Source organism: Photobacterium frigidiphilum, from assembly GCF_003025615.1.
GTDB classification, from domain to species: Bacteria; Pseudomonadota; Gammaproteobacteria; order Enterobacterales; family Vibrionaceae; genus Photobacterium; species Photobacterium frigidiphilum.
Map to the genome: position 1 here is coordinate 1 of NZ_PYMJ01000032.1, position 57,671 is coordinate 57,671.

General features: G+C 41.2%; 48 protein-coding genes (1 of these 48 running past the window's edge). 22 read left to right on the forward strand and 26 right to left on the reverse strand.

Annotated features, from left to right (window positions below; translation table 11 throughout):
* Nucleotides 1-715 precede the first annotated feature (715 nt).
* On the forward strand, nucleotides 716-2,008 hold the full coding sequence (locus C9J12_RS22975; protein ID WP_107244835.1) for a serine/threonine transporter: 1,293 nt from the start codon (nucleotides 716-718) through the stop codon (nucleotides 2,006-2,008).
* Between the two features lie 140 nt (nucleotides 2,009-2,148).
* Here the strand turns inward: C9J12_RS22975 and C9J12_RS22980 are convergent, their stop codons facing one another.
* Nucleotides 2,149-2,682 (reverse strand): dihydrofolate reductase family protein, encoded by a 534-nt coding sequence (locus C9J12_RS22980; protein WP_107244836.1) that lies wholly within the window; start codon nucleotides 2,680-2,682, stop codon nucleotides 2,149-2,151.
* Between the two features lie 132 nt (nucleotides 2,683-2,814).
* Between C9J12_RS22980 and C9J12_RS22985 the strand changes: the two genes are divergently transcribed.
* Nucleotides 2,815-3,381: a TetR/AcrR family transcriptional regulator gene (locus C9J12_RS22985; RefSeq protein WP_107244837.1), complete on the forward strand. Its 567-nt coding sequence runs from the start codon at nucleotides 2,815-2,817 to the stop codon at nucleotides 3,379-3,381.
* Between the two features lie 121 nt (nucleotides 3,382-3,502).
* Here the strand turns inward: C9J12_RS22985 and C9J12_RS22990 are convergent, their stop codons facing one another.
* Nucleotides 3,503-4,699 (reverse strand): MFS transporter, encoded by a 1,197-nt coding sequence (locus C9J12_RS22990; RefSeq protein ID WP_107244838.1) that lies wholly within the window; start codon nucleotides 4,697-4,699, stop codon nucleotides 3,503-3,505.
* Between the two features lie 169 nt (nucleotides 4,700-4,868).
* On the opposite strand from C9J12_RS22990, the gene C9J12_RS22995 reads away from it, so the two are divergent.
* Together C9J12_RS22995 and C9J12_RS23000 are read left to right on the forward strand one after the other, a co-directional pair.
* The gene (locus C9J12_RS22995; RefSeq protein ID WP_107244839.1) at nucleotides 4,869-5,750 is read left to right on the forward strand and encodes a LysR family transcriptional regulator; all 882 of its coding nucleotides are present in this window, start codon (nucleotides 4,869-4,871) and stop codon (nucleotides 5,748-5,750) included.
* A gap of 159 nt (nucleotides 5,751-5,909) precedes the next feature.
* A complete protein-coding gene (locus tag C9J12_RS23000; RefSeq protein ID WP_107244840.1) occupies nucleotides 5,910-6,527 on the forward strand; it encodes a DsbA family protein in 618 nt (205 codons plus the stop codon).
* A gap of 77 nt (nucleotides 6,528-6,604) precedes the next feature.
* On the opposite strand, the gene C9J12_RS23005 is transcribed toward C9J12_RS23000, so the two are convergent.
* From C9J12_RS23005 to C9J12_RS23020, 4 genes are all read right to left on the reverse strand, one after another.
* On the reverse strand, nucleotides 6,605-7,387 hold the full coding sequence (locus C9J12_RS23005; protein WP_107244841.1) for a glycine betaine ABC transporter substrate-binding protein: 783 nt from the start codon (nucleotides 7,385-7,387) through the stop codon (nucleotides 6,605-6,607).
* A gap of 512 nt (nucleotides 7,388-7,899) precedes the next feature.
* Entirely contained in the window at nucleotides 7,900-8,190 is a 291-nt protein-coding gene (locus C9J12_RS23010) for a putative quinol monooxygenase (protein ID WP_107244842.1), read from the reverse strand.
* A 246-nt stretch (nucleotides 8,191-8,436) separates the two neighbouring features.
* Nucleotides 8,437-8,679 (reverse strand): YdcH family protein, encoded by a 243-nt coding sequence (locus C9J12_RS23015; RefSeq protein ID WP_107244843.1) that lies wholly within the window; start codon nucleotides 8,677-8,679, stop codon nucleotides 8,437-8,439.
* Nucleotides 8,680-8,915: 236 nt separating this feature from the next.
* Nucleotides 8,916-9,296, reverse strand: coding sequence for a VOC family protein (locus C9J12_RS23020; protein WP_107244844.1), 381 nt, complete (start codon nucleotides 9,294-9,296; stop codon nucleotides 8,916-8,918).
* Nucleotides 9,297-9,508: 212 nt separating this feature from the next.
* Here C9J12_RS23020 and C9J12_RS23025 point away from each other — a divergent pair, with 212 nt between their 5' ends.
* Nucleotides 9,509-10,696: a cystathionine beta-lyase gene (locus C9J12_RS23025; protein WP_107244845.1), complete on the forward strand. Its 1,188-nt coding sequence runs from the start codon at nucleotides 9,509-9,511 to the stop codon at nucleotides 10,694-10,696.
* 111 nt (nucleotides 10,697-10,807) lie between these two features.
* On the opposite strand, the gene C9J12_RS23030 is transcribed toward C9J12_RS23025, so the two are convergent.
* The 6 genes from C9J12_RS23030 to C9J12_RS23055 form a co-directional block, all read right to left on the reverse strand.
* A complete protein-coding gene (locus C9J12_RS23030) occupies nucleotides 10,808-11,371 on the reverse strand; it encodes a hypothetical protein (protein WP_227876436.1) in 564 nt (187 codons plus the stop codon).
* On the reverse strand, nucleotides 11,361-12,623 hold the full coding sequence (gene pgaC, locus C9J12_RS23035) for a poly-beta-1,6-N-acetyl-D-glucosamine synthase (protein ID WP_107244846.1): 1,263 nt from the start codon (nucleotides 12,621-12,623) through the stop codon (nucleotides 11,361-11,363). Before pgaC ends, C9J12_RS23030 begins: the two co-directional genes overlap by 11 nt.
* Nucleotides 12,623-14,587, reverse strand: a complete 1,965-nt coding sequence (gene pgaB, locus C9J12_RS23040) for a poly-beta-1,6-N-acetyl-D-glucosamine N-deacetylase PgaB (protein ID WP_107244847.1) — start codon at nucleotides 14,585-14,587, stop codon at nucleotides 12,623-12,625. Before pgaB ends, pgaC begins: the two co-directional genes overlap by 1 nt.
* Complete coding sequence (pgaA, locus tag C9J12_RS23045) at nucleotides 14,584-16,995, reverse strand: poly-beta-1,6 N-acetyl-D-glucosamine export porin PgaA (protein ID WP_107244848.1); 2,412 nt, start codon at nucleotides 16,993-16,995, stop codon at nucleotides 14,584-14,586. Before pgaA ends, pgaB begins: the two co-directional genes overlap by 4 nt.
* Nucleotides 16,996-17,405: 410 nt before the next feature.
* Nucleotides 17,406-18,290, reverse strand: a complete 885-nt coding sequence (locus C9J12_RS23050) for a LysR family transcriptional regulator (RefSeq protein ID WP_107244849.1) — start codon at nucleotides 18,288-18,290, stop codon at nucleotides 17,406-17,408.
* Between the two features lie 110 nt (nucleotides 18,291-18,400).
* Nucleotides 18,401-19,843, reverse strand: coding sequence for a sugar porter family MFS transporter (locus C9J12_RS23055; protein WP_107244850.1), 1,443 nt, complete (start codon nucleotides 19,841-19,843; stop codon nucleotides 18,401-18,403).
* Between the two features lie 537 nt (nucleotides 19,844-20,380).
* On the opposite strand from C9J12_RS23055, the gene iolE (C9J12_RS23065) reads away from it, so the two are divergent.
* The 7 genes from iolE (C9J12_RS23065) to C9J12_RS23095 all read left to right on the forward strand — a co-directional run bounded on the left by iolE (C9J12_RS23065) (nucleotide 20,381) and on the right by C9J12_RS23095 (nucleotide 28,389).
* On the forward strand, nucleotides 20,381-21,274 hold the full coding sequence (gene iolE, locus C9J12_RS23065; protein ID WP_107244852.1) for a myo-inosose-2 dehydratase: 894 nt from the start codon (nucleotides 20,381-20,383) through the stop codon (nucleotides 21,272-21,274).
* Nucleotides 21,275-21,423: 149 nt separating this feature from the next.
* Nucleotides 21,424-23,295: a 3D-(3,5/4)-trihydroxycyclohexane-1,2-dione acylhydrolase (decyclizing) gene (iolD, locus tag C9J12_RS23070; RefSeq protein WP_107244853.1), complete on the forward strand. Its 1,872-nt coding sequence runs from the start codon at nucleotides 21,424-21,426 to the stop codon at nucleotides 23,293-23,295.
* A 62-nt stretch (nucleotides 23,296-23,357) separates the two neighbouring features.
* The gene (locus C9J12_RS23075) at nucleotides 23,358-24,536 is read left to right on the forward strand and encodes a Gfo/Idh/MocA family protein (protein ID WP_170111860.1); all 1,179 of its coding nucleotides are present in this window, start codon (nucleotides 23,358-23,360) and stop codon (nucleotides 24,534-24,536) included.
* A 12-nt stretch (nucleotides 24,537-24,548) separates the two neighbouring features.
* Nucleotides 24,549-25,544 carry a 5-dehydro-2-deoxygluconokinase gene (gene iolC, locus C9J12_RS23080; RefSeq protein WP_107244855.1) on the forward strand — a complete coding sequence of 332 codons (996 nt, stop codon included), beginning with the start codon at nucleotides 24,549-24,551 and terminating at the stop codon, nucleotides 25,542-25,544.
* Nucleotides 25,545-25,754: 210 nt separating this feature from the next.
* Nucleotides 25,755-26,627: a 5-deoxy-glucuronate isomerase gene (locus C9J12_RS23085; RefSeq protein WP_011220547.1), complete on the forward strand. Its 873-nt coding sequence runs from the start codon at nucleotides 25,755-25,757 to the stop codon at nucleotides 26,625-26,627.
* Between the two features lie 12 nt (nucleotides 26,628-26,639).
* Nucleotides 26,640-27,467: a class II fructose-bisphosphate aldolase gene (locus C9J12_RS23090; protein ID WP_107244856.1), complete on the forward strand. Its 828-nt coding sequence runs from the start codon at nucleotides 26,640-26,642 to the stop codon at nucleotides 27,465-27,467.
* 79 nt (nucleotides 27,468-27,546) lie between these two features.
* Entirely contained in the window at nucleotides 27,547-28,389 is an 843-nt protein-coding gene (locus tag C9J12_RS23095; RefSeq protein WP_107244857.1) for a MurR/RpiR family transcriptional regulator, read from the forward strand.
* A 79-nt stretch (nucleotides 28,390-28,468) separates the two neighbouring features.
* Here the strand turns inward: C9J12_RS23095 and C9J12_RS23100 are convergent, their stop codons facing one another.
* Nucleotides 28,469-29,314, reverse strand: coding sequence for a sugar phosphate isomerase/epimerase family protein (locus C9J12_RS23100; RefSeq protein WP_107244858.1), 846 nt, complete (start codon nucleotides 29,312-29,314; stop codon nucleotides 28,469-28,471).
* Between the two features lie 486 nt (nucleotides 29,315-29,800).
* On the opposite strand from C9J12_RS23100, the gene iolB reads away from it, so the two are divergent.
* Nucleotides 29,801-30,631: a 5-deoxy-glucuronate isomerase gene (gene iolB, locus C9J12_RS23105; protein WP_107244859.1), complete on the forward strand. Its 831-nt coding sequence runs from the start codon at nucleotides 29,801-29,803 to the stop codon at nucleotides 30,629-30,631.
* A 117-nt stretch (nucleotides 30,632-30,748) separates the two neighbouring features.
* Nucleotides 30,749-31,735, forward strand: a complete 987-nt coding sequence (gene iolG / locus C9J12_RS23110; protein ID WP_107244860.1) for an inositol 2-dehydrogenase — start codon at nucleotides 30,749-30,751, stop codon at nucleotides 31,733-31,735.
* 123 nt (nucleotides 31,736-31,858) lie between these two features.
* Here iolG and C9J12_RS23115 read toward each other — a convergent pair whose 3' ends face one another.
* Nucleotides 31,859-32,770, reverse strand: a complete 912-nt coding sequence (locus tag C9J12_RS23115; protein ID WP_107244861.1) for a LysR family transcriptional regulator — start codon at nucleotides 32,768-32,770, stop codon at nucleotides 31,859-31,861.
* Between the two features lie 81 nt (nucleotides 32,771-32,851).
* On the opposite strand from C9J12_RS23115, the gene C9J12_RS23120 reads away from it, so the two are divergent.
* A complete protein-coding gene (locus C9J12_RS23120) occupies nucleotides 32,852-33,211 on the forward strand; it encodes a DoxX family protein (RefSeq protein WP_107244862.1) in 360 nt (119 codons plus the stop codon).
* Nucleotides 33,212-33,306: 95 nt separating this feature from the next.
* Here C9J12_RS23120 and C9J12_RS23125 read toward each other — a convergent pair whose 3' ends face one another.
* The 4 genes from C9J12_RS23125 to C9J12_RS23140 form a co-directional block, all read right to left on the reverse strand.
* On the reverse strand, nucleotides 33,307-34,140 hold the full coding sequence (locus tag C9J12_RS23125; RefSeq protein WP_107244863.1) for a MurR/RpiR family transcriptional regulator: 834 nt from the start codon (nucleotides 34,138-34,140) through the stop codon (nucleotides 33,307-33,309).
* Nucleotides 34,141-34,369: 229 nt separating this feature from the next.
* Nucleotides 34,370-35,386, reverse strand: coding sequence for an ABC transporter permease (locus tag C9J12_RS23130; RefSeq protein WP_011220554.1), 1,017 nt, complete (start codon nucleotides 35,384-35,386; stop codon nucleotides 34,370-34,372).
* Between the two features lie 44 nt (nucleotides 35,387-35,430).
* Nucleotides 35,431-36,924, reverse strand: coding sequence for a sugar ABC transporter ATP-binding protein (locus C9J12_RS23135; RefSeq protein WP_107244864.1), 1,494 nt, complete (start codon nucleotides 36,922-36,924; stop codon nucleotides 35,431-35,433).
* Nucleotides 36,925-36,995: 71 nt separating this feature from the next.
* A complete protein-coding gene (locus C9J12_RS23140) occupies nucleotides 36,996-38,009 on the reverse strand; it encodes a sugar ABC transporter substrate-binding protein (RefSeq protein WP_107244895.1) in 1,014 nt (337 codons plus the stop codon).
* Nucleotides 38,010-38,910: 901 nt separating this feature from the next.
* Here C9J12_RS23140 and C9J12_RS23145 point away from each other — a divergent pair.
* The 4 genes from C9J12_RS23145 to C9J12_RS23160 are packed head-to-tail and all read left to right on the forward strand — an operon-like array spanning nucleotide 38,911 to nucleotide 45,128.
* A complete protein-coding gene (locus tag C9J12_RS23145) occupies nucleotides 38,911-40,818 on the forward strand; it encodes a bifunctional 5-dehydro-2-deoxygluconokinase/5-dehydro-2-deoxyphosphogluconate aldolase (protein WP_107244865.1) in 1,908 nt (635 codons plus the stop codon).
* An 11-nt stretch (nucleotides 40,819-40,829) separates the two neighbouring features.
* A complete protein-coding gene (iolD, locus tag C9J12_RS23150; RefSeq protein WP_107244866.1) occupies nucleotides 40,830-42,683 on the forward strand; it encodes a 3D-(3,5/4)-trihydroxycyclohexane-1,2-dione acylhydrolase (decyclizing) in 1,854 nt (617 codons plus the stop codon).
* A gap of 31 nt (nucleotides 42,684-42,714) precedes the next feature.
* Complete coding sequence (iolE, locus tag C9J12_RS23155) at nucleotides 42,715-43,608, forward strand: myo-inosose-2 dehydratase (protein ID WP_107244867.1); 894 nt, start codon at nucleotides 42,715-42,717, stop codon at nucleotides 43,606-43,608.
* Between the two features lie 11 nt (nucleotides 43,609-43,619).
* A complete protein-coding gene (locus tag C9J12_RS23160; protein WP_107244868.1) occupies nucleotides 43,620-45,128 on the forward strand; it encodes a CoA-acylating methylmalonate-semialdehyde dehydrogenase in 1,509 nt (502 codons plus the stop codon).
* A gap of 116 nt (nucleotides 45,129-45,244) precedes the next feature.
* On the opposite strand, the gene C9J12_RS23165 is transcribed toward C9J12_RS23160, so the two are convergent.
* The 3 genes from C9J12_RS23165 to C9J12_RS23175 form a co-directional block, all read right to left on the reverse strand.
* On the reverse strand, nucleotides 45,245-45,688 hold the full coding sequence (locus C9J12_RS23165; protein ID WP_107244869.1) for a PACE efflux transporter: 444 nt from the start codon (nucleotides 45,686-45,688) through the stop codon (nucleotides 45,245-45,247).
* A gap of 184 nt (nucleotides 45,689-45,872) precedes the next feature.
* Entirely contained in the window at nucleotides 45,873-46,625 is a 753-nt protein-coding gene (locus C9J12_RS23170; protein ID WP_107244870.1) for a hypothetical protein, read from the reverse strand.
* Between the two features lie 190 nt (nucleotides 46,626-46,815).
* Entirely contained in the window at nucleotides 46,816-47,358 is a 543-nt protein-coding gene (locus C9J12_RS23175) for a sugar O-acetyltransferase (RefSeq protein WP_107244871.1), read from the reverse strand.
* Between the two features lie 370 nt (nucleotides 47,359-47,728).
* Here C9J12_RS23175 and C9J12_RS23180 point away from each other — a divergent pair, with 370 nt between their 5' ends.
* On the forward strand, nucleotides 47,729-51,889 hold the full coding sequence (locus C9J12_RS23180) for a DUF3859 domain-containing protein (RefSeq protein WP_107244872.1): 4,161 nt from the start codon (nucleotides 47,729-47,731) through the stop codon (nucleotides 51,887-51,889).
* 186 nt (nucleotides 51,890-52,075) lie between these two features.
* Nucleotides 52,076-52,819: a class I SAM-dependent DNA methyltransferase gene (locus C9J12_RS23185; RefSeq protein ID WP_107244873.1), complete on the forward strand. Its 744-nt coding sequence runs from the start codon at nucleotides 52,076-52,078 to the stop codon at nucleotides 52,817-52,819.
* Between the two features lie 21 nt (nucleotides 52,820-52,840).
* On the opposite strand, the gene C9J12_RS30815 is transcribed toward C9J12_RS23185, so the two are convergent.
* The 5 genes from C9J12_RS30815 to C9J12_RS23205 form a co-directional block, all read right to left on the reverse strand.
* Nucleotides 52,841-52,978, reverse strand: coding sequence for a hypothetical protein (locus C9J12_RS30815; RefSeq protein WP_170111861.1), 138 nt, complete (start codon nucleotides 52,976-52,978; stop codon nucleotides 52,841-52,843).
* A gap of 15 nt (nucleotides 52,979-52,993) precedes the next feature.
* Entirely contained in the window at nucleotides 52,994-53,215 is a 222-nt protein-coding gene (locus tag C9J12_RS23190; protein WP_107244874.1) for a DUF3955 domain-containing protein, read from the reverse strand.
* 130 nt (nucleotides 53,216-53,345) lie between these two features.
* Nucleotides 53,346-53,711 carry an MmcQ/YjbR family DNA-binding protein gene (locus tag C9J12_RS23195; RefSeq protein ID WP_107244875.1) on the reverse strand — a complete coding sequence of 122 codons (366 nt, stop codon included), beginning with the start codon at nucleotides 53,709-53,711 and terminating at the stop codon, nucleotides 53,346-53,348.
* Between the two features lie 253 nt (nucleotides 53,712-53,964).
* On the reverse strand, nucleotides 53,965-54,435 hold the full coding sequence (locus C9J12_RS23200; protein ID WP_107244876.1) for an Sbal_3080 family lipoprotein: 471 nt from the start codon (nucleotides 54,433-54,435) through the stop codon (nucleotides 53,965-53,967).
* A 104-nt stretch (nucleotides 54,436-54,539) separates the two neighbouring features.
* Nucleotides 54,540-55,484 (reverse strand): trypsin-like peptidase domain-containing protein, encoded by a 945-nt coding sequence (locus C9J12_RS23205; protein ID WP_107244877.1) that lies wholly within the window; start codon nucleotides 55,482-55,484, stop codon nucleotides 54,540-54,542.
* Nucleotides 55,485-56,126: 642 nt separating this feature from the next.
* Here C9J12_RS23205 and C9J12_RS23210 point away from each other — a divergent pair.
* On the forward strand, nucleotides 56,127-57,671 hold the 5' portion of the coding sequence (locus tag C9J12_RS23210) for a sensor domain-containing diguanylate cyclase (RefSeq protein ID WP_107244878.1). 324 nt of this gene lie beyond the right edge of the window; 1,545 of the gene's 1,869 nt are visible here — the first part of the coding sequence; the start codon lies at nucleotides 56,127-56,129; its stop codon lies off the right edge, out of view.

Consider the following 57,671-nt stretch of genomic DNA (forward strand, 5'->3'; position numbering starts at 1 on the left):
CAGAAGATTGTGAGTACTACATGTGTGGTCCACCTATGATGAACGCAGCTGTTATCGGCATGCTGAAAGATCTAGGTGTTGAAGATGAAAACATCCTACTGGATGACTTCGGTGGCTAATTAGCCATTGCTGTAAAAAATATTGGCTGGCTCCACATGGGGGCAGCCAAGTTCTTTTCTAGGTGATAAATATGGTGTAGTCAGTCAAGGTTAAACGTCACAAAAACTGAAGTGTTTCTTATAAATAAAAACAAAAAACAATATATTGTAAACATCTGACATATCTTCTCATAACTATACTTTAGGATTAGTTCTACATGTGTTTGATATTCACTCAAACACCTCGAATTACTCCTAAATCATTAGTTGTACCACGGCTAATCCCCTATAATACTCGGCCTTCATTGAGGGTTTCATTAGTTTTAATAAGGTTATTATAGAGATAGCCAGCAGACATTGTTGCTTAATGCCAGCATGGATACACTTGATATGACCACGGAACTGTCAATCACAAACATCCCATACACAGTTGTTTGTCGAACTCACCATTATCACTCTCTACATCGTATCGTTTCGCAATCATCTTTTTTTGCTGCGTCACGTATGTAGTTCGCTTGTTGCGCGTTCTCTCTCATCGGTTTTACCGGTACATGGAAGATATGACACTCAGACCCTTTGAAGGCTATAACACTATACCTATAAAGGAGATGTCCACTATGGACTCTGTTAAAAACAATACAGCGAATACTTCGGCAAGCAGCGTAAAAAAATTGGGGTGGAGTAAAAGTGACACCGTATGGGTACTTGGTTTATACGGTACAGCCGTAGGTGCTGGTACACTGTTTCTTCCAATTAATGCTGGTGTGGGTGGTTTACTCCCTCTGATCATGATGACAGTGCTTGCACTTCCTATGACTTTCTTTGCTCACCGCGCCATGACACGTTTCGTTTTATCAAGTGCAAACCCAGGTGCAGATATCACTGAGGTAGTTGAAGAACACTTTGGTGTGGGTATGGGTAAAGTGATTACTTTGTTGTATTTCTTCGCTATCTATCCAATTCTATTGGTATACAGTGTTGCTTTGACTAACACAGTTGAAAGCTTCATGGTAAACCAGTTAGGGATTATGCCTCCAGCACGTGCTTTACTTGCTTTAGGCTTGATTATTGCTTTAATGGCGATTGTACGTTTAGGCGAGCAATTAATTATCAAAGCCATGAGTATATTGGTGTTTCCGTTTGTAGCAGTGCTTTTGATGCTGGCGATGTATTTGGTTCCTTACTGGAACGGCTCAATTTTCGAGAACGTTATGCCGACTGACGGTGGTTACAGCACCATCATGATGGCGGTATGGTTGATTTTACCTGTGATGGTTTTCTCTTTTAACCATTCTCCAGTGATTTCATCATTTGCAGTGGCAAAACAGAAAGAATATGGTGCCGATGCAGAAATACAATGTTCGCGAATTTTAGCTCGTAGCCACATTATGATGGTTGCCACAGTGATGTTCTTCGTATTCAGCTGTGTACTTAGCTTATCACCAGAAAACTTGGCTGAAGCAAAAGCACAGAACGTTTCTATTCTAACGTACTTGGCAAATCACTTTGACACTCCAGTCATTGCTTATGCAGCACCAGTTGTAGCAATTATCGCGATCACTAAATCTTTCTTAGGTCACTATTTAGGTGCCAGCGAAGGCTTGAATGGTTTGGTCGTAAAAGTTGCACGAGGCCGCGGTAAAACGATCGCACCCAAAACACTGAATACCTTCACTGCATTGTTTATGTTGCTGACCACTTGGGCTGTAGCAACGATTAACCCAAGCATTTTAGGAATGATTGAAAGCCTTGGCGGACCGATTATTGCGATGCTGCTGTTCATTATGCCGATGTACGCTATCAAGAAAGTACCTGCTATGCGTAAGTACTCTGGCGCATTGAGCAATGTCTTTGTTACAGTGATTGGTTTATGTTCAATATCTGCGATTTTCTACTCTCTCGCACAGTAATGACAAACCGTAAGTAACAGAAAAAAAGCATAATAACGATTAATGCCGTTCACTTAAGGTGAACGGCATTTTTATTGCCTGTTATTTATCGCTTGTGTTGAATATCTAAGCTTCTTTTTGAAGAAGCTCGAATAGCATACTTATCGCACGCGCGTGAAATGACTTTGCACTAGCTGGTTAATAAGGGTTTCACTACCCGTTAGCTCAAACGATCGTGGGGTAACTAATTTGCCGAACAATGGCGATCCACCGCCTAACAATACAGGAATGGTTGTGATAATCATTTCATCAATCAGATCTTCTTTTAGGAAGTTCTGAATCGTGATACCACCATCAATGTATAGGTTGTTGTAACCTTGTTCATTGAGCGATGCTACTACAGTGGTGAGTGGGCCTTTCACGAGAAATATTTTGTCTTCATACCCTTCAGGTACACGTGTCATCGTGTTACTTAATACGAATACTGGTCGAGTATAAGGCCAGTCGCAATCAAAACTCAGCACCATATCCAGTGTGTTACGGCCCATCACTAACGCATCAATACGCTCAATGAAATTGTTATAGCCGAGATCAGAGCCGTCAGGGTTAGGTGTGGCATGTAACCAATCGATAGATCCATTTTTATCTGCAATATAGCCATCAAGGCTGGTGGCTATATATACAATGTTTGACATGGTTAACTCCCGTTAAATAGTACTATACCCAAGTTATAATCAACACTTAGCGTGTATGGCTTGCATTTGAATTGCGTTGCTCTACAATATTCTACAGTGTAGAAATTAAGGTTAGTTTATCGGGGAGAGTGAATGTCTGTCAAGGAAAAGAAACGAGGTCGTCCAAGTGGAACATCGGGGCAATTGAGCGCAGATAAAATCATTGTTGCAGCGAAGTCTTTGATGAAAGATGACGCGAAAATTCCCAGTATCCGTAAATTAGCGGGTAGCTTAGATGTGGATGCTATGGCGATTTATCATTATTTTGCGAATAAGAATGCGTTGTTGGAAGCGGTAACCGTCTCGCTCATTGAAGCCATTTATGAACCGAAAGGCAGTGAAGCTTGGCAAACAGAATTGACTACATTGTGTAATAGCTATTTGTCGTTGTTACAAGCACATCCTGGTTTGCTACAAACCTTCTTAGGGATGACGTCGACAGGACCTGCCAATGTGTTTGTGGATCGCTTTTATATGGCTATCGCGGCATTGAATCTTACGCCCGAACAAGTGAAAGATGCATTGGATCTGCTAGTGGATTACTTACATGGCTTTGCTTTGTCTCTAGAGTGTAGTGGGGCAGCGAGTGGTTTGACAATAGTACACGCTGAAGGGCCATTACGTTTTTATATTTACGCCCTCGAAAAACAAAGCGTATGACGAAACGTAGATGATAATAAAAGTGATCTGCCATAAAAATAATAAGGCGATCATCGCTGATCGCCTTCGAGTGATTTTCTGAATTGATGTGCTTTGTGCTTAAACGTGTTTCACTTTGTGTTTAAGCATTTGTTGTGACCGTTATTCGTACCTTTTTGTCAGCGTGTTTATCCAATGCGCCGCTTAGACGGGTTAGCAATAAAGCGATAATCACAATGATAGCGCCGATCCAAGTGGTATTCATCAAATCAGATTTTGCGACAATCATACCGCCTCCCCATGATCCCAGTGCAATTCCGACATTGAATGCTGCAATGTTTAAACCAGATGCAACATCAACCGCATCTGGGGTATATTTTTCTGCCAATTTCACTACGTAAACTTGTAGTCCCGGTACGTTACCAAAGGCGAATGCACCCCAAATTAAAATAGTGATAACGGCGGTAATTGGGTTGGATGCAGTAAAAGTAAAAGTGAATAACACCGCAGCTAGGCCTGAAAATATAATGGTCAGCGCTTTTATTGGCCCCATTTTATCGGCCATTTTGCCGCCCCAGATATTACCGACAGCAACTGATGCGCCATATACCAACATAATTAGACCTATCATGCTGGAATCAAAGCCCGAGACATCTTCTAAGATAGAAGCCAAGTAAGTGAAAGCAGTGAATGAGCCGCCGTAACCAACTGCTGTAATTGCGTACACCAATAACAAACGTGGTTGAGTTAAGACTTTTAACTGCGCAGACAGTTTGGCTGCTGGTGGTTGTTTTAGGTTATTCGGAACTAACACCATACTGCCGACAAGGGCGATTAGACCAAGAATAGCAACGACTAAGAACGTAGCTTGCCAGCCGTAAGTTTGACCAATGTAAGTGCCCAGAGGTACGCCAGTGACCAAAGCGACGGTTAATCCGGTAAACATGATGGCAATTGCGCTAGCCGCTTTTTCTTTCGAGACCAAGCCTGTTGCTATCGTCGAACCAATAGAGAAAAAGACACCGTGCGCCAAACCCGTCAAAATACGCGCCGCGATTAACGTGTTATAACCAGGGGCTTGCCATGCAAGTACATTACCTGCAACAAACAAACTCATGACTGCCAGTAAGACATGCTTACGGTTCCACTTGCCAGTTAATGCCGTGAGCACTGGAGCACCAACGGCAACACCTAAGGCGTATAAACTGACGAGTAATCCTGCAGAGGGAAGGGAAACGTGTAAATCATTTGCCATGGTCGGAATCAATCCGACGATAACAAATTCTGTAGTGCCGATGGCAAAGGCGCTAAGCGTCAATGCAAGAAGTGCTAATGGCATAATATAATCTCGACGTTGAATAAAGAAAGCAACGTGCTTTCCGTTAATGAACTAAATGATGCGTGCATTATTCGCGATTACAACTTTGTGAAAAACAGTGCTACTTACAAATTACTTTTGTTATTATTGCAATAGTTCTGGGTGTTGTAATGATATGAAGGGATAAACTGTGCTCACACGTTCGGACGATTTAACCATTTTGCTAATGGTTGTTGACTGCGGCGGGTTCTCTGCTGCCGCCGATTTGTTGGATATTCAAGTTGCACGTGTATCGCGTGCGGTCAGTAAAGTGGAGAAACAACTGGGTGTTACGATATTGAATCGCACAACCCGACGCATTGAATTAACCGATGAAGGGCGGCAATTTGTCGAGTCGGTGCGAGAGGGGTTACAACTGATTCAACGGGCAGAAGAGGATCTTGTATCTCGTGGTGAGTTACCCAAAGGACGTTTACGTGTAGATGCTGCTAGTCCATTTGTTTTCCATCAATTAGTACCCTTGATTCAAGCGTTTAAAGTTGAGTATCCTGATATTGAGTTGGTGCTGACGTCCAACGAAGGTTTTGTTGATTTGTTAGAGAAGAAAACAGATGTAGCAATTCGTATTGGCATGCTTACAGATTCAACTTTGCATGCTCGTTCATTGGGAAAGAGCCCGTTGTATATTGTTGCGTCATCAGAATACCTTGCGCGACGAGGAATGCCACAAAAGCCAGATGGGCTGAACAGGCATGAGCTTATTGGCTTTACTGGGGCAAAAGTGTTGAATCATTGGCCGTTGAAAGGTTTCCAATATATTGAACCGACAATTATGTCAAGTAACGGTGAAACGGTGCGACAGTTGGCAATTGCTGGGAATGGCATAGCGTGCTTATCTGGCTTTATGGTCAAAGATGATCTTGAGACTGGACGATTGGTCGCGATATTAGAGTCTGACAAACTCCTCAATACAGGCCGAGAGCAAGTTAATGCGGTGTACTATCAATCATCTTCTGTGGCACGACGTATTTCAGCGTTTATTGATTTTATTAAGCCTAAGCTAAGTTTATAACACGTTAATTAGCAGTTATAAGTTCCGTCATAGTTGTCGAAAACGTTCACTTATCAATTTACATTGTTTGAGATCGGCGGTTTAACTTGGGCGGCTTAACTTGAATGTATTCGAGCGAGTTTGCTACTGTGGAGCATCAGATTAGAAAGGACTCACATTATGTCGGCAACAAAACCTACCTTGTATTATGTCTATGATCCTATGTGCTCGTGGTGCTGGGGATACAAGCCTGTTTGGCTAAAGATTAAAGAAGCGGTTACAGATGACGTCGAGATTGTGTATGTATTGGGTGGATTAGCCCCAGATTCAGATGTACCGATGTCAGAAACGATGCAGCAGCAAATTGCGTCGTATTGGAAGAAGATAGAAAATTACCTCGGTACCCAGTTCAATTATGATTTCTGGCACCAAAACACACCACGTCGATCTACTTATCCAGCCTGTCGTGCCATCCTTGCGGCTCGTGAGCAAAGGGCTGAACCTGCCATACTAGATGCGATTCAACATGCGTATTATCTTGATGCGAAGAACCCGAGTGATAATGACATTTTGATTGGTTTAGCAAAAAGCATCGGCTTAGATTACGATAAATTCGAAGCGGACTTTTTATCGCCAACGACACATGATGCCTTGTTGCGTGAAATTGCTTTTGCGCGCTCGATAGGAGGTAACAGTTTCCCGTCTCTATTTATGCAAACAGAAAAAGGTGTAGGGGAATTGATGATCAATTATGAAGATGCGAAAGCGACGATTGCACAAATAAAAAGTGTGATCTAACTGCCTGTCACTGTAAATTGATGGAAGTGGCGCCATTTCTGGCGTCACTTTAAATAAGAGAATGTTGTGTGGGTTGATTATTGCGATTGAGCTGCTAACCAGTTGGCGGTAACAGTATCAATCGGTTGGTTTTCACGTGATACTTTATAGTCTAATTCAGCAATGATTTCATTCGAGAAACGCAATGTATCTAACGTTTCTAGCTGTTCTTTGGTGAACAATTCTTTTTTACTTTCTCTGAGTAACAACACCGCACGATCGACAATGCCCAGCAACCCTTTTGGCTCTTTGATTTCACGAATATTATAACGGTAGTGCAAGAATTGCGGCTTCCAAAGCGGCACAATGAACCATTCTTTGTTTTCAACAGCTTGTTCGAAAGTACTAAAACAGGCTTCTTCAGTACCAGTATGGAATGCATACCCCGCATCATTAAGACCATATTCTTCCATCATCTTAATCGAAAAACGGGTAATACCTGCACCGGGGTTAATGCCTTGAATATCATTTTCCATTTTCTTCACGACATCAGGTTTTAATAGATCGGCCACTTCTGCGACATCCTCAGTCGGCACATAATCAGGCACGCCCCACAATGCATATGGTTCGTAATGTAAGCCAAGTTCAATCAGCGGTTCAACTTCTTCCACTTCTGATTTATACATGCCATGACTTGAAGGTAACCATGCCGACGTCAGTAGATCAATTTCACCGTCTTTCAGTTTTTTGAAGTTCTCTTGATGGGGAGAGTACACGCGCTCTACTTCAAATCCCATACTTTGTAATACATGCGAAATTAATGACGCTGTAATGCGATGGAAAGAGAGGTCGGTTACGCCTAATGTTAATTTCTGTGACATGATCTTCACCTTCTTGGGTTGAATTCGTTGTTTGGATACGAGAAAAGCATAACCTCAGAATGGTGAGTTAAAAACAGGGTAACATTTGAAGCATTCTCTAATATTTTTTGATAATTAAAGACACTCATCACCACCGTAGGAACTATTTGTTTGTATCGAGAGAAAATACTTTCTTGGTAATATCCTCGAATTGATTGATAGGACGTATTTTGTTTTGATTTCTATGTAATACCAATCTAGACAAGTATCTGATCATTCTTGCTGGTTAAAATAGCTTATAACTACGTTAGAAATTTTATAATTAGAACCACTAGTTACTTCAATTTCTGCCTTGTTATTATCAATTTTTTCTACGCAATTATCTGACCATTTACTTATCCAGAATGGTATAAACGCCAACTCATCAGTAATACTGACCGAGCTGGTGTTGTAGTATTTATCGATACCTTGAAGGCAATAAGCGTTATTGATCGCTTATTTTTAACTTGAAAGCGCTTGGTATTGAAGAATGACTAAGCGATCTTTGTCATTTCATTTAACTCGAAGCTTTCTACCGCACCGTCAGTGGCTGCCATGTAGTCTTTTAAGTGTTGGTTTCCCATGTGTGTTTGCCATAGTTCACGTGATATCCAGTTCTCGTAAAACATGAAATGTGCTGGGTTTTCGTTGTCTTGGTGAAGATCGTAATTGATGCAGCCTTTTTCAGCGCGTGTCACGTCGATCAGTTTAAGTAACTCCATTTTTACTAGTTCTACTTTATCGACTTTCGCGATGATGTTTGCAACAATTGTTAGGTTAGCCATGCTCTTGTCCTCAATATTGATTTTGTGATTTTCTTGTTCACGAGGTAAATCATAGCCCTTGTTTGTTATGTTATAAACAGGGTAATGGTAAAATCATTCTCAAAAAACATTTGATAATATGTTATTTGTAGACTTGCACGTTGTACTAAAGACAACTGAATTACTGTGGCCAAACAAAAAGTCGATGGCTGTATTAGCGACCGACTTTTTGTGTTTATTCATTACGGTACAGCGTAATAGATTCGCTTAATTGCCGGCAATTAAACGGAGATGCAATGCGTCTTTCAATTCAGCTCTATTGTGTTTCAGTTGGAGCATTGATCCATCACCGATGGGGGAGTCTTGTAATTCCAGTTCACGGATTTCTTTATCAAGCGCATTGTAATGTTTCGTGTCTTTTGCAAATGCGTCGTCTACGTTAATCAGTTTTGCGATTGTATCTTTATACTCGGGAAATTCTTTAAGAAGAGAATGATCTTCACCTAACATAAATGCCTCGCGTTGGTCAGTGGTTAACAAATGGATGGATGAGTTTTTGGTAACAACTTATCTTCTATCTAACCATAGGTTAGCAATAAGTTAAAGCCTTGTTGAAATATCAAGATAGATTACAAAAAGCCCAATAAACCGTGTTGTGATTTATTGGGCATAATTAGATTCGGCGTCTGTATAGCGTTTAGCTAGAAATCACCGCGATGGTCTTTTTTTGCTAACCGTATTTTTATTTAGCTTACGCGATGAACAGCGCAAACTTTATTACCTGACGGGTCACGTAAATACGCTAGGTATAGCTGACCGATAGCACCTTCTCGTATTGCTGGTGGCTCTTCACATGTAGTACCGCCATTGGCGACTCCTGCTGCATGCCAAGCATCTGCAATTTCTGTACTTTCTGCTGAAAAACCGATAGTGCTACCATTACCATGGCATGCTGGTTCGCCATCAATTGGCTTACTTAGCGCGAATATGCCGCTTTTAGTGAAGTAAAAACAACGTCCTTTTTCGTCAAGAACGCCAGGCTCGTAGCCCATCGCACCTAAAATTGCATCATAAAATGTTTTTGATCGTTGAATGTCGTTTGCGCCAACCATGATATGACTAAACATTAATACTTTCCTTGTTTGAAATTTTAATAAAATATGATGTTGCTTGTGCTATCTATACCTAAGTTACCTCAAGATGCTCGTTTCAGCAAAAACTCTAAATCCTGCATCTTGAGGTGACTTGGGTATAAAGTCCCCAATAGCTATTTAATTATGATAACTTGGGCTCATAGTAAAAATGAGCATTGTCTTTTAAAAGGAACTTTGGGTTTATCATGGAAAAAAAAGCATTAGATACAACAATCATAACAGCGGGTCGCTCGAAAAAGTGGACCCAGCATCTAGTTAATCCACCTGTAAGCCGTGCATCAACAATTGTATTTGATACCGTTGCTGAAATGAAACATGCCACTGCCAACCGTGCGAATAAAGAGCTCTTTTATGGACGCCGTGGTACGAATACGCATTTTGCTTTTCAAGACGCAATGGTTGAACTAGAAGGCGGTGTTGGTTGTGCATTATATCCCTGTGGTACGGCTGCTATCTCAAATGCCATTTTATCGTTTGTGAAAACAGGCGATCATATCTTAATGGTTGATGGCACTTACGAGCCAACGCGTGATTTCTGTGACAAAATTTTAGATAAGATGGGCGTTGAAACAACCTACTATGACCCGATGATCGGCGAAGGTATTCGCGATCTTATTCGCCCGAATACAACGGTTCTATTCTTAGAGTCTCCATGCTCTATCACGATGGAAGTGCAAGATGTGCCGTTACTCGCGAGCATTGCACATGAGCATGATATCGTCGTGATGTTGGATAATACGTGGGCATCACCAATTAATTTCCAGCCATTCGATCATGGCGTTGATATCTCGATTCAAGCGGCAACAAAATATATTGTGGGTCATTCTGATGTAATGTTAGGCACAGCAACAGCGAATGAACGCTGCTGGGATCAATTACGTGAAGGTAGCTATTTGATGGGGCAGTGCACCTCGCCAGATGATGTTTATCTTGCTATGCGTGGGCTACGTACATTAGGTGTTCGTTTAAGGCAGCACGAAAAAAACAGCATCAAAGTTGCTCAATGGTTATCTGAGCGCGAAGAAGTGGATCATGTTCGCCATCCTGCTTTTGAAAGCTGTGAAGGTCATGAAATTTACAAGCGTGATTTCAAAGGGTGTAACGGTTTATTCTCTTTGGTACTGAAGCGCGGTAATACTGCAGCGTTAACGGCGTTATTAGACGGCATGGAACACTTCAGCATGGGCTATTCATGGGGTGGTTTTGAAAGCCTAATATTAGCGAATGAAAATGTTAACTCTATACGTACAGCGAAAAAGAAAGAATTTGTTGGGCCAATGCTGCGTTTACACGTGGGCTTAGAAGATGTTGATGATTTGATTCGAGATCTTGAAAAAGGTTTTGAACGTTTTAATGCTGTGCTTGAGCAATAACAGCGGTTTATAGTTGTAAGTAAATAAGTAAGCTAGTCGAAAATTAATAATGAAGGCATAGTAACGAAAGTCATTATGTCTTCATTTACCTATATTCTTAGTTATAACTCATTAAGACGATCTTTCTTCATACTCTGGGTTCTTTTTTTCTACGATGTGACTGTGAACATTATGGGTAAGATCATACGTTTTTTCTTCGTCGTTTCCAGATAACATAGAAACAGGCTCTGGGCTTTTACCCTTTTGCAAATTCAGGCTTATACTCCGCATATATTTTTTGGCAATAATGGATTTAGCATTTATTGTGAGTTGTTTATTGTGTTCCCATAACTTATCCCATTGCCAAATAAGTACATGATATCTAACCCAAAGGTGATACGTAATCATAATGACACAAAAAAGAGTCACAAATATAATTGCACAGTTTTCTAAACTTATTGAGTGAATGAAATCTAAACCGTTAGTGGGATTATAGTTCGTCTTTATAAAGGGCTGAAATATTAAGAAGAACCATCCTCCCCAAGTGACGATAGCAATAGCGGTATCTCTTAGATGATGTTGCCATGTTTTTTTACAGGCTTTGCAGATAATAAGCCCTCTAATATCATCATGATTTTTCTGCTGATGTGAATGAATATATCTTGATTTTACCTTCGTTTTTGGGTTAATCATCATCTCTGAATACCTCTCCGCGATCAGGGCTTTCCCATATGGCTTTTTCTCCTTTTTTACGAATTAGTGCCTTGGGAACAGCGATAGTGACGGTGATAACATTCAGAAACCAATAGAACATAGGGTACCAAATACACCATAAAAAATTTCGACGCAACATAACGTCATAATGACGATCTATCATCAGACTTACTGTAAATTGCATCAAACAAATTAATACCAGTACAAAGCCCGACCATTCAAATGTGACCAATTGATAAGTTGTTGGCTGTTCGCTGAGCGTAAAAAGCTGAATAAAGTAAGCAAGCATGAGGTAGGCAAGGCTATAACACCAAAAGACACTCATTAGATATTCGAGCATTAATGGCCAAAGCTTGGTTTTTCCCTTTACGATGACGTTCATGCCTTGTTTAAAGAAAACCTCTGCGCCACCTTGTGCCCAGCGTAGCCGTTGCATGTATAAGCCACGTAATGTTTCAGGCATTAACACCCAACAACGCGCTTGTGGCTCATAGCGAATTTGCCAGTCGTTTATTTGCAGTTTCCAGCTGACATCAATATCTTCAGTGATCATGTCTGTACTCCAGCCACCAATATCCATAATGGCTGATTTACGAAACGCACAAACCACGCCTGATACGGTATATATTGTGCCGTATATACGTTGTGCTCGTTTTATGAGGCCGATAATTGATGAAAACTCACCCGTTTGGATTTTTCCAATAATGGTTGTACGGGTACGGACCCTTGGATTACCCGTTACAGCACCAACTTTGGGGCTATCTTGAAAATGCTTCACCATCCATCGTAATGCATTCAAATCGAGTAGGGCATCACCATCGATACACACCAAAATGTCACTGGTCGAATACTGAGTACCATTATTTAATGCTGCGGCTTTTCCTTGGTTCTTTTGATGAATAACAATGAGGCGAGGCTCATGTTCCGCGATGTTATTTAATCGCGTTGCAGTATCATCTTTACTGCCATCGTTAATGGCGATGATTTCAAAATTAGGGTAATTCTGTTTAAGTAAGTAATTGATCGTTTCATTGACGTTAGCGCCTTCGTTATAACAAGGCACCATAATAGAAACTTTCGGATATTCATCGAGTGGCAAGGGACCTTGTCGCGCAATTTTTAGCTGCGCCCGCTCCCAATGGAAATAGTAATAAATACCACCACCGATCCATACCAGTGCCATTACCGCTGGGTAAATGAAAATGAAAAGATAGAAAAACGCTAGCCACTCCATTAGTATTCTCCAATGGTATTACGGTTTGAAAATACAGGGCGCAAGGTCTTTTGATCTGGCACGCCACGAATAAAATCATCAGGGTAATAGCCGTAATTCTGAATACCTGCTTTGCTAATTATCTCCATTTGTCGTGAGAGCTCAGAGGCTGGAATATCCTTACCATTTTTCCAATTCTTGGCTTGTAGCTCAAAAATCAACTTATTACTCGGCACTGTTTTAAGTGCCATTTTTGCAATTTTTTCTAGCCATTCATCAGGTGATTTTGCCGATTCCATATAAGGCATCGCCATCACAGCGGTATAGTCATAAGCGTTTGAAAAAGCAACCAAGTTTTGTGAAAACCATTCTTCACTTTTAGGGTTTATAACGGGTTGTGCATAGATGTTTCGGGCCAGTTTTAACTCAATGCCATCACCCGATAAATATTGGCGTGTACTGTTTGCCAACTCTAAGGTGAAATCAATTAAATATTGGGTTTTATATTTAGACCATGACGTCATTTTTTGAGGATTATTACGAATATTAGCGACAGATTTTCCCAGTCCCCATTTCTGATATTGTTTTAATGCTGCTGGTGTCGCATCTTCAAAATCAGTTAATAGTGCGTCGTCGTGGAATAAAAGCCCAGAGAACTTTCCATACGCACCCAAATCGGTATAGATCTCATTAATGGCCTTCCGATTTTGTGTCGAAAACGGAGAAAGGCGAAGGTATCGCTTAGGGTCTGGAGCGTTAAACCGACTATCTGTCACATAGTCATATTTATTCCCTAAATTAAAGCCAAGTACAGGCATCCACGCATACACGGTCACCCCTGCACGGGTGCTAAGTTGCCACGAAACACGATTGAAAATATCGGCACGTACGGGTAAATGTCGGTTTTGGAAATACAAGGCATCTGCTATACCATTACCATCGGGATCGGCAAAAGCTTGAAGGTAAACGGTGTCTATACCAAAGTTATAAATACGAGAAATTAACGTGTCCATATTCCGGTTCATAACGGCCGGGTTAGGGTCATAAACATAATCAAGATCGACATGCACAACCCGTTTAGGCCCTTCGTATTCTGGCTGACCCCGTACAATTTCATCAAGCCTTTCAAGCGTCATTTCTTGCTCAATTAAAAAGCGTTTTACGTTACGTCCCGAGTCACTCACATAGTTAACACCTTCATCGAGTGAGAAGGTATAAGGCATACCTACCTTTGCTGCTGTATTGATCGACTTTTGACTATATGCGCCGTATGGCCACACTAAAATACGGGGGGCTTTGACTAAATTAGACACCATCTGGCTACTACTTTGAGTCAAATCAGCATAAAGCCGTTTGTTGTATTGGTTTAATGTTTCGTAGCGCTTTTCGGTAGCATTATACGCAGGGGTCGTTGCTGCGGGTTGCTCATTACCATACGGGTTCGCATTAATACCATAATGTGAATCAAAAGAATGAGAGGCAAACTCTACAATACCTGAACGCTCCATTTCTCGAATCTGATCCCAAGACAAAAATCGCTTTCGAGATATCATGGCCTTTCCATATTCAACCTTTTTGTGTTCATCTGGTACTAGCCATTTACCCACTAAAGCAAAAATAGCAGGGTAATTATAAAGTTTTAATAATGGGTAAACTGTACTGTAAAAACTTTCGTAACCATCATCGAATGTGAGTAAGATTGCTTTAGATGGCAATGAGCTACGACCTGCTTTTGCATCAATAATTTGCTGATAACTAACAGGGTTATAGCCTTCTTGTTTGAACCAATTGAAATGTTCAATTAAACGATCACGCGTAAGGGTATCTGGAAATATACGTAAATTTGGGGTTAACCCCACATCAATAAAATCGTGATAACACAGTACGACATAGGTGTTGTTTGCACGCTCATTATTAGTTGATGTTGCTGCCAACAATGGGAAGCAAATGAATAATGTTAGGGTTAGCCAAAATAATATCTTCATTGTGGGAACCTCACATTAAAGTTGGCGAAGAGGTAAGTACCATATTCTCCCTCTCCGTCATAAACCCCTTTGCTTCGACCAATACCATAGCTAAAATCGATTTGTTTTTGCCATATCCATTTTTGGGCGTAGCTCACATCCCAGTTGTAGTCAGATCCAAAATCCTCTTGCCAGTAACTGCCAATGCCTGTTTTCAGGTTTTGGTCAAAGCCCCAGCTATCGTTAATACGGTAATGATAATCTTGTGTGAGAATGAGTGAGCCAGAGTGGTCTGATTTGGGATTGAAGTAACTTGCTGTTTCAATTTCTTCATTAAATGAAGCACCGTAAGAGGCAGATCCGCGAACAGTATAGCTATCTGTTCTATATAACTGACCTTCGATCCAAGTTAGATAGGTAAAGCGTTCGTTACCATCAGTAAAGTCAGAGTACTTGCCAGATAACCCTAAATTAATTTCAGACTTTATGCGATAGATAAGGTAGGTGTCAAAATCATCCACATTTGCACCATCAAATAATGCGCGAAGTGGCGTATTATCGGAATTGTACTTATAGCTACCTGAAATAAACCATTGATCATTAATTAGATAATCAACGGTGGTCCAGAAATAGGCTTTATCATTTAAATGCCCGCCTACGCCTGTTTCAACTAGCAAAGTGACGGGTGATAAAGGAATTTCAGCCCCGATGCCACTATAGCGGGCGTACAGATTGTTTTCTTCAAATTCACCAAAACTCATCTGGTCGCGGAAAAAGAAATTATATCCACCTAAAACTCGCCCAGTGTATAGGTGTGTATCGTAAGTCCAATCTTTTGATGCTTGTACTAAAACGTTGCCATTACTGTCTGTTTCTCCTCGGCGGTATTCGCCTGTCCATGTTGGCGCTGCTGCTTTTTTAACGTAGTTGTTGATGATGTATTGATCGCTAGCGGGGTACTGGCTGTTTAAATTATCGAGATTCTTTTGAAGCCCTCGCCAATCTTTGCGTTCAAGTTTTGCCATCAACTTGCCTCTGTCCGTTATACCTCTATCTTGAGGTGAAAGCAGTTGGCTGGCTTGTTCAAAATAACGTTCAGAAGCAAAGGTATTCCCTTTCCAGCGTTCAATGTCCCCTTTAATGGACAACAGATAAGGATTCCCCGGTGCATTGGTAAGCAATTTATCAATTGTTTCCGTTGCTTGGGGAAAATCTCCCCGCCATGCATAATGCAACGCTTCTAATTGCATAAGGGTTTGGTATTCATCATTTACATTCTGTGTGCTACCAGTGAAATCCCATCGGTTTTTAGGAATATTAGGCTTTTCAGAGTCAATCAGCGCTTTGGCTTTGCCATACTGCTCAGTGTCCATATACGCGTAATATAACTTGATGGTAACTGGAAGGTTTTTAGGTTCTTTTTGATGAATAGCGTCAAAAATGGACTCAGCTTTGCTGGGTTGCATCGTTCCTAAATAATAATCACCAAGTGCTTCTTGAGCATAGCGCGGTAATGGCTGCTCTTTTTCTAGTTGTTCAGCGAGAGGGCTCGCTGTTTTATAGTCTTTTAATGTCACGAGGGCATAAAAGTAATCTAATGACGCGCTTTTATTAAGAGGGTGGTCTGCAGGTGCTTTATCAATAACTTGTTGCAATAAAGCAGAACTTCGTTTGATAGTCGGTACACTTTTGGCTTTGATACCATCACGCAGCAAGGTGCTTGCCTCATAATAGTCGAACCATAAGTTATCGGCAGATGTAAACCATTCAGGATGCTGGGTTAATAATGATTTTACCGCAGGCGATGCGCCTAGTTGAACGGCACTGGTATATAATCCAACACCTGCCGTTTTATTATTGGGTTCGGCGGTTAGCCAACTTTGCCAAGCAAACATTTCACCAACGTGATCGTCTAGCGCCTGTGATACATAGATCCAATTTTGATAAAAGTGTGCATCTAATGGAAATCGTTGACGATATTCTCGTAATCCTTCTTTAGCGCTCGCTAAATCGTTCGCTTCGGCACTTGATAAAGCTAATCCTAACCAAGCATCACGATTGTTAGGTGATCGTTGTGTTAGGTAGCGATAATATTTTGCTGAAGTTTGGTAATATCCTTCATTTCTGAACGCCTTTGCGACAATTTCAACCGACTCAGGGCTGAGCCCCCGCGGTTGGCACGACTGGCAAGCGTCAACAATCGCTTTCGAATTCTCTTGCCAAGATAAAATGGCAATCAGATCGTTAAGAACAAGAGGATCTTTTGTCTGATCATAAAGTGTTGTTAGCCCTCGTGCAGCAGACGATATATTCCCATTTTTTGCTTGCACAACAAAACCTTCTCTTTTCTCATCAATACTGCTTTTAGCACTTACAGCAGATGATAAGAGAAGGGCTAATGTGTATACCACAAAGGCTGCCATCTTCATTATTTAAACCTTAATTATTTTTACATTAGGTTTTTATATTGTTTTTATGTAACGCTGTTTTTTATATTTTAGTTTAAAGTGAGTGGGGTGAGTTTTATTAGCGGCTCTTAAGTGAGAATCAGATGATGAATAAATGTTTTTCTTTGTTTTTATAATGAAATTTGGATTTAACTTTTTGTTATTTAATGTTTTTTTATTCTGCTGTGTAGGGTGTTGTTATTTGGTTTTAATAATGTCTTATATTATTAAGTTTGTCTTATTTTTTATTTTTATTCTTATTGTTGATAGTGTGTCTTTATATTAAACACGCACCTTTTAAGAGGTTAAGGTAATAAGGTTTTATTAGTGTAAGCTATACATCCATAAAGTCACCCTATATGTCGACAATTATACCATTTTCATACTTCTTACTATTTATTCAATAAAAACTCTTTAAAATGAATGGCGACGGCAGAAGCGGTGGCGGGTGGCTGATAGTAGAGGTTGAGGCTCCATACGCTGGTATCGAAATCATCCAATAGTGAAATAAGCTGGCCGTTTTCTATCTCTGGTTCAACGAGAAATGCGGGTAAGTAAGCGATGCCAGCGCCTTTTTTTACACCTTGAAGCAGTAGGTCACTATCGTTAACTTCTAAAGACTTAGGTACTTTTATTATCTGGCTTTCACCATTTTGGGTGAAAATCCAATCATTACTGCCCGTTAACGTCGTGGCAAATAAGCATTGATGCTGGGTTAAATCAGAGGGTTTTTGTGGTGCGGGTTGACGATCAAGATAGTGTTGTGAAGTAACAACGCGAAAGGGACTTTGCATTATTTCACGGCGAACAAGGTGTAAATCATGTTCACGATAGCCTTGATAAGATGCATTGGCGCTGATTGTTAAGTCGCTTTCTGCCGCATGATCTAATGCCCAAGGAGTAATATTGAGGTTAAAAGTGACATCTGGGTTCGTTATAAGGTATTCACTGATCATGTCCATTAAATAATGATTGGCATAAACAGGTGTACAAACAATATCAATATGCCCTTTGTCGTGCTGCTGAAACTCTTGCATTTGGCGGCATAAATGTTCGGAATTATCGACCATGGGTGAAAAATCATCGAACAGCTTTTGACCTGCAGGGGTAGGGGTTAATAAGCGGTTGCTACGACGGTGTAGCGGCATGCCAAATTTTTGTTCTAGATCTTGTAGCCAGCGGCTGCCTGCCGAGACTGAAATATTGAATTTACGTGCAGCAGCAGAAATAGAACCTGTTCTTACGACATATACAAAGAAAGCCATTTTATCTAGCATGATGTATTCCCTTTTAGCTAACGTTCATTGAATATGAAAATAGGCTTCTCCTATGAAAAGCCTATTTCTTGAAAGTTAATCAGTAATAAATATTGTACGTATTTATTTGATTAAGCGCTTGCGTCTGCAACCTGACGTTTCTTATTCTTACCCAGCTTTTCAGCCATGACTTTTTCCATGTCTTCCAAGCTAACGCCTTTCGTTTCAGGTACGTACTTAACAACAACATACATACAGATGATAGAAAGAACCGCGAATACCCAGAAGCTGAATGCACCGTTAAAGTGTTCTTTTAGGTAGGCATTTTCATTTAACATAGGGAAAGACTGAGTAACAATGAAGCCCGTGAACCATTGTGCGCCAACAGCAATTGCCATCGCACGTGAACGGATACTATTCGGGAAAATTTCTGAAATCATTGTCCAACATGCACAACCCCAAGATGTTGCATATGCGACAACATACAGACAGAGTGCGAATAAAGCAGCATAGCCTTCAGTACCGGTATAAAGTACATAACCGACAATCGTCATACCTAGCGCACAACCGAAAGTACCGTATTTCATTAGTGGTAAACGACCGACTTTATCAATCAGATACATACCTAAAGCATTACCAAAAATGAAGACAACACCCACGAAGGTGGTTTGGAATAATGCGTTTTCAGTACCACCAGCAATAGGTTTTAGTATTTCTGGTGTGTAGTACATAATGACATTGATACCAGTTAACTGCTGTGCTGCCGCAACAAAAGTACCAATAACAAGAATGGAAAATAATAATGGTGAACGTAAGCTGACTTTATTATTTTTTGATGCATTAGCGGGGACTAATGATTTTTGTATTTCAAGAATAACGCGGTCGGCATGTTCAGGGTTAGAAATACGTGAAAGGGTTTCTTTTGCTTGAGCAAGGTGCCCTTTTAAGACTAACCAACGAGGTGATTCAGGGATGATAATTAACAGGCTACCAAATAATAAGGCAGGTAGAACTTCTGATGCTAGCATCCAACGCCAGCCTATATCAACAAGCCATGCTTCAGACATACCTTTTGCAATCAAGTAGTTAACGTAGAATACACCCGTTTGACCAATAACGGCTGATTGTTGGAACATACTAACAGCACGTCCTCTGAAATCTTTAGGGGCGACTTCAGACATATACATAGGCGAGACAACACACGCTAAACCAACTGCAATGCCACCTACAATTCTAAATAACACATAGATGGTAAAGGTAGAGGCAAGGGCTGAGCCTATTGCTGAAATGATGAATAGAAGAGCCGCTAAGAATAATGCTTTTCTACGACCATATTTAAGAGCACACCAACCTGCACTGACTGCACCAATAATACTGCCTAATACAACACTGGAAACAGCCCATCCCGTTTGTGCCGCCGTTAAGTTGAAATACTCTCTTATCGGTCCGATAGCACCAGAAATAACGGCGGTGTCATATCCTAATAAAATCCCCCCTAGAGCCGCGATACAACAAATTCTAATGATGTAACTAAGGTTATGTTTTCGTGATGATGTCTCGATACTTGATGACATTATTTACTCCATTAAATTTTCCATCAGCATGTATAACCATCTCTACACATGTTTCAGGGTTTAATCCCGCCTGCTAACTGTAGGGAAAGGGCTAAGGATTACTTAATACGCCTTTAATTGTTTCTAATAGTTATATTTTGAAAGTATGTGTTGATAAATATTTTTCATTATGGCGTTTTCAATCATCATATGTATTCCATTGCATTCTTGCTATAGCTTGAAAAGATTTTTCTCTTAAAATGATACCTGTGTCATACAATGGTAAATATTTTCCATCTGACATCATTGGCTTAAGTGGTTGTTTATTATGCATTAAATGTTTTTGTGATCTTGATCCAATATCGCCACGAGCCCTGTGTTTATGGGGTTTTTTTCATAAAATACAAACTTGTTTAAAAAGTATTTTTCGTTTGAAAAATATTTTCCAATTGTCATTTTTTTCATTATATTGATTGCCAGTGAAACGAAACAAGTGTCGATTGAAAAATAATTAATCACACTACCTTAATCCTACAAATTAAATGCTGGAGAACGAACATGAGCAAAGTTCAATACGGAATCAGCCCTTTGACTTGGACTAATGACGACATGCCAGAACTTGGCGGCGAGATTGCTTTAGAAACGTGTTTGAGTGAAATGTCAGAAGCTGGCTTCACTGGTACTGAATTAGGAACGAAATACCCTCGTGAACCTGAAGTGCTTATTCCTCTACTAGAACAATACAATCTTGTTCTGGCTTCAGGCTGGTTTAGCGGTAATTTGATGACACTTACAGCAGAAGAAGAAATTGCAGCAATGCAAGTGCACATCAAACTACTGAAAGCTGCTGGCTGTAAGGCAATGGTATATGGCGAAGTGAGCAACTCTGTTCATGGCGACATTAATACACCACTTTCACAACGCGTCATTTTGACAATGGATGAGTGGAAAGTATACGCAGAGAAGCTGACTGTTGTTGCTGATTACTTATTAAATGAACACGGTATCAAACTGTCTTTCCACCACCATGTGGGCACAATTTGTGAAACAGAAGACGACATTAACCTTCTAATGGAACTGACTGGCGATTCTGTTCACCTAACGCTTGATACTGGTCATATCACATACGGTGGCGGTAACCCTGTAACAATGATTAAGCGCTGGGGCCATCGCATTGGTCACATGCATTTTAAAGACCTTCGCTTAGGTGTTATGAAGACGGCCCGTGATGCAGACAAATCATTCCTTAATGCAGTTCTTGATGGTGTATTTACCGTTCCTGGTACTGGCGACGTTGACTACGACGATGTTTTCGCTGCACTGAAAGAGCGTAATTACGAAGGTTGGTTATTAGTTGAAGCAGAGCAAGATCCTGCAAAAGCGAATCCACTTGAGTTTGCTAAAACGGCTTACACAAACATTACTGGCTACGCAACTAAGTACGGCTTGTAATAACGACGTTTGTCGCTTTGTAATATTCAAAGCGGCCATCGGGGAATGGATGTTCCCCGATTAAAGAACTGACTACACAAATAATGGATAACACCGTGTAGGCAGGGCAGGGATGCCAATTTTTAGTGTGATGATGTTCGAGGAAGAAGATGAAAACTGTACGCCTAACTGTTGCTGAAGCATTTGCTAATTACTTAGCGGCACAAAAAATTGAAATTGATGGCAAAGTTGAGCAGCTATTTGGTGCTGCGTTTGCCATCTTTGGTCATGGCAATGTAACGTGCTTTGGTCAGCAACTGAAAAACATTGAAGATAAAATTCCGACGTGGCGTGGCCAAAATGAACAATCAATGGCAACCGCTGCTATTGCCTATGCTAAAGCCAACCAACGTCGCCGTATTGGTATTGCAACCAGCTCTATTGGGCCTGGTGCAACGAATATGATAACGGCTGCAGGTATTGCCCATACAAACCGTTTACCTTTATTGTTAATTTCAGGTGATGCGTACATTAGCCGCCTACCTGATCCTGTATTACAGCAGCCAGAGAATTTCCATAATCCTTCTATTACGTGTAACGATGCCTTTAAACCGTTAACGCGTTACTGGGATCGCATTGTCTCTCCGGCTCAAATTATCCAGTCTTTACCGCATGCACTAAACACCATGTTAGACCCTGAAACATGCGGTCCGGTATTTATCGGTTTACCGCAAGATGTTCAAGGCATGGCTTACGATTTTCCTGAAGCATTCTTCGCCGATAAAGTACATCGCATTCGTCGTCCAGAGCCTGAAATGCTGGTGATTGAAGAAGCGAAAGAAATCCTATTAAACGCAGAGCGTCCGTTAATTATCTCTGGTGGCGGTGTGCACTATTCACTTGCAACCGATGAATTAGCCGACTTTGCAGCAAAACATAATATTCCAGTCGTCGAGACGATTGCTGGCCGTGCAACAATGCTGCAAGACAACCCTCTAAATGCAGGCCCAATTGGTGTTACAGGTTCAAATTCAGCGAACTACATGGCTGCACATGCCGATGTTGTTCTGGCTATTGGTACTCGCCTGCAAGATTTTACCACCGGTTCATGGTCGGTATTCCGCAACCCAGACATGAAGCTTATCAGTATTAACGTGGCTAAATTCGACGCCATTAAGCATATGTCATACCCAGTGTTGGGTGATGCAAAAGCGTGCATGACGAAACTTTCAGGTGTCTTGGGTAATTGGCGTTCAGCGCAAGTGTGGGCAGATACGGCAAAAGCACAAGCTGATGAATGGAAAGCGGAAGTTTACCGTCGTACCCATCCTAAGAAAGGTGAGCTTCTACCGGGCACTTCTTCTTACGCTGAAGTTATTGGCAAGCTAAATACACAAATGGAAAAAGGTGACACCGTGCTGACAGCTGCGGGTGGTTTACCTGCAGAGTTATCAATGAACTGGCAGAATTACCAAATTGGTAAATTCGATATCGACTTCGGCTTCTCTTGTATGGGTTACGAGATTGCAGGTGGCTGGGGTGCCAAGATTGCTAACCCTGATAACGATGTTGTTGTGCTGGTGGGTGATGGTTCTTATTTAATTCAGAACTCTGATATCTATTCATCAGTATTAACGGGTCAGAAAATGATTCTGGTTGTGTGTGATAACGGTGGTTTTGCGGTTATCAATAAACTTCAGAACAATACCGGTAACGAGTCGTTTAATAACCTTCTAGAAGATTGTCGTCGTCCTGACGGTGAGCTAGCACGGGTTGATTTTGCAAAGCACGCAGAATCACAAGGTGCAATCAGTGAAAAGTTAACATCGATTGACCAGTTTGATGCCGCATTTGTACGCGCTAAAGAAGCAGACCGTACCTACGTTATCGTTGTTGATATCGACCCTGTATCACCAGCGGCTTGGTCTAAGTGTGATTGTTGGTGGGAAGTTGGTTTACCAGAGGTTACTCGCAATGAAGGCACTGAAAAAAAAGTAGCTGATTGGCAAGAAGGTAAAAACCTACAGCGTCGCGGTGTTTAGTTTACCAGCCGTTTAACTGAATTTTTCAATACGATTTTATAACTTTTATGGAGATTATTATTATGTTTAATGAAGAACGCCGTTTTGAACAACCAATCCGCTGGGGCATGGTCGGTGGTGGACGTGGCAGCCAGATTGGCTACGCACACCGCAGCGCAGCACACCGTGATGGTCTATTTAAATTAGTTGCTGGTGCATTTGATTTAGATGCTGATCGCTGTCGTGAATTTGGTGTCAATCTTGGTTTAGACGCCGATCGTTGTTACAGCAACTATAAAGACTTTTTTGCTGCTGAATCTAAACGTCCTGATGGCATTCAAGCCGTATCGGTTGCTACACCGAACTCTACACACTATGAAATTTGTAAATCAGCGTTAGATGTGGGTCTGCATATTGTGTGTGAAAAACCACTCACATTCACCAGTGAAGAAGCCGAAGAATTAAAAGCGATTGCAGCAGAAAAGAACTGTGTGATCGGTGTGATGTACGGTTACAGCGGCTTCCCAATGGTGCATCAAGCACGTGAAATGGTTGAGCGTGGTGATTTGGGCGAGATCCGTGTGGTGAACATGCAATTTGCCCACGGTTTCCACAACGAAGAATATGAATTAAATGATCCAGGCTTGAAGTGGCGTGTAAGCCCTGCGACATCAGGTCCAACTTATGTCTTGGGTGATATTGGCACACACGCTTATTACTTATGTGAAGTCATGACAGGGCTAGAAATTGATCGTCTAGCGTGTATGCGCCAAAGCTTTATTGCGTCACGTCAGCCACTAGAAGATAACGCACACGTCATGATGGAATTCAAAGGCGGTGCAGTGGGTACGCTATGGGCTTCTGCTGTTAATGCAGGCTCAATGCATGAACAACGCATTCGTATTGTGGGCTCAAAAGCCTCCATCGAATGGTGGGATGAGCATCCAAACCAGCTTCGTTATGAAGTACAAGGTGAAGCACCACGCGTGCTTGACCGTGGTATGGGGTACTTATACCAAGACGTTGAAGGTGTTGCTGCTAACCGTATCGGTGGTGGTCACGCAGAAGGCTTCTTTGAATCATGGGCAAACTTGTATCACCGCTTTGCATTAGCATTTGATGCAGCAGACCGTGATGACCAAGAAACATTAAATAGCATTTGGTTCCCAGGTGTTGACGCTGGTATTGAAGGTGTTCGCCTTTGTGAAAAATGTGTTGAATCTGCTGACCAAGGTGCTGCTTGGGTCGCTTATAACGACTAGGAAAAGATAACTATGACAAAGATTGCACTTCAGCAAGATCGCCCGCTGGATGCCATCGTACTAGGTCGCGCGGGGGTAGATTTATACGCCCGCGAAGCCAACACCGATATGGCAGACATTTCAGGGTTTAATAAATTTGTAGGCGGTTCTGCTGCCAATATCGCCGTCGCGATCAGTAAGTTAGGCGGCAAAGTCGGTTTCATTGGTTGTGTGGCAGATGATGCGTTTGGTGGTTATGTACGTGGCTACATGACAGAGCAAGGCATTAATCTTGACGGCATGATGACCGACAATTCAGGTTCACGTACATCTGTTGCGTTTACCGAAATGAAGCCAAACGATTGTACGGTGCTTATTTACCGTAACAAGGCATCAGATTTAACGTTAAAGCCAGAGCAAGTTGATTCGGCATACATTGCCCAAAGCAAAATGTTGGTTGTAACGGGTACTGCGTTGTCTGAAAGCCCAAGTCGCGAAGCAACATTAATCGCCATGGAACATGCGCGCCGTAGTAATACTGTTGTGGTGCTAGATGTTGATTACCGTCCGTACTCGTGGCGCACCGATGTTGATGCATCTATTTACTACGGTATTGCAGCTGGTTTGTCTGACATCGTGATTGGTAATCGCGAAGAATTTGACATGATGGAAACCGTATTAGCACCTGGCAATACAGATGATGATGCAACGGCAGACCGATTCTTACGAGCAAACACGCAGGTTGTGATTGTAAAAGCTGGTGAGCTAGGTTCAAAAGTGTACTGCAAAGATGGTCACAAATTCCAACAAGGTATTTTCCGTGTTGAAGTTAAGAAGCCCTTTGGTTCAGGTGATTCATTCGCAGGCGGCTTGATTTGGACATTAGTGAACGGCGGCGAGTTGGAAGACGGTGTTAAACACGGTTCAGCGGCAGCAGCAATTAATGTGAGTGGTAATAGCTGTACCGAAGCTATGCCAACGAAAGAAGTACTATTCGATTTTATTGAGACCCGAGAACAAGACCTTTAATTATTTGATAATGGTAAATAAAGGTTAATTAGGTCAGCCGGATCAGCAGACTATATCTTGAATAAAGATCGTTAATACATATTTATAATACATATTCGAAATAGATAGTGTTAATGAAGAATGCATACCATCATGATTCGGCTCTTTTACATAAAACTTACCCAAAAGAAACGATAAAACTAAAAATGGGTAATTGAGGAGAAAGTAAATATGGGTAAGCATATTCCACCGTTCGACAATAAAAACCAGCCAATAATTGATATTAATGATGATGTTTCACCATTGTGTTATTTCAACCCAGTACGTTTAAAGCAAGGTGAGATGCATACCCACATTGTTGATGGCTATGAATCTGTCATCGTGCTTGCAGGGGGTACTTGCTGCATTACAGTCACCAATGGTAGCGCTGAAGAAATGGTGTTTGACAACATTGGTCAACGTGCATCGGTATGGGAAGGAAACCCAGAATCTGTGTATGTGCCTGTGGGTTATACCGCTGTTATCGAATGTGTGAGCGAAAACGCTGACATCATGATCGCTGGTGGTCGTTATGAAGAAACACTAGAACCTTTTGCGGTCTTACAAGATAGCGTTGATATGGTGCAGTACGGCTCTGATGACACTAAAACACACCGAAAAATTAAGCACGTATTAGGTCAGAGCAACGCAGATAAACGTGGTCGTTTATTAGTGAGTGAGCTGTTTACGGTTGGCGCGGGTGGTTGGTCTGGTTTTCCTCCTCATAAGCATGATGAAGATCGCGTTACCGAAAACGGTACAGAAGAAACCCTGTACGAAGAAGTGTACCAGTTCCGTTTTAACCCTGATTTTGGCTTTGGTGCTCAATTTTTATATGAGCATGAAGATGATTTTGGTCCGGTTTATCACGTTCGTACAGGCAGTGTTATCGCGATTGATAAGGGCTACCACCCAAGTGTCGCGGCACCGGGTTACGAGATGTACTACTTCACAATTATTGTGGGAAAAACGTCTAAATCGCTTGTTCAGCACTTTGACCCTCACCATGAGTATCAAGTGAATACGATTCCAGGCATCAAGGACATGATCGCCAAATTCAAATAACAAGGAAACGTTATGTTAGTTAACTTAAATGACTTATTACCTCAGGCTGCAGCATCCGATTATTCTGTGCCTTGTTTCAATGTTTTTGGTTATGAAGATGCACGCGCTGTCGTTGATGCAGCTGAAGAAATGGATAAAGCTGTTATTTTGGCTTGTAACAAAGACGTCGTCGATTTCTACGGTGTTGAAATTGCAGCTGCGATGTTTTTGCAATTAGCTCATGCTAGTTCAGTACCTGTTTGCTTGCATTTGGATCATACTTACGATGAAGAGATTATTTATCGCGCTTTAAAAGCTGGGTTCAGTTCTGTCATGTTTGATGGCTCTCAGTTATCGCTTGAAGACAATATTGCACGCACTAAAAAAGTGGCTGAAGTTGCCCATGCTTGCGGTGCATCGATTGAAGGCGAGATTGGCTCTGTCCCTTATGAAGAAGGTCGTGATCACATTAAAACAATTGATACATCGCCTGAAGATGCAGCGCGCTTTGCAGAAGAAAGTAACGTCGATTGTGTCGCTATTTCAGTAGGTAACGTTCACCGCCTGACGACACCAACAAGCACGATTGATTTTGGTCTACTCGATCAGATTGCGAGTAAAGTGAGTAAGCCATTAGTGATTCACGGTGCAAGTGGCATTCGAAATGAAGACATGGCAAAACTGAAAAAAAGCCGTGTGTCTAAATTCAATATCGGTACGTGTTTACGACAGGCTTTAGGTCATAATTTACGCGACTTTATGAATGAGGAACCTGACAAGTTTGACCGTATTTACTTCATGAAAAAGGCCATGCCTTTTGTAAAAGAAGAGGCGATTCGCAACTTTAAATTATTGTCCTAAAATACATACCCTAAGATATACCATCTTAGGGTATTATTGTTATTAATTAGATACTTTCGACCGAGGAGAAACGTTAGGTATGGAAGCTGAAAATACTTTATTAGAAGTGCCAAACGACCTCGACACTTTACGCGATTTGATTGTTAAGCGTTATGATAAGTTGAGCCAGCGACTACAGCAAGTTGCTGATTATATTATGGCTCAACCGATGCTTGTTGCGGTTGAAACGATGGCGACGATAGCAGAGCAGGCCAATGTTCCGTTATCTACACTAAGTCGTTTTGCTAATACAATGGGGTTCTCAGGCTTTAGTCAGATGCAGGCGTTATTTCGCGATCAATACCTAAATCGCCCTCGTGACTACAAAGAGCGCGTTCGCCAAGCGCGTGATCAAGATTGCTTTGAGCCTGAATCACCAACAACTATTTTTCAAGATTATGGTGTCGCTAACATTGAAGCAATGGAACAGCTTCAAGTATCCGTTTCGCCTCAGAAGCTTGAGCGAGCAGTATCGTTAATGGACAAAGCTGATACGATTTATATCCAAGGCATGAGAAGGGCGTACCCTGTTGCATTCTATCTTTGGTATGCATTAATGAAGTCAGACAACAATGTGGTGTTGCTTGATGACCATGGTGGCATGTTAGCCCCAATGACTCGCCGAATAAGCGAAAATGACGTATTAGTGACGGTGACTTTTACACCTTATGCGCCAGAAACCAGTGAGTTGATTAGCCAAGCATTTGACAAAAACGTCCCTATTATTGCGATAACCGATAATCAAATGAATTCCCAAGGCAGCAAAATGGATGTTTGCTTTGAAGTGCAGGAAGGGGAAGTGATGGGGTTCCGCTCTTTAAGCAGTTCAATGTATTTAGCGCAAACATTAGCAGTTAGCTTAATGTGCCGAGAAACTAAATAACAGATAACAGATAACAGATAACAGATAAAAATAGAAAAGCTGACAGAAGTCAGCTTTTTTTGTATCGAAATAATAGGATTTAATGAGAAGAAGAGTGAGGTCCAACTAACGTTTTCATACCATTTAGCATCGCTTCTGCAATATCGTAATGGTCAGATTCCCATAGTTGATCGTTTAGAAATTCACCCGAATAGAACCCGTCGTAGCCTGTACTTTTTATTGCCTCTACCCATTCTTGCAGTGGGATATCCCCTTCACCAAGAATGTATCCGCGTAGTTCTTTCTCATCGACCCAAGGTTGACCATTAGCAGGACGTTTACCATCAGAAAGGTGAACGTTATAAATTAAATTCTTATCAATTTTTGCCATGTCTTCAGGTGAAGCACCACGGCTAGCCCAAAAGTGCCATGTATCGAGAACAAAGCCAAAATTATCGCGACCGACTGCATCATAAAGTCGGAAATAATCACTGAGTTTCGCAATCGGTGTCCATGCGGCACCTTCATACTGAAAGCGGATCCCATGTTCTTTTCCTATATCTGCAATGTGCTGAATATTTTGAGCGGTGATTTTGATGTTGTCTTCAACCGATAAGCCGTTTAGCGCTTCAAAAGCGTTTAGCTGAATCGTCGGGGCACCAATGTCTTGTGCGAATGCACACAGTATTTCGACTTCTTTAAATACTTTCTGCTGAGTTGCTTTATCTGATGCCTCAACCGACCCAATAATATCTATGGCTGTAGGGGTAATATCCGCTTTTTCTAGCCGAGCCTTAAGATCTTGGCTGGTAAACCCTGCGTGAATATATCGCCATAACTTATCGGTATGTATCTCTAATCCCTGATAGCCCGTTTCTTTCGCTAAACGAATGTCACTTACAATATTGTTATGAAGTGAACACATACCATGCAATGCATAACGCATATTAGCTCCTTGAAAAGATATTTAAATTGGCGGAAGGTTATTTATGAACGTTCTATTATTTGAACTTTTTCTATAATTACATTGATGAAAAATTTTTACTGTTAACTTGGTCTTTAAATGAATATTGTTATGTGTGTTCTTTCTTTTTCTCTTGGTATCTTTAGTTTAACTGGTCTTTCGCTAAATTTTAATTGATAAAAATTTATCATTACGCTCTTTTTTATGTTGGTTAGACTGTATGATTTTATTTTTTATCATTTCATAGTGTTTATTATTCATTAGTTAAATGTATTTTTAGAAATATATAAATATGCCAATTTTAAGAAAAAATGTCGTTAAATTATCGACACGTTACCTTGTCCACAAAACGTTCACATCAAATTAAAAATAAATTGAAATGTTTGTTTCATTGAAATATCTTAGTTGAATGATTAATTTCATTTTTGATCTTGTTTGAATAATTGCTTTAAGGGATGAATTTTCGTTATGTCTAGATTGTTATCTAAATATGCAAAGGCGGATCGACAAGGTAGAACGCAGTCGATAACACCTGAAAGTGCAGGGTGGGGGTATGTTGGTTTTGAGGTATATGAGCTAGAAAAAGGTCAGCATTTAGAATTACCAGCAAGCGCTAATGAGGTATGTTTAGTACTTGTTGCTGGGCATGCCTCTGTAACAACACCAAGCGCATGTTTTGAGAATATCGGCGATAGAATGAGTCCTTTTGAGCGTAAAAAGCCTTACGCTGTCTATGTAACGGCAGGCGAGTTGATTAAGGTTGTCGCCAATACCGCACTTGAGTTGGCAGTGTGCCAAGCACCAGGAAGTGGTCGCTTACCAACAAGGCTGATTGCCCCTAATGATATTGATGCCGAACACCGTGGTAACGGTAACAATCAGCGTTATGTACACAATATTTTGCCTGATTATAAAGAGGCAGACAGCTTACTGGTGGTAGAAGTCTACACCGATGAAGGGTGCACGAGTTCATACCCAAGCCATAAGCACGATCAAGATGCAGCGCCTTCAGAAACCTACCTTGAAGAAACGTATTATCATCGCCTTAATCCTGAACAAGGGTTTTGCATGCAGCGTGTTTATACCGATGATCGTGAATTAGATGAGTGCATGGCGGTATATAACAAAGATGTTGTTCAAGTACCTAAAGGCTATCACCCCGTTGCGACAATCGCAGGTTATGACAGTTATTACCTCAATGTAATGGCAGGGCCAACACGTAAATGGCTGTTTACCTGGGAGCCCGATCACGATTGGATCAATTCAGACGATTACGCAAAAAAGCACGTTAATCGTTAATATCGCTTTTGGCTCGAGTTATGCTTTCAAATAACAATTTTTCTATAACGTAATACCAATATGAACAAATACTTATTTAGATTGGTATAAATACTTAATGTTGCTAAGGAGTTAGGCATGTTTAATATCGCTTTGTTTGGTGCCGGTAGAATTGGACAGGTTCATGCTGTCAATATTAACAATCACCCAGAAACAAACTTGTACTCAGTGATTGACCCTTATGTGGAAGGGGCACAAAAGTTAGTTGATAGCTATCAGGCCAAAATTCAGTCTGTTGAAGAAGCAATGGCCGATCCAAACGTACACGGTGTTTGCATTGGTTCAGCAACAGATACACATGCTAATTTAATCGAACTTGCTGCCATCAACGGTAAGGCGATCTTCTGTGAAAAGCCGATTGATCTTGAGTTGAGCCGAGTAAGAGATTGCTTAGCTGTTGTTGAAAAACACAATGTACCAATGCTGGTTGGGTTTAACCGCCGTTATGATCCACAATTTCGTCAGCTAAAAGAACAGCTAGGTTCTGGTACGATTGGTAAAGCAGAGTCGCTTTTAATTACCTCTCGTGATCCTTCGCCACCGCCAGCAGAGTACAGCCAAGTTTCGGGTGGAATGTTCCGTGATATGACGGTTCATGATCTGGATATGGCACGTTTCATTATTGGTGAAGATCCGGTGTCGATCACGGCGCACGGCAGCTGCATGGTTGATCCTGCGATTGGCGAGGCGGGCGATATTGATACCGCAGTATTAGTATTACAGTTCCCATCAGGGGTGATGGCGACCATCGTAAACAGCCGTCGATCAGGTTACGGTTATGATCAACGTCTAGAGCTTCACGGTGAAAAAGGCTTACTACAAGCAGGCAACATGAAAGAAAACTTGGTACAGCATTGGGGTGAAGTTGGCTGTACCAGCGCTAAACCGCAACCTTTCTTTTTAGAGCGCTACCAAGATGCATATATCGCTGAATGGCAACATTTTGCAGATGTTTTAGCGGGTCGTTGCAAGCCTGAATGCAGTGGTATTGATGGTGAGTTTGCCTTGGTGCTGGCTGAAGCGGCTTTAGAGTCAATGAAATCAGGGAAAACGGTGATCCTTTAACGATCTAATACCCTGTTTTTCGAAAGGCTGATAAGTTATTAAGGATCTCTTTTCATGAGGTCCTTTTTTGTAATCAATAAAATCAATGCATTCAGTTATGACACATATCCAGCTCTGCTCCCGCTAGTTTATACCAAGAAAAGCATCGCTAATTTTATCGCGAACCCACTTATGCACCTGATCGTTTTGGTGCCTTTCATGCCACATACCACGAATAGTAAGAGTCGGTAAATTAAATGGGCACGTCTTTAATTCTAATCCGTATAACTTACTTCCTTGCTCCGCGATAGATTCCGGCAAGAAAGCAATCAATTTAGAATTAGGTAAGAGTGCTAACTGTAAATTGAGGGATTCAGCATAGAGTCCGATTTTCCGTTCTGACAGCCCCATGTTTTTTCCGTATTGGCTTACTGGATCGTCGTGTTCATCGAGTAAGCTGGATTTTATATGAGGGTAGCGAAAAATAGCTTCTGTACTCCAGTTATTCAAAAGGGGGTTATGCTTATCTAGCAAGCACACTAAGGCTTCATCGATAAGGCGTTTCTGCATAAAACGAGGATTAGCCTTCATTCCCGCTCCAATGATCATATCTAGCTTTCCGCTATCGAGTTTTTCATAAGCATTATTGTCCAGTATCTGCACATCAAAGATGATGTTAGGTGCCTCATCATTGATCGTGTGAAATGCCTTTGATAGGTAAGAAGCAACAATAAAGTCATGAGTCTGAATACGAAAGTGGGCATGGACTTGTGAGAGTTCTAAGGTTTTTGGTGTCAGTAAGGTGCCAATTTCACCGAGAATAAAACTGAGTTTACCGGATAATTCCAATGCCCGTGCTGTAGGCTCTAATCCTTTGGCATTTCGTATGAAAAGCGGATCATCGAAAACTATTCTCAGCCTAGAGAGAGTGTGGCTCATTGCTGATTGGGTGACATTCATTTTCTGCGCTGCACGCCCCACATGCCGCTCTTCAAGCAACGCTCGTAAAGATTTAAGCAGATTTAGATCGACTTTAGCTATATGACTTTCATTCATAATGTTTATTAATTGTAATCAGTTCAATTAATAATGATGCAGATCTAAACTCTAATCAACCCGAAAAATGGAAAGAATAATATGAATATTTTAATTACTGGCATTATTGCTTTGCTTTCAGCTTTCTTCTTATTTGCTGGCTCAATAAAATTGCTGGGCTGGCAAAAAATGATTTTTGAAAAACAAATAGAATTCTTTCATTCTTACGGACTTAATCGTCAGGTAATGGCGCTGGTAGGTGTCGTTGAGTTGTTTGGGGCAATTACCATTTGGTTCCAGAGCAGCATACTAGGATTGCTAGGAGCCATGGCTCTGCTTGGCACTTCTTTAGGGGCTATCTATTTTCATTTACGTTTTGATACTTGGAAAGATGGTATTCCAGCGATGATGACGCTGATCCTTTCGGGAATGGCTGTTTTCCTTGGCTATGTCATTTTTTAGGCTGCAACTTAATTGTATGATTTTTGAGGGTATTAAGGATCTGACTAATTCAGATCCTTAATACCGTATTCTGCCTCTCATATTGTGGGCGTTTTTTATTGATCGTTTCCGGTTTTAAACGCCAGCGATACCGCTAATGTTTGTGCAAGACAGAACGATGCTGATTGCGATCGGAATGCATCCACTTTTGCCTCTTTCACCACGAAACAGACGTCGCTAAAGGCTGCTAGCGGGCTTAATTGGCTGTCTGTAATCACAACCTGCTTTGCCCCTGCCTTGCTGACGATCTCGCTTAATTTAACGGTTTCTTCAGCGTAGGGAGAGAAGCTGATAGAGATAACAATATCTTTGGGCCCCACCATACTGAGTTGTTCTTGAAACATCCCACCTAATCCATCAATTAAAAAAGCGCGGCGCTCTAAATGGCGTAATGCATAGGTTAAATACGATGCGATGCTAAATGAACGACGCAGGCCGATCAGATAGATATTATCGGCGTTAGCAATTAACTCGACCGCTTGATTCAGTTTATCGGCCGATGTTTGAGTGGCTAACTGCTCCATGGCTTGGCTATTTGCTCGGGCAAATTCTTGCAATATATCAATAGGGTTTTCAGGTGGTGGCGACGCATCGTCTAACTCTTTAAATAAGCGTGCGCGGTCAGTGTAGCTGGTGGTTTCTTCAACGAGGTTTTGACGAAACAGTTGTTTCATTTCATTAAAGCCTTTGAAGTCAAAAGCATTAGCAAAACGAATCAGTGTTGAAGGGGGCACTTGCGCTTGTTCAGCAATAACGGCAACCGTATCAAAAGCGATACTGTTATGGCTCTCTAATACATACGCGGCGACTTGTTGCAGCCGTTTGCTTAATTCGTTATATCGATTACGAATTTGCTCTTCTAATTCAGATAGCGTGGTAGCTGCAGACATTTTTAACTTCCAGTCGTTAACGCTTTATAAGTCTGGCAATTATATGATAATGAAATGAAAATTTCAAAATGTACGATTAAATTATGTCTGGTTGGAATATATGTTTCAGTTTGTCAGCTTCAGAGGGGGGTACCGAGGTGGTTCAAACCAAAAAAAGCCACGGATTAAAGAGTCCGTGGCAAAGCTTCCTACAGTTACAACTTTGTTAAAGAGTAAATATTTACGGGGGTTACTTACTCTTTTTCTGCCGTTTCATATCGAAAATAACAGCAACAACAATGACTAAGCCTTTTACGACTTGCTGCCAATAGGCCGAGACATTCAATAAATCAAGCCCATTTTGCAGCACACCCATGATCATGACGCCGACAATGGTGCCTTGAATTGTGCCGATACCACCGGCATGGCTCACACCACCAACGGTTGCAGATGCGATGGCATCAAGCTCATACATAACCCCAAGGCCTGGCTGACCAGAGTTAATACGTGCAGTCAAAATCAGTGCGGCAATACCTGCAAGTAAACCGGCATATACATAGACAAGAATCTTGTATTTAGTCACGTTAATGCCAGATACATATGCGGCTGTTTCATTACCACCAATCGCGTAGGCGTATTTACCAAATCGAGTGTAATTAAGTAAAATGTACGTAATGAACGCCATCACTAAAAATATCACCACAGGCACGGGGATCCCCGCTATCGTTCCTTGGCCAATCCACTGGTATGACTCGATTAGGCTACTGACCGGGCGACCATCTGAATACAGTAGTGCAGCACCACGAGCGATAATCATCATACCCAGTGTGGCAATAAAAGGAGGAATACCCGTATAGGCAATAAGTGCACCGTTTATCAAACCACATAATGCACCGACGGCAAGTGCCACTAAAATTGGCACAATAATAGGTAGTTCTGGCAGGTTAGGGTACATTCTCATGCCCCAATCAAGTGATTGGGCGGTACTTGCAGATACAACGGCCGCAACAGCGAGAACAGAACCAGATGAAAGATCGATACCTCGTGTAATAATGATAATGGTAACGCCAAGCGCCAGCAGACCAATACTTGCCATTTGTGTCATTACGTTAAGTAGGTTGGCCACTGTTAAGAAAACAGGAGACAAAATACTCATCACAATACACATTGCGATAAAGACAAAATAGATAGCGTATTTGGATATAAAGCGTTTTGTATTTGCGCCCTTCGGTTGATCTGAAGTGGCTTGAAGAAGTTTAGCTAGCATAACTACATTCCTTGATTCGTTTTGGTTTAGCTAATGTGGTGGCGTTAGTTGAAAGCCATTGACATTACTTGTTGCTGAGAGGCTTCTTTACCGTCAAGTTCACCCTTCAGCTTGCCTCCATGCATGACCAGTATTCGGTCGCTCATTCCTATCACTTCAGGCAGTTCAGACGAGATCATGACTAAGCTTTTGCCCATACCTGTGAGTAATCGCATTAGTTTATAAATTTCAGACTTCGCACCGATATCAATACCGCGCGTTGGTTCGTCTAAAAAGAGGATGTCTGGTTTGGTTAGCATCCAACGTGCAAGAAGAACCTTTTGTTGATTTCCGCCGCTGAGGTTATCAATTTTTTCTGCCATACCCGGTGTTTTGACTTTTAATTTGGTGCACTGGCTAGCGCAATCTTTTTGCATCGAACGTACATCAAGCACGTTCACGACTTTATTGCGGTAAGCATCAAGATGAGCAATAGAGGTATTAGCGAAGATATCAAGCATCAAATATAGACCCGATTGGCGTCGATCTTCGGTTAAAAAGGCCATTTTATGACTGATTGCATCTTGAGGCGTTTTGATTTCGACGTTTTCGCCGTTAATCCAGATTTCACCTACATCGTGCTTTCTTACCCCAAATAAGGTTTCGATAAGCTCGGTGCGTCCAGCGCCAACAAGCCCTGCAATACCTAGAATTTCACCTTCATGCAGCTTGAAGCTAATGTTGTCAAATACACCGTCAACGCTCAGATTTTTTACTTCAAGACGTACTTTTCCAGGTTTCGCTGTAGGAGGTGGGAATACATCGCCTAAATCACGACCAACCATCATCTGAACAAGTTCTTCGTGATTGGTGTTTTGCGCTTCACGTTCGCCGATGTAACACCCATCACGGAATACTGTTATATCGTCACAAATACGGAAGATTTCATCCATTTTATGGCTGATGTAAACAATGGATACGCCTTGCTTCTTTAACTTTTCGATGATTTCAAATAGATGATCAACTTCTTTGCCAGTTAAAGCAGAGGTGGGTTCATCCATAATAATAATTTTTGAATTGTAGGAAATTGCTTTAGATATCTCGATCATTTGCATTGTCGCAACGGTAAGTTCGCTCATTGGCGTACGTGGGTCGAGGTGCAAATCTAATTTTTTTAAGAGTTCAGTCGTATCATGGTACATTTTTGCGTGGTCGATAAGACGTAATGGACCTTTAAGTGGTTCACGCCCTAACCAAATATTTTCAGCAATACTACGGTGAAGAATAGGAGATAGCTCTTGGTGGATCATTGAAATCCCAGCTTCTAGTGCTTCTTTGGTTCCATTATAATTAACTTGTTCTCCTTGATAACGAATCGTGCCGCAGTCGCGCTGATAAATACCAAACAGCACCTTCATTAGGGTGGATTTACCCGCACCATTTTCTCCCATCAAAGCCATTACGCGACCTTTTTTTAACGTTAATTGCACATTATCGAGTGCTTTTACGCCGGGAAATGTTTTGGTAATACCACGCATTTCTAATAAGACTTGGTTCATGCTTTCTGCTCCAATTAGGTTGTTCTATGTGCCAATGTTCAGGCACACAGAACAGTCAGTACGGGGGATAATTAACCTTGTTTAGCTTCAAATTCAGCTAGGTTATCCTTAGTAACGAGTTCAGCAGGAATCCACGTTATTTTGTCGCGAGGGGTTTTGTTAATACCGCTAAGTGCTGCATCAATTGCGCCACGAGCTTGGCTACGACCATCTTGGAATACGGTTGCGTCAAGTGCGCCTTTTTTGATAGCCATTAAACCATCAGGGGTTGCATCAACACCAATGACGATAGTATCGTCAAGTTTACCTGCAGCACGTAATGCCTGAATTGCCCCTAATGCCATATCATCATTGTTCGAAATAATGATGTCTAGCTTGTCACCAGAGTTGATCCAGTTCTCCATAACAACCATTCCTTGAGAACGCTGCCATAAAGCGGTTTGCTTACGAATAATGTTGTATTCAGGTTTTTCTTTGAAGAAATCTTCCACACCTTGAGTACGTAAGATGGCTGCTTCAACCGTCATCATACCCATGATAATACCGATGTTACCGCCATCTGAGTGTGATGCTGCGTATTTCGCTTGTTCTTCACCAAATCGAAGTTCTTCAGAACCCACGTACGCGACACCATCAGGAAGGTAGGTAGGGCGGCGATTTAAGTAAACAAGTTCAATGCCAGCTTTTAAAATGTCATCGGTCATAGGTTGTGTTGCATCGGTGTTTACTGGTACAAGAATGATGCCGTCAACTTGTTGAATAATGAAATTTTGAATTTGGCCAAGCTGCTTTACAGTATCTTCTTTAGCATCAACAAAAATGAGTTCGAGGTTGTCTTGCTTTTCTGCATAAGCACTCATCGAATCTTTCATATTTACCAAGAATGTGTCATCAAAGTTCGGTATAGCAACACCAATTCGAGTCACATTACTGTCAGCTTTCTCTCCGCCACAGGCTACAAGTGCCATTAACCCCGTAATAAAAAGCACCCCTTGAACTGCTTTTTTAGGCTTATTCATTAATTGCTTTATATATTTAGTGCTTTGTTGAAATAGCGTAGTCAATCCACTTGTCGTAATTGGCATGTCTGCCTCCTTGTTATTAGATGCTTCTTCAGCAAATTTAAAATGCGATTTCATGCATTAAGCCAAATCTCCATTTAGAGCTTCTACTTAATTACCGACTAGAATCACATCTCATATTTTAATCGTGAGTTTTTTATTCATATTCGTATGAAAAATATTTTCTAAACTCAGTGAGGATTACTATAGGTTGTCGTTTCTTTTATAACCACCACTGATGTTAATTAAATGTATAAAATGCTACTTCGATCTCATATAAAATTTAAATGCAAATCTATTTTACTTTATAAGTTATTGATTTTAATTGCTATATGTTATTTTTTTGAACTTGGTCACGAAAGGCGAGATTGAGTTGTAATGCGCTTATGGCATATTTGTTAGCAAATATGTTAATGAAAAAATATTTTCAAAATTTATGCTTCGATTATAAATTGACCGAAGTTATGATGGGTGTAGTGTACGGAACACACAGGACTATTAATCATGATGTATCAATCTGATAAGGCTGCTGGTAAGACAACTTACGCTGTAATAGTGATTTTTAAAGGCCTTAGATGCTTACCGCAGGATTAACTTCAATGGTTTTATTTCCTGAAAATATTAACCGACATGTGGATTTACTTATTTTAATAAAATAATAAAACGTCAATTAATTGTGTGATTATTTGGGGCTACTTTTTTTGAATTAGATCAAAACGCTTTTTATATTGATCCCGAAGAGTAAATTGACTTACCCAAAGAATCAGTACAGAACAAACAGACTTAAGATCACAAAAAAAAACATTCATTTCGTTTTTTGTTGATAATGAAACGTTCATTTCGTATAACTGAGTCATTGAAATAATCCAACCACGATGACGCGTTGATTGTCGTTTTATAACGCGCTTTGAGAAAGGAATCGAAAATGAAACACGACAGCAAAATATTAGATCTTATTTGTATGGGACGGGTGGCTGTTGACTTGTATGGTCAACAAATTGGTGCGCGTTTGGAAGACATGGGTTCCTTTTCTAAATACCTTGGCGGGTCGTCGGGCAATGTTGCTTACGGTACTGCCCGCCAAGGTTTGAAATCATCTATGTTGGCACGAGTAGGCGATGAACACATGGGACGATTTCTTCGCGAAGAGCTCAACAGTGTCGGTGTTGATACGAGTTATTTGATTACCGATGAAGAGCGTTTAACGGCACTTGTTATTCTTGGTATTAAAGATGAAGAAACTTTCCCACTCATTTTTTACCGTGATAATTGCGCTGATATGGCGATCACAGCCGATGATGTGTCAGAAGAATACATTGCTTCTGCACGTTGTTTAGCCATTACAGGTACACATCTATCTAACCCTCAAACGCGTGATGCAGTACTTACCGCTTTAAAATATGCCCGTCGTAATGGTGTAAAAACAGCGCTAGACATTGATTACCGGCCCGTTCTATGGGGGCTAACGTCATTGGGTGATGGCGAAAATCGTTTTATTGAATCAGGAAAAGTAACAGACCAACTACAAGAAGTATTAGGGCTGTTTGATTTGATCGTTGGTACAGAAGAAGAATTTCACATTGCGGGCGGCTCAACTAACAGTATCGATGCCCTTCGTGCAGTGCGTCAGGTAAGCCAAGCTGAACTCGTGTGTAAAAGAGGGGCGCTAGGCTGTTCAGTATTCAGTAACGACATTCCTAATGATCTGGATGATGGTATTACCATTCAAGGTGTCAGAGTCGATGTATTAAATGTGCTAGGCGCAGGCGATGCCTTTATGTCGGGTTTATTACGTGGCTATTTAAGTGGCGAAGGCTGGGAAAAAGCGTGTGCTTACGCCAATGCCTGTGGGGCATTAGTGGTTTCTCGTCATGGTTGTGCACCATCTATGCCTACAAAAGTAGAGCTCGATGATTACTTAAGCCGTGCTAACGACGTACCACGCCCTGATATAGACGCACGTTTAAACCACCTACACCGAGTTACCACCCGTAAACCTAATTGGGAAGAATTATGCGTTCTTGCGTTTGACCACCGTATTCAATTTGTTGATATGGTGCGAGAAGCCGGAGCCAATTTCGACAGTATAAAGCCGCTAAAAAAACTCATTTTACAAGCGAGCCAAGAAGTTGTTGAAGAAGCAGGATTACAAGGTAAAGCGGGCATCTTATGTGATGGCACGTTCGGGCAAGATGTATTGAATGAAGTGACAGGATCCGGCTGGTGGATAGGGCGACCAATCGAACTTCCGGGATCCCGTCCATTGTGTTTAGAGCATGGCAATATCGGTTCTCAGTTAGTCAATTGGCCGCTTGAACATGTGGTTAAATGTTTAGCCTTTTTCCACCCCGATGATCAGCATCCACTGCGCTTAGAGCAAGAAAGCATGATCAAAGAAGTGTATGCCGCTTGCTGCCAATCAGGTCATGAATTGTTGTTAGAAGTGATTTTGCCTGCAGATATGCCATCGTCAGATGATTTGTATCTGCGTGCTGTTCAGCGCTTCTATAACTTAGGGGTAAAACCTGATTGGTGGAAGTTGCCGCCACAGTCCGTAGAAGGTTGGAATAACATTAGTGCCGTGATTACAGAACGAGATACATACTGCCGAGGCGTGGTGATCTTAGGGTTAGATGCACCAGAAGCAGAATTGAAAGCTGGCTTTACCGCGGCTGCCAACCAACCATTAGTGAAAGGCTTTGCTGTTGGGCGCACTATATTTGGCCAACCTTCTCGTGACTGGCTAGCGGGTAATATCGATGATCGCGCTTTAATAGAGAAGATTAAAGCGAACTACCACAACTTAATTACCTTGTGGCGTCAGCGCGGATAGGAGCCTTTATTATGTCAGCTAAAAATACGATTCGACTTACTATGGCACAAGCATTAGTGAAATATCTAATGGCGCAAAAAGTGGATGTTGATGGTGAAACATTACCACTCTTTGAAGGTGTATTTGCGATATTTGGTCACGGTAATGTCGCGGGGGTGGGGGAAGCTTTATACCATGTTCAAGACCACCTACCGACATTTCGTGCCCATAATGAACAAGGCATGGCACATGCAGCTATTGCATTTGCCAAAGCGAATAATCGCCGCCGCATGATGGCAGCAACAACCTCTGTCGGCCCTGGTGCACTGAATATGGTAACTGCAGCGGCTTTAGCGCATGTTAATCGCTTGCCTGTCTTATTATTACCGGGCGATACGTTTGCTACCCGTGAACCGGATCCTGTCTTGCAACAAATTGAAAATTGGAATGATCCAACGATCACCCCGAATGATTGTTTTAAACCGGTAAGCCGTTTCTTTGATCGCATTACGCGCCCTGAACAACTGCTAAATAGTTTGCCGCAAGCGATGCGTATCTTAACGGATGCGATTGAATGTGGACCAGTGACCTTGTCGTTACCGCAAGACGTTCAAACAATGGCATACGATTACCCAGAAAGCTTTTTCGCCGAGCGTATTCACCGCATGCGTCGTTTAGGTGCCGATGTGGTTGAAATTGAGCAAGCGATCGAGTTACTGAAAACGGCTAAAAATCCGGTGGTTATCGCGGGTGGTGGCCTGCATTACTCTGAAGCATTGCCCGAGTTTCATCAATTGGTTGAAAAGTACCAGTTACCTGTTGGTGAAACACAAGCAGGAAAAGGGGCTTTGCCTTGGGATCACGCATTAAATCTAGGATCGGTGGGTGTTACAGGATCGGCCGCGATTAATGAACTCGCCCGTGAAGCTGACGTGATACTAGCGGTAGGAACACGCTTACAAGATTTCACGTCTGGATCGCGATCTTTATTTAGCCGTGATGCCCGCATTGTGTCGATCAATATCAATGGTTTTGATGCGATTAAACATAATGGTGTGCCCGTTGTTGGCGATGCAAAACGCACTCTTCCACAATTTACAGAATTGCTTGAAGGTTGGCAGCCGAGTGCCGCTTGGTGTGATAGAGCAGAATCTTTACGCCAGCAGTGGAATGAAACCGTCTCAATTGCCATGACAGATCGTGGAACCGATTTACCCACAGATGCAGAAGTTATTGGTGCAGTCAATCGCGCCGCAGATGAGAAAGACATTGTGGTTTGTGCCGCTGGTGGCTTACCGGGTGAATTACATAAGCTGTGGCGAACCAAATACGATAAAGGTTACCACCTCGAATATGGATTTTCATGCATGGGGTACGAGATAGCTGGTGGGCTAGGCGTGAAAATGGCGAAGCCTGATTCTGATGTCATCGTGATGATTGGCGATGGCTCATACCTCATGCTTAATTCCGAAATCGCCACATCCGTCATGTTAGATCAAAAGCTGATATTAGTGGTGTTAGATAACCGAGGCTACGGATGCATTAGCCGTTTACAACATGCTTGCGGTGGCGCTGGTTTTAATAACCTACTTAAAGATTGCAAGACCATTGATGGTGGCGCACCGAAAACAGACTTTGCCGCTCATGCTAAAGCGTTAGGCGCAAATTCTGAAAAAGTAGGCTGTATCGCTGAGTTAGAACAAGCCCTAATACGCGCAAAACAATCAGACAAAACCTATGTCATCACACTCGATACCGATCCGCTCAGTACTACAGAATCTGGTGGTTCTTGGTGGGAAGTCGCTGTACCTGAAGTGTCGGAACGTGAGCAAGTCAGACTTGCAAGAAAGCAATATGAACTTGCCAAACAACAACAAGTTATCTGATCTGCAGTCCAAATATTAATGGAGTATAACAATGACAGTACAATTAGGAATTAATCCACTCACATGGACCAACGACGACCTTCCTTCACTTGGTGCAGAAACATCACTTGAAACCTGTTTAACAGAAGGGCGACAAGCAGGATTTACGGGTTTTGAACTCGGCAATAAGTTCCCGCGTGATGCCAGTGTATTAGGGCCGATTTTAGCCAAGCATGACGTTAAATTGGTATCAGGCTGGTATTCAGGTGAATTATTAACGCGTTCTGTAGAAGAAGAAATCGAAGCCGTACAACCACATCTAACTTTATTAAGAGAGTTAGGTGCAAAAGTAATGGTTTTCGCTGAAGTTACCAACTGTATTCATGGCGATCAAGCTAAATCCGTTTACCTTCGTCCTAAATTTCCGGCTGAACAATGGCGTGAATATGGCGAGAAGCTAACAAAATTTGCGCGTTATACCCAAAGCCAAGGGGTACAAATTGCTTATCACCACCATATGGGCACGGTAATCGAGACTGAAGCCGATATTGATAACTTAATGAAGCACACAGGGCCAGATGTTGGTTTGTTATTAGATACTGGGCACTTAACCTTTGCAGGTGCCGACCCAATTGCTGTTGCTGAACGCTGGGCGCATCGTATTAATCATGTTCACTGTAAAGATATTCGCCGTGATGTATTAGCCGATGTTAAAAATCGAAAAACAAGCTTTCTGGATGCGGTATTAAACGGTGTATTTACCGTGCCGGGTGACGGCTGTATTGATTACTCAACACTGTTTACCTTGTTAAAGAATAATGAATATCAAGGTTGGTTAGTGGTGGAAGCAGAGCAAGATCCTGCCGTTGCCAACCCGCTTACTTATGCCACCTTGGGTTACGACAATTTATCTCAATTAGCGAAAGATGCTGGCTTATTTAATTAGGAGCAATTTACATGGAAACGGTTCAAAATTTTATTAACGGACAAATTACTGAAAGTCGTAGCGAGCGTTTTGCCCCTATTTATAATCCAGCAACTGGTGAACAAACGCGTCAGGTAGTGCTAAGTTCAGCCGCAGAAGTCGAGCAAGTTGTTGCCGTGGCAGATGCTGCTTTTCCCGCATGGGCAAAAACATCACCCCTAAAACGTGCCCGTGTGATGTTCAAATTTAAAGCCTTGCTTGAACAGAATATGGATAAGCTAGCGCGTATTATTTCTAATGAACATGGCAAAGTCTATTCAGATGCCGTTGGTGAAGTAACGCGCGGGCTAGAAGTTGTCGAATTTGCTTGTGGCATTCCCCACCTACAAAAAGGTGAGCATTCTGCCAATGTAGGTACAGGTGTTGATAGCCACTCTTTGATGCAGCCATTGGGTGTGTGTGTGGGTGTTACTCCGTTTAACTTTCCTGCCATGGTGCCAATGTGGATGTTTCCAATTTCACTGGCAACGGGCAATACCTTTATATTAAAACCATCAGAGAAAGATCCTTCTCTAGCGTTAGAACTGGCGAAGTTGTTGAAAGAAGCCGGTTTACCTGATGGCGTTTTCAACGTAGTTAACGGTGATAAAGAAGCCGTTGATGTGCTATTAACCGAACCTCGCGTGCAAGCGGTCAGTTTTGTTGGTTCGACACCGATTGCAGAATACATTTATTCAACCGCATCGGCACATGGCAAGCGTTGTCAGGCTTTGGGCGGCGCGAAAAACCATTGCATCTTGATGCCAGATGCTGATTTAAATATGGCAGCAAATGCCATTATGGGTGCCGCATTCGGTGCTGCTGGCGAGCGATGCATGGCGTTATCTGTTGCTGTTGTGGTTGGTGATGAAACGGGTGATAAATTAATTGCTAACTTAACCGATCAAATTGCAAAAATGCACATAGGCCCAGGTATTGTTGATGGCCCAGAAAATGACATGGGACCGGTTATTTCTGCGGTACATAAAGCGAAAATCTGTGATTACATAACAACAGGGGTTGAACAGGGCGCTTCTTTGTTAATTGATGGCCGTGATTTAGTCGTCGAAGGGCATGAAGAAGGGTATTTTGTTGGTCCTACGTTGTTCGATAACGTATTACCAGAGATGACGATTTATAAAGAAGAAATCTTTGGCCCAGTACTGGCGATAGTACGTGTACCCGATTATCAAACCGGTCTTGATCTTATTAATCGCCATGAATACGGCAACGGTACGGCTATCTTTACGCGTGATGGCGAAACAGCACGTCAGTTTAGTGAAGACGTATTAGCGGGAATGGTGGGTATTAATGTACCTATTCCTGTGCCAATGGCGTTCCATAGCTTTGGTGGCTGGAAGCGTTCTGTGTTTGGCCCATTAAATGTGCATGGTAACGATGGTGTACGTTTCTATACCCGAATGAAAACAGTGACTAGCCGTTGGCCTGCCAGTGTTCGTTTAGAGCAACACACAAGTGCGTTCACGATGCCGACGATGTAATGTTACAAAAAATGTAATCTTGCCAAGTGGTTAGCACCATTAAACGATAACCCCTCATCAACGACTGACTGTTCGTTAAGCTGATGAGGGGTTTATTTTTAGTCGTGAATTTTTAATTAGTACTCAATACCGACATGTAATTCGGTACGACGCTTTTTAATGATAAATGCGCGAATATTATCGTAGGCATAATTAAACATCAGCGCGTAAATCGTAATGAAAATGGTCACGCCAATGTCTAGCCAGAATGCGTCGATAAGAGAAACATTTAAGATATACGCCATTACCGGAATGGTAAAAAAGAGTAAGCCTGCCTCAAATAAAAGCACAAAGAATACCCTAAGCTTCATGGTGCGTTCTTCACGATTACCAGGGAAAAAACGGTCAAAGATATAGTTAAAAATGAAATTCCATACCATGGCAATACTTGCAACAACTATCATGGTTCCTGAAAGGGTTTGAGGGTTGTGCTCGGTAAAAATAATTAAGCCCAGAATGGATAAACTTACTGCTAATACTTCAAATAAAACCGCATGGAATATGCGTTCAAACGTCGACATAATAAACCTTGTACTACATTGTTCTTCGTATGGGAGCGGGATTATTACGGCTAAACAGTAAGAGGGAAAGTTAGCAGCTATCACGATGTGTGATAGCTTGATATTATGCGTTGCAGATTATTGATCAATAACCGTTGATGTGACCCTGAACTCAATATAACAAAGGCTAGCCAGTGTCATTCCTTTATTTTCCTTCAGATGTTGCAATTTCGATTAGACGATTACGTTCATTAGCCGCGCGATTACTCACTTCATGAATTACGAATGTTTTTGCGTCACGAGTCCACCCTTGACCAGATTGTTCATCATAATCATGAGGAAGCTTAATTCCTTCCGGAGCGTAAGCGTCGATACCAAAACGTTTAGATGTAATGATTGTACGAAGACTGTGTTCGTAGAAGCCGACAACGACTGTTTTCCCCATATCCCCACCAGATTGCTTCACAGCTTCTTCAGCTACGCCATTAGTACTTAGATAAGTTAGCGTACCATCCGGAGCAATCTTAGGGTCGATTGAGAACAGGTGTTTTGCAGGAATGCGATCGCCAATAGACTGCGCGATTTCCCACTGTGCATAAACAGGTTTGCCTGTTTGCTTATAAATTTCAACAACCGTATCAGCTAATGCTTCATTCATCGGTCCTGGTACTTGGTTACCGTTTGACATAACGCGATTACCAAATGCATAAGCCAAAATACTATTAACTTCATTCATTGGTAATTCTTCACCTTTCCAGGTAAGAATTTCATTCATTAAGAATTCTGCTGTGTATGCGGCTACATCAGCACTTTCAAGTTGCACTGTTAGCTTTGCTTCAATTGCATTTTGTAACTCTGCATCTGTCAGAGTATTAGCAATTGATGGGGCTGAAATAGCAAAACTACTGATAAAGCTTAATCCAATAATATTTTTAATGAACTTCTTTGATAATTGCATTTTCTTTCCATTTACTGTGACTGTTTATTCATACTAGCAACATATAAATGGTTATAAGTAGCGTATGCGTCATACCGTTACACTTTGTTGCCCTTCTTACGTAGCTTCATATTTACTTACACCTGTATAGATGCTGAATGAAATTTTATTTTGATTAAGGGTTGTCTTGATGAGGTGGAACACCAATACTTTATTTGATGATGGAGCGAGCTGGGTTTCCTGCTACACGATCATAGCTTGCAACATCTTTTGTCACGACAGAGCCAGCACCAATAACAGCACCTTCACCAATGGTTACACCAGGTAATATTATTGCGCCACCGCCAATCCAAGCTTTATCATTAATTGTGACTGGTTTTGCTACTTCGTCGCCCGCAATACGTCTATCGGCATCAAGAGCATGAGAAGCCGTATATATTTGCACTCTAGGCCCTATCATTACGTGAGAGCCAATGTTCACATAGCCATTATCTAATATAAGCGCACCGCTGTTTATATAGCTTTGATTACCAATAGATAAATGACTGCCATAACTCATCTCGAGAGGGGGAATAATGCAGCTATCAAGAGGAATCTTAATACCAAGGTTAACTAATATTTCATGCCTAAGATCTGAATTCGGTTCGTTATTGAAATGGCGAAGCAAAAAAGAAGCTTCTTCCCGTAACTTTTCTAACGCCTTACACTGGCAATTATAGACACTACCATTAAGCATTTTTTCTAATTCAGACATACAAATAATAATTTTAATAACGAAAAATTACATTCTACGTTCTATTTATCGATGCGCACATTTGTCTGTCTGATTTGTTACCTGATGCACATAACAGGTGCTAACGTCGATTGACTTAAACCAACGTTCAGCAAATTCTTGCGTCATACCAAGCTCTCAAATACACAATGCCAACTGTTATTCGTATCGTGTTACTGCTTCATGTCAGTGCTAAATGAGATCGTCAAATCAATCGTAAATTTGACGTGAAAATGTTTACGCTCTTACCCTAGGCTTGCGATCACATTTTTGAGATTTAACGCATATTTACAATGACATAGATACAGTGCGGCCCTATTCTAGCCGAAGTTTATATCACTGTGCCTAAATTATGTCTGTATTAGAAAATCCCTCAGCTCTAACTATCTCCTACAACCCTAAAGATGTTGAATCATTACGCCAAGGTTTGCAGTCTTATAGGCAGCTTATTCAGTGCGAAAATGCGTTCTACGAATTTCATTGCCACGTTACTTTCGCCCCAGAAAAGAATAGTGATGACAGCATTGCTGACTTGCTTGAAGACTCTGTCGCTAAAACCATTTTTACCTTCTACGGTAGAGATGTTGAAAAGCTCTCTTCTGAACAAAAGCTCAATGATCGCTGCGTGGATCCAGAGACGGCATTCTTCATGCGTGCTTTACTGCACCCAGAGTTAGAAGCTGAACTCGAACAGACAGCAATCACGCTGAATACCGTTTCTCGCCGCGTCAATGATTCATCAGGTATGTGGATTTCTGATACCGAAGTCTTGGGCTTAACCCCAATGTTTATGTTGGCGTTAAAATACCCTCAATACACTTACCTTTTAGCCAGCTACATTGTGCCTTACTGGGATACGGAGCATGCACCATTCGGTGAAGAGGTTCTTGCTATCGTAGTCAGCCATCACGGCTACAGCCACTACATGCTCAAAGCATTCTGCTACTGCGACAACCATATGGCGCGCGCCAAGATGTTCACGTTAGCAGCCACCTCATACGGTGAACAGAAAGATGCGATGGGGAATAACCAATCACAGTCTTTACTTGAGATTTTCCGTAGCCAACCAGAAGAATTTGCCATATTCAAGCAAATGCTCAAGGAACGCTTTGCTGCGCTAGATTATCTGCAATACACCGATGACCCGCGTAACTACAACGAAAATCCTATACGCAGCATCGTTCTATCTCTTGTCGAAACCGATAGCGGTACAGAATGCTACGACTTAGATGACAAGGGTGAGGCAATGAGCAAAGCTATGTTCATTGATGGCCCAGCCGATGACGCCGCCGCTGATCTGAAAATTGAAATTGAAGACTATTTAGGTCGTCAGATTGTTGAAAATAAAGAGGAAGAAGAGGACGAATACGGCGATATCTATTACATCTGGGGCACAGGCATTGAACAGTGGAAAGCGTTCGTATGCGAAGAGTTCGACAACGGCCGACAAGTTTGGGATCACGTCATCACCGGTGATAACCCAGACATTCTCGACCAAATTGAGCCATGTGATGCTTCTGCGCTGATGAAAGCAGGTAATTACAAACTGGCGGAAAAAATCGACTATTTCGTTGGTCACTATGAATCCTTCCACAGTGAACTTGAACATATTATTTATGACTTAATCGCAGACTGGACACTTAATGGCGACGATGATGAAGAGCCAAATGAAGCGGAAGAGCGCGTTAAGCTGTTCCGCATGTTGGATGTCATCTACTGCTGGAACGACAAACAAGGCTTTGATCCAAACTTCATAGACAAAATGGTTAACGAATACGAATTCTTGAGCGATAAAGAGTTCATGACACGCTATAACGGCGACTGGAAAGCGCTGTTCTTCCACTGCGTAGAATCATTCTCGGGTTACAGCAGCAATGTCGAGCTAAGCGAAGCGGCAACGTTATACCAAATATCACTTGAACATCGTGATGAAGTAAAAATAATTATTGAAAATGGTGACTTCCCTCAAGAGCACCCAGAATTCCCGCAAGAGCAACCGCGAGAAACCATTCTCGGTTTGTGTGCCTCCATTGCGTACTTTGACCAGCTAAATGGCACTAAAGACACACTTAATCAATACGTATTGACCGTTCTAAATGAACACCTAGTAGCTGCGGTTTATGACGCAATCGCCCAAAATAGTGAATTTGTCTGCGCGCCAAAAGTACCAGAATGGCAATACGAAGAACCAGAGGCAGCAGTTCTTAACCAAATCAAACAAGATTGGCTGGTGGTCGAGCAATACTTCAATGGTGAACATGACGATACTGAAACTGCACTGGTGAATTTTGAGAAGCATCATCGACGTAGTGATAAAGACACAGAGCTATTTCGCGTTCAACCGCGCTACTGCTACTTGCGCGATTACGATAACAAAGCGCAAAAGCTGCTACTCGCGGCACAGGTATTATCAAAACATGCGGAGTCGCCAATTCAGAAATTTGCTGAACGATTTGTCGAGCTTTGGCTACGTCTTGCACCGACCAAAACATGTCGAATGCTGGCTTACTTCTACAACATCTCTCGCTTTGGCAATATAGACGCAGACGAATTTCACCAACAAAACCAAAAGCTAGTCAATCAGATGGCTGGCATTACCGATGTTGGTGCTACTGCCTATATGGTTGAGAACCTAATTAGTGAAGTCCCAAGCGATGCTGACTATCAAGTGGTATTTGCCTTCTTGTTTAAACAGTACCAAGACGAAATGGCTTTGCCAGAAAAACAGCGTGTGTTGCATCAAGCATTGAAAGTGATCTTGCAACGTTACACTCAGATCTTCATGGCGCAGCTGCATAAGTTCAACCCAGAACTTGCGCCAGAGTACCTTGAAAACACACTGGTCAACATTATTCCTCTTCGCGTAAGACAACGTATCGAAGATACCATTCATGATGATCGTGAGTTGAGTGATGAAGAGAAGCACGATATCGAGGTTGCCCGTCAGTATGTGTCGCTCAAAACAACGGCCACCAAAGAAAAAGTTGACCAATTGGTCAAAATCATGGAAAGCCGATACATCAAAGATTTCTGCACACCATGGGGTGAAGCAGAAGTCAGTTTCTTATTCTGGTACGCATCTGATGTTCTAAAAGATAACCTGTTGCAAATCTACATTCATCACTCAGAGATGGATATTTCGGATCTTAATGATGATCGTGATACCACGCAGCAACGTTGGCTCTGTGAACGCGCTTACGCCCTAGGAATGAGCAAGATTAAGCTGTTTGAATTTATAGTTGAAGAAGATTGGACAGATTGCTTAGATATATTCCCAGACCAACTTGAGCTTGCGCCTCTTACTAAAGAATTAAGTACTGAAGACCTCTATGCCTTACTGGTTGAACTGGCGAAATTGGGCAATTATGAGCCACTCATTGCGACCTTCACCAACCATAGTTCTCGCCGTATTCGCGACCTTATCGCAGAGATTAATGCAGGGCGTTACAGCACAAAAGACTCGGATTCAATCGAGGTTGTTGAGTTTGGTATTTTTGCAGAAGGTGGTACGCCAGAACAGATAGAAGCAGCCGAGCAATCGCAAACCGAAGAGGAAGAGGGTTTTGTATCTATTCACTCGCTAGAACATCGCAAAGAAACGTTACTGATTGAAGCGGAAGTGGGTCGTACGTTTGGGATGAGAATCGGTTATTTCAGCGATGACCGCCCAGAGGAAGAACTTCCAGATACTATGGTTCTAAAAGTTCGCGTTCATCACCCATACATTCATTCTCATGACGGTTATCTATCAGAGTGGGATATTGAGCTAAGCCTAGATTGTAGAAGCTATGTAGGTTGGACGTTCTCGCACAAGAGCTTGTGTGTACCTGGCATCTACCGCATTGATATCGTCGAAGGTGAAGACAATATCATTGAAAGTAAGACCTTCCACGTAGTTGAGAAGCGTCCTATTCTGACCGATGATTTGGTTGAGCGTTATCAAAATGATTCGCTCTCTCAGCAACATATGGGTAGCATTAACATTCACGATAATGCATTAAACATTATTGATGTTAAAGACCCTTGCGGCACACTAAACCTAGGCCATCGACTATCGAACAATTTGGTCAATATTTATAGCTACAGCGAAAACAACCAATTGGCATTCTGCGAACTACGACTGAGCGAAAAAACACCTAAACATTGGTACGTTGCGCCAAACCAGTTAAGACCGTTTATTGAAAAACGCGTTAAGGGTAAGCAGCTATTACTAGGTTCACCAAGTGCTACCAGCTGTGCGTTAGCAAACCCAAGCCTGTGGCAAGGTGAATTGGGTGCTAAGTCGCCAATCAAATTATTCCAGCCAGACCAAGCTCAAGCGGATAGTGTATTAGCCATACACTTACAGCGATTAGGCTTCCGCATATTATTTGGTTACAGCAATGAGGGCGAACTTTGCCGTATCTTAGTGGCCCCGCAAAAAGTCGGATTATTACGCCGCCTGCTACTACGCATGATGGCCAAAATTGCACGTAATACTATTGAAGATAAAGGTGCACCTAAGACGCTTTAAGCACTGCTTGCACAGAGTCGATGAGTGATTTGAGTAGATCAGAAAGTAAAAGAGATCACAGTTGTGGTCTCTTTTTATTTATTGTGCTAAAAAATGCTTTTTGGCAGTTATATATACCTCGCAAATTCTACAGATTCGTTTACTATGCGCCACCAAAAATATTTCAGCTAAAACGACTAGGCTAATATGTCCGCCAACGCTCTATATACCGACCTTTCTGGTTATTATGATTTAATGTGTGTCGATATCGACTACCATGCTCAAAGCCACTGTATTCGCAGGCTACACCAGATTTTCGGTAACGACGGAAATACTCATCTTGATCTAGCTTGCGGAACAGGTCCGCACGTACGTCATTTTATTGATTTTGGCTATCAAAGTAGCGGGCTCGATATTAATCAACCGATGCTAGATATAGCAACTACTCGCTGCCCAGAAGCACAGTTTTCTTTGCAAAACATGAGTGAATTCAAAATGGCAGAGCCATTAGATTTAATCACTTGTTTCTTGTACTCCATCCATTACAGCGATGGCATAGAAAAATTGAAAGACTGCCTGAAAAGTGTACATAGTGCGTTAAAAAGCGATGGCGTTTTCTGCTTTAACGTGGTTGACAAAAACAAAATCAATAACGCTTTATTTGTTAAACACACAGCGAAACAAGAAGACAACGTGTTCTCTTTCCAGTCTGGTTGGCATTACAGTGGTGAAGGCGAAAAACAGGCGCTAAAACTCAGCATTGAAAAAACAACCGCAGAAGAAACCCAAACTTGGAACGACGAACACCCTATGGTTGCTTTCTGCTTTAATGAATTGAAAGAAATCTTGAAACCTTACTTTGAGGTTCATGTTTTTGAGCATGACTACGAGAAGATCATCCCTTGGGGTCAGAACTCTGGAAACGCCATTTTTGTCTGTGTGAAAATCTAAATTCTGGGTTGTATCATTCAATCAGCCATATATTTTGAATGATACAACCATCGAACTGCACCCTAATACCTGCCATACATTTTCTTCGCTGAATACCCACCAAAACCGCCAAGCGTTATACATCAACGTCATGGTTTGTTCTGCATCTGTATTTTTCATTTAACCTAATCCCCCTTATTGGCTGTTAGTTCTGTTTTTCCTATTTCTGAACAAGGATACTAAGAAAGAAACCAGAGCGAGAAATATAAACAGCCAGAATAAAGGGATAAACCCGAAAGGCTCAATAAGTAGCCCATCTTTATCGACATACGAGCCAATTAGGTTAAAACTGAGTAAACATGTCATGCTCAAAGCTAGAAATAGAGCGGATAACCAAAATCTTTTTAGTACTTTCATTGATTGCTCTCAATCATTAAGTCGGATTATGTCTTGCTTCTGACAGCCAAAATCGTGGAGAAGTTCATACCAAGCCTTTCCCCGTGTTACTCGCGAGCTAGTGTTGCTTATTAGGTGATGCTCATAACCGCTATTTTGGATTTAAACCAAGCTCTCTTAGCTTTGTTTTAGTCAGCCCTAACGACACAATTCGGTGAGACTCTTTAAGGTAATACATCAATGCTTCATCTGTTTCTTTTGAACTCTCGTATTGTTGTATCCACTTCATTCCTCGAGTAGCGAAGTAGGGGGCAGGTCTATAGCCGGCATGCTCACTTAAAAAAACGAAGTTAAGATCTGACGTTTTAAAGGTGAAAGCGGGATCGTCAACTGTCCCTAAACCACCAATAGCGAACACTTTACCGCCCACTTTCCATACATGAGAGTTGTTCCACTGAACCACGTATGTCGTTGCCGGTAACGAGCGACAGAACGCGTTATATTCATCATAAGTCATGCAAATGTTCCTCTTACCTTCTAACGGCTAGCATACGTTATGCCACGGTAAACTTACCAAGCACACCGAATTTTACACTATAACCGCCGAATGTAATGCATCACCTTGATTGCTTGGTTAAATTTCGTGTGTTTCGGTAAGCTTAATAATTTGTGTGAGTAAAACATTCACGATTAGCTCAATACTATCGCTTTGATTTTGACGAACGTGGAAGTATCCACTTTGAGCTGAGCCTGTCGATGGCATACGGTCTTTATTGATGATTAGACGAGTTTACTTTTTTTGTCGCTTCGTCAGCGGTTATTTGGCCAAAAAGAGTATCCATCATGTAGTGAATACGTGTTGCACCATCACCAAATTTATTAGGGTTTGCAGTGTACGGAACTTTAAATTGAACCTTTCCAACTCTCTGACCATGTTGAAATGCATTAATCTCAGCATTTTTTAAATAGAGCGCAAGATCCCATCCCCAATGACCCTCATATTCAAGAGTTAATTTATTTAAATCATGTTTGGAACCATCAGGTGAAACCGTATATTGATAGTTGTTTGACTGTAGCCATGTTTCCATTGTTTCTTGGAAACCGTCACGAGTTTCCTTGTCGTCAACAATTACGATCTCAACGTTATTTACATTTGTTTCAATTGGCGTCGCAGTATAGCGAGGTGATCCACAACCAGATAAAACAGCGATAGAAATGGATGCAAGTATAAAATTTTTCATTAAATTTCCAATGCTAGTTATTTTTAATTTGAGCTATATAGCGTAAGAAGTGCACAAAGTCGTATTTATGCACTTCTTATGACGTTTAGGTAGTTAGAGGCAATTTACGCTTCGTTCAAGCAAACTAATGGGACAGAGAATTTCTGGCTAGCTTCAGCAATCACTGATGGTGATACGTTGTTGGCCGTCTTTTTTGTCGTGTGATATGAAATGTTTTGCTCATTTAAGAAAATGCTTAATATAGATGATTTTATTGATTCTTTCTGTTCGTTTGTGACAAGACCAATCACATCTCCATTTTCAGCAATAACAGGAGCACCAATATCACCTTTGCTTATTTCATTCGTGATGGTCATAATTCGAATGTCATTATAACTTCCAGATGCTCGACTAATAATGCCATTGGTTATTTTTCCTTGATAAGACGGTATCTTGGAATAAGCCATATCTGATAGTTCAAAACCATAAGTATAAGTACGTTCGCCTTGTGATGTTTTCTTTTTAGAGCTTATGGTTGCATAAGTAGCGTTTGGAGTGGTTGATTTTAGTATTGAAATATTATTCATTTTATCTGCGCGAATTACCGTTGTTTCTATCAAACGGCCATTTCGCTCGTAATTAATCTTTGAGCAATTTTCAACAACATCATTGGTTGTCAATAAATACTCATTATTAATAAAAAAGCCTGTTGAGGTAACGCTTAAATCAGGTTTATAATTAATACCATTAGAAACAATATTATAGTTATTTACAGTTCTAAAGTTTTTCACCTGAGAATCATTACTGGATAATGGGCGACCGTTCACCTCTGTAACATTACAATTCAACCCACCAGTTTTTCTACAAGTTTGTTGAGCTAGTTCTATAGCTTCTTCTTTTGTTGATGCTCCCCAAGCCGATCCTGCAACGCCATTAGTACCAATGGAATAAGCTTTATTGTCAGGCTTATTTTTATATTGATTGTACAATTTTTCTGCTGTCACATTGGCTGCTTGACAGCCAGCTGAGATAAAAACTAAAGCGAGTAAACTCACATTGAATAATTTCATTTTCACTTAAAACCCATTCACTAAGGTAGACATTGAGAATTCACAATAAAAAGTACTTGCATGTTAAATGGCTGACTTCAAGATATAAATAGTAATGCTTATCGCCAGATATCATACGGGATAGGGTATCTTAGCGCTTTATGTCTATAAAATGATACAGGGTGTGCGTGAAACTTTACCTGCTTTATCACAGCATATGATGCTGATCATGTTATCAATTCAAAGCACTTATAATTGAAGATTAGCGACTGAGTACACTTGCTGTAATACAAGAGTAGATTTATTGATGCTTGCGATAACCTATATTTGAAATGGTGTATTTAACTATTGAGTGATCTATTGATTTAAAGCATGTCGTTATTAATTAAACCATACCGATTGATATACTGCTTGTGAATGGTTGCGTATAATGCTGGCTGTTAGTATATGCACTTGTTCTTGGTTTCGTCATGATGAATCTAAAACCATGGTGTAGGAGGGATCCAGCTCTTCAGTGTTGAAGAGATTTCTCGTAATTTTAAGTTGATTACTGGCTAGATCTGATTATTTACAATAACGCCCAGAAAAGCCTCATCTTTTTTAACGGTTCATTGTGATACTTTGCAACCTGGCAGCGTAAGTGCTACTCCATGAGTGAGAAAAATGTTTAATCTAAAACACCCTTATCGTTTAACGTTAACCTTGTATTTTTTAGGTTTTGGTGTGATTGTCGCATTGGTAACATCATTTATAAATTATAAAATTAGCTTTGTTGATCTTGATGAAACGCTTCATGAGATTTCTAAATCTGAAGTTTCTTTTAAACGAGATTACTTATCTGGTTACATTAAAAATAGTGAAATACTACTTTCGTCGATAGTTAAAAGTGATCTTACAAAAGAATTTGTTCTATCGAATGATGTTAATGATAAAATAAATGCAACTAACCTTTTCTATGCTTTGGCACTTTCTGATAAAGATGTAATGCAGCTGCGTTATATCGATAGAACGGGAAAGGAAATAATAAGAATAGACCGGAATAGTTCCACTGATGATTTGCATTTTATTTCAGATGATAATATGCAAAATAAAAAAGAAAGGTATTATTTTAAAGAGGCCGCGATCTTAAAAGAAAATCAATATTGGTATTCGAATGTTGATCTAAATGTTGAACATGGGGAAATAGAACTACCATTAAAACCGACTTTTAGAGTTGCAACACCGTTGATTATTAATGACCAATTTTATGGTGTTGTTGTTGTAAATTTATTGTTTAGTGAAACAATAAATTTTTTGTCTTTTTCTGAAAACTTCAATATTTATTTAGCAACTGGCGATGGTGATATTATTCATCACCCAGATAATAGTCAGTCGTGGAGTCAATATTTTCCAGACTTGAAAAGATTAGATGATATTTTCCCTAATTCAGCATTAAACATACTTACATCTAATGCTTTTTATGGCCCGGGGATTTACTCATACTCCTTGGGTGATTTGTTTGGAAATAAAGATAATCTAAAAGTTATATTTATACCAAAGTTAGGTGTAATGCAGACAATGCAGAATAAAAATGTTCTCTCGGCGTTACTTATTGCACTAACCGTACTTGCGGTATCTTTTCCTCTTTCTTGGTTCGCAAGTATTATGCCTTCACGTTTACAGTCAAAACTGTCTGAAGCTTACGATAAAATCAAAAAGAACGCTGCGGTTATTGATAAACACGTAATGATACTATGCACAGACAGAGACGGGGTTATCAAGAAAGTAAACATGTGTTTTGCCGAAACGACTGGGTATGCAACTGATGAAGTGATTGGAAAAAAACAACGTGACTTTCGACACAGTGATACCTCTTTAGAAGCTTATGATGAGATACATGAACTTATTCTTACCGGAAAAGTATGGGAAGGTGAGCTCAAAGAAACAGATAAAGAGGGAAATGACTTATGGGTACATAAGTTCATTACACCAGATATTAATGAAAATGGTATGATTGATGGCTTCACTACGATAGTTCAGAATATTACTGATAAGAAAAATATAGAGTTACTATCGATTACTGATAGTTTAACTGGGTTATATAATCGCTATAAATTAGAATCTGTATTATCGTCAGAATCTTCTCGCTGTGAACGATATCAAAGTGACTTTTCAGTCATCATTTTTGATATTGATTTTTTCAAAAAAATTAATGACACATACGGTCAC

Bases quoted from the DNA above. Each gene is read 5' to 3' on its own strand.
- C9J12_RS22975 (WP_107244835.1), top strand. From the start codon at position 716: ATGGACTCTGTTAAAAACAATACAGCGAATACTTCGGCAAGCAGCGTA.
- C9J12_RS22980 (WP_107244836.1), bottom strand. From the start codon at position 2,682: ATGTCAAACATTGTATATATAGCCACCAGCCTTGATGGCTATATTGCA.
- C9J12_RS22985 (WP_107244837.1), top strand. From the start codon at position 2,815: ATGTCTGTCAAGGAAAAGAAACGAGGTCGTCCAAGTGGAACATCGGGG.
- C9J12_RS22990 (WP_107244838.1), bottom strand. From the start codon at position 4,699: ATGCCATTAGCACTTCTTGCATTGACGCTTAGCGCCTTTGCCATCGGC.
- C9J12_RS23000 (WP_107244840.1), top strand. From the start codon at position 5,910: ATGTCGGCAACAAAACCTACCTTGTATTATGTCTATGATCCTATGTGC.
- C9J12_RS23005 (WP_107244841.1), bottom strand. From the start codon at position 7,387: ATGTCACAGAAATTAACATTAGGCGTAACCGACCTCTCTTTCCATCGC.
- C9J12_RS23010 (WP_107244842.1), bottom strand. From the start codon at position 8,190: ATGGCTAACCTAACAATTGTTGCAAACATCATCGCGAAAGTCGATAAA.
- C9J12_RS23015 (WP_107244843.1), bottom strand. From the start codon at position 8,679: ATGTTAGGTGAAGATCATTCTCTTCTTAAAGAATTTCCCGAGTATAAA.
- C9J12_RS23020 (WP_107244844.1), bottom strand. From the start codon at position 9,296: ATGTTTAGTCATATCATGGTTGGCGCAAACGACATTCAACGATCAAAA.
- C9J12_RS23025 (WP_107244845.1), top strand. From the start codon at position 9,509: ATGGAAAAAAAAGCATTAGATACAACAATCATAACAGCGGGTCGCTCG.
- C9J12_RS23030 (WP_227876436.1), bottom strand. From the start codon at position 11,371: ATGATGATTAACCCAAAAACGAAGGTAAAATCAAGATATATTCATTCA.
- pgaC (WP_107244846.1), bottom strand. From the start codon at position 12,623: ATGGAGTGGCTAGCGTTTTTCTATCTTTTCATTTTCATTTACCCAGCG.
- pgaB (WP_107244847.1), bottom strand. From the start codon at position 14,587: ATGAAGATATTATTTTGGCTAACCCTAACATTATTCATTTGCTTCCCA.
- pgaA (WP_107244848.1), bottom strand. From the start codon at position 16,995: ATGAAGATGGCAGCCTTTGTGGTATACACATTAGCCCTTCTCTTATCA.
- C9J12_RS23050 (WP_107244849.1), bottom strand. From the start codon at position 18,290: ATGCTAGATAAAATGGCTTTCTTTGTATATGTCGTAAGAACAGGTTCT.
- C9J12_RS23055 (WP_107244850.1), bottom strand. From the start codon at position 19,843: ATGTCATCAAGTATCGAGACATCATCACGAAAACATAACCTTAGTTAC.
- iolE (WP_107244852.1), top strand. From the start codon at position 20,381: ATGAGCAAAGTTCAATACGGAATCAGCCCTTTGACTTGGACTAATGAC.
- iolD (WP_107244853.1), top strand. From the start codon at position 21,424: ATGAAAACTGTACGCCTAACTGTTGCTGAAGCATTTGCTAATTACTTA.
- C9J12_RS23075 (WP_170111860.1), top strand. From the start codon at position 23,358: ATGTTTAATGAAGAACGCCGTTTTGAACAACCAATCCGCTGGGGCATG.
- iolC (WP_107244855.1), top strand. From the start codon at position 24,549: ATGACAAAGATTGCACTTCAGCAAGATCGCCCGCTGGATGCCATCGTA.
- C9J12_RS23085 (WP_011220547.1), top strand. From the start codon at position 25,755: ATGGGTAAGCATATTCCACCGTTCGACAATAAAAACCAGCCAATAATT.
- C9J12_RS23090 (WP_107244856.1), top strand. From the start codon at position 26,640: ATGTTAGTTAACTTAAATGACTTATTACCTCAGGCTGCAGCATCCGAT.
- C9J12_RS23095 (WP_107244857.1), top strand. From the start codon at position 27,547: ATGGAAGCTGAAAATACTTTATTAGAAGTGCCAAACGACCTCGACACT.
- C9J12_RS23100 (WP_107244858.1), bottom strand. From the start codon at position 29,314: ATGCGTTATGCATTGCATGGTATGTGTTCACTTCATAACAATATTGTA.
- iolB (WP_107244859.1), top strand. From the start codon at position 29,801: ATGTCTAGATTGTTATCTAAATATGCAAAGGCGGATCGACAAGGTAGA.
- iolG (WP_107244860.1), top strand. From the start codon at position 30,749: ATGTTTAATATCGCTTTGTTTGGTGCCGGTAGAATTGGACAGGTTCAT.
- C9J12_RS23115 (WP_107244861.1), bottom strand. From the start codon at position 32,770: ATGAATGAAAGTCATATAGCTAAAGTCGATCTAAATCTGCTTAAATCT.
- C9J12_RS23120 (WP_107244862.1), top strand. From the start codon at position 32,852: ATGAATATTTTAATTACTGGCATTATTGCTTTGCTTTCAGCTTTCTTC.
- C9J12_RS23125 (WP_107244863.1), bottom strand. From the start codon at position 34,140: ATGTCTGCAGCTACCACGCTATCTGAATTAGAAGAGCAAATTCGTAAT.
- C9J12_RS23130 (WP_011220554.1), bottom strand. From the start codon at position 35,386: ATGCTAGCTAAACTTCTTCAAGCCACTTCAGATCAACCGAAGGGCGCA.
- C9J12_RS23135 (WP_107244864.1), bottom strand. From the start codon at position 36,924: ATGAACCAAGTCTTATTAGAAATGCGTGGTATTACCAAAACATTTCCC.
- C9J12_RS23140 (WP_107244895.1), bottom strand. From the start codon at position 38,009: ATGCCAATTACGACAAGTGGATTGACTACGCTATTTCAACAAAGCACT.
- C9J12_RS23145 (WP_107244865.1), top strand. From the start codon at position 38,911: ATGAAACACGACAGCAAAATATTAGATCTTATTTGTATGGGACGGGTG.
- iolD (WP_107244866.1), top strand. From the start codon at position 40,830: ATGTCAGCTAAAAATACGATTCGACTTACTATGGCACAAGCATTAGTG.
- iolE (WP_107244867.1), top strand. From the start codon at position 42,715: ATGACAGTACAATTAGGAATTAATCCACTCACATGGACCAACGACGAC.
- C9J12_RS23160 (WP_107244868.1), top strand. From the start codon at position 43,620: ATGGAAACGGTTCAAAATTTTATTAACGGACAAATTACTGAAAGTCGT.
- C9J12_RS23165 (WP_107244869.1), bottom strand. From the start codon at position 45,688: ATGTCGACGTTTGAACGCATATTCCATGCGGTTTTATTTGAAGTATTA.
- C9J12_RS23170 (WP_107244870.1), bottom strand. From the start codon at position 46,625: ATGCAATTATCAAAGAAGTTCATTAAAAATATTATTGGATTAAGCTTT.
- C9J12_RS23175 (WP_107244871.1), bottom strand. From the start codon at position 47,358: ATGTCTGAATTAGAAAAAATGCTTAATGGTAGTGTCTATAATTGCCAG.
- C9J12_RS23180 (WP_107244872.1), top strand. From the start codon at position 47,729: ATGTCTGTATTAGAAAATCCCTCAGCTCTAACTATCTCCTACAACCCT.
- C9J12_RS23185 (WP_107244873.1), top strand. From the start codon at position 52,076: ATGTCCGCCAACGCTCTATATACCGACCTTTCTGGTTATTATGATTTA.
- C9J12_RS30815 (WP_170111861.1), bottom strand. From the start codon at position 52,978: ATGAAAAATACAGATGCAGAACAAACCATGACGTTGATGTATAACGCT.
- C9J12_RS23190 (WP_107244874.1), bottom strand. From the start codon at position 53,215: ATGAAAGTACTAAAAAGATTTTGGTTATCCGCTCTATTTCTAGCTTTG.
- C9J12_RS23195 (WP_107244875.1), bottom strand. From the start codon at position 53,711: ATGACTTATGATGAATATAACGCGTTCTGTCGCTCGTTACCGGCAACG.
- C9J12_RS23200 (WP_107244876.1), bottom strand. From the start codon at position 54,435: ATGAAAAATTTTATACTTGCATCCATTTCTATCGCTGTTTTATCTGGT.
- C9J12_RS23205 (WP_107244877.1), bottom strand. From the start codon at position 55,484: ATGAAATTATTCAATGTGAGTTTACTCGCTTTAGTTTTTATCTCAGCT.